This is a genomic window from Deltaproteobacteria bacterium (genome assembly GCA_021737785.1).
In the GTDB taxonomy this organism is placed as follows: domain Bacteria; phylum Desulfobacterota; class DSM-4660; order Desulfatiglandales; family Desulfatiglandaceae; genus AUK324.
In genome coordinates this window covers 1-57671 of record JAIPDI010000004.1, presented here as the reverse complement: position 1 = coordinate 57671, position 57671 = coordinate 1, and the positions used below count along the sequence as shown (strand labels likewise).

General features: G+C 55.7%; 49 protein-coding genes (1 of these 49 running past the window's edge). 19 read left to right on the top strand and 30 right to left on the bottom strand.

Annotated elements, in window-relative coordinates; all coding sequences use genetic code 11:
• Together K9N21_03500 and K9N21_03495 are read right to left on the bottom strand one after the other, a co-directional pair.
• Nucleotides 1–1077, bottom strand: the 5' portion of a protein-coding gene (locus tag K9N21_03500) for a hypothetical protein (protein ID MCF8142966.1). The gene continues 444 nt to the left of window position 1, outside the view; the window shows 1077 of its 1521 coding nt (coding positions 1–1077); its start codon is at nucleotides 1075–1077; the stop codon falls past the left edge of the window.
• 52 nt (nucleotides 1078–1129) lie between these two features.
• The gene (locus tag K9N21_03495; GenBank protein ID MCF8142965.1) at nucleotides 1130–2773 is read right to left on the bottom strand and encodes an OprO/OprP family phosphate-selective porin; all 1644 of its coding nucleotides are present in this window, start codon (nucleotides 2771–2773) and stop codon (nucleotides 1130–1132) included.
• Nucleotides 2774–3492: 719 nt separating this feature from the next.
• On the opposite strand from K9N21_03495, the gene K9N21_03490 reads away from it, so the two are divergent.
• The 6 genes from K9N21_03490 (at nucleotide 3493) to K9N21_03465 (ending at nucleotide 10740) form a co-directional block, all read left to right on the top strand.
• Nucleotides 3493–4902: a CoA-binding protein gene (locus K9N21_03490; protein MCF8142964.1), complete on the top strand. Its 1410-nt coding sequence runs from the start codon at nucleotides 3493–3495 to the stop codon at nucleotides 4900–4902.
• Nucleotides 4903–4967: 65 nt separating this feature from the next.
• Nucleotides 4968–5669, top strand: a complete 702-nt coding sequence (locus K9N21_03485; GenBank protein MCF8142963.1) for a WbqC family protein — start codon at nucleotides 4968–4970, stop codon at nucleotides 5667–5669.
• A gap of 11 nt (nucleotides 5670–5680) precedes the next feature.
• Complete coding sequence (locus K9N21_03480) at nucleotides 5681–6751, top strand: KamA family radical SAM protein (protein ID MCF8142962.1); 1071 nt, start codon at nucleotides 5681–5683, stop codon at nucleotides 6749–6751.
• A 184-nt stretch (nucleotides 6752–6935) separates the two neighbouring features.
• Nucleotides 6936–8543 (top strand): MBL fold metallo-hydrolase, encoded by a 1608-nt coding sequence (locus K9N21_03475; protein ID MCF8142961.1) that lies wholly within the window; start codon nucleotides 6936–6938, stop codon nucleotides 8541–8543.
• 363 nt (nucleotides 8544–8906) lie between these two features.
• On the top strand, nucleotides 8907–10292 hold the full coding sequence (locus K9N21_03470; GenBank protein ID MCF8142960.1) for a TrpB-like pyridoxal phosphate-dependent enzyme: 1386 nt from the start codon (nucleotides 8907–8909) through the stop codon (nucleotides 10290–10292).
• Between the two features lie 151 nt (nucleotides 10293–10443).
• A complete protein-coding gene (locus tag K9N21_03465) occupies nucleotides 10444–10740 on the top strand; it encodes a hypothetical protein (GenBank protein ID MCF8142959.1) in 297 nt (98 codons plus the stop codon).
• 170 nt (nucleotides 10741–10910) lie between these two features.
• Here the strand turns inward: K9N21_03465 and K9N21_03460 are convergent, their stop codons facing one another.
• A complete protein-coding gene (locus K9N21_03460) occupies nucleotides 10911–11630 on the bottom strand; it encodes an AAA family ATPase (GenBank protein ID MCF8142958.1) in 720 nt (239 codons plus the stop codon).
• 276 nt (nucleotides 11631–11906) lie between these two features.
• On the opposite strand from K9N21_03460, the gene K9N21_03455 reads away from it, so the two are divergent.
• The 7 genes from K9N21_03455 (at nucleotide 11907) to hypE (ending at nucleotide 20193) form a co-directional block, all read left to right on the top strand.
• Nucleotides 11907–13766 carry an indolepyruvate ferredoxin oxidoreductase subunit alpha gene (locus K9N21_03455; protein MCF8142957.1) on the top strand — a complete coding sequence of 620 codons (1860 nt, stop codon included), beginning with the start codon at nucleotides 11907–11909 and terminating at the stop codon, nucleotides 13764–13766.
• A 22-nt stretch (nucleotides 13767–13788) separates the two neighbouring features.
• Nucleotides 13789–14355, top strand: a complete 567-nt coding sequence (locus K9N21_03450; GenBank protein MCF8142956.1) for an indolepyruvate oxidoreductase subunit beta — start codon at nucleotides 13789–13791, stop codon at nucleotides 14353–14355.
• Nucleotides 14356–14360: 5 nt separating this feature from the next.
• Entirely contained in the window at nucleotides 14361–14984 is a 624-nt protein-coding gene (locus K9N21_03445) for a nucleotidyltransferase family protein (protein ID MCF8142955.1), read from the top strand.
• A gap of 367 nt (nucleotides 14985–15351) precedes the next feature.
• Nucleotides 15352–16644, top strand: a complete 1293-nt coding sequence (locus K9N21_03440) for an adenylosuccinate synthase (protein ID MCF8142954.1) — start codon at nucleotides 15352–15354, stop codon at nucleotides 16642–16644.
• Between the two features lie 68 nt (nucleotides 16645–16712).
• Nucleotides 16713–17603, top strand: a complete 891-nt coding sequence (gene lsrF, locus K9N21_03435; protein ID MCF8142953.1) for a 3-hydroxy-5-phosphonooxypentane-2,4-dione thiolase — start codon at nucleotides 16713–16715, stop codon at nucleotides 17601–17603.
• Between the two features lie 354 nt (nucleotides 17604–17957).
• Nucleotides 17958–18977, top strand: a complete 1020-nt coding sequence (locus K9N21_03430) for an alcohol dehydrogenase catalytic domain-containing protein (protein ID MCF8142952.1) — start codon at nucleotides 17958–17960, stop codon at nucleotides 18975–18977.
• Nucleotides 18978–19182: 205 nt separating this feature from the next.
• The gene (gene hypE / locus K9N21_03425; GenBank protein MCF8142951.1) at nucleotides 19183–20193 is read left to right on the top strand and encodes a hydrogenase expression/formation protein HypE; all 1011 of its coding nucleotides are present in this window, start codon (nucleotides 19183–19185) and stop codon (nucleotides 20191–20193) included.
• A gap of 93 nt (nucleotides 20194–20286) precedes the next feature.
• Here the strand turns inward: hypE and K9N21_03420 are convergent, their stop codons facing one another.
• The 21 genes from K9N21_03420 to mraZ form a co-directional block, all read right to left on the bottom strand.
• Nucleotides 20287–20694, bottom strand: a complete 408-nt coding sequence (locus K9N21_03420) for a YajD family HNH nuclease (protein MCF8142950.1) — start codon at nucleotides 20692–20694, stop codon at nucleotides 20287–20289.
• 151 nt (nucleotides 20695–20845) lie between these two features.
• The gene (locus tag K9N21_03415) at nucleotides 20846–23167 is read right to left on the bottom strand and encodes a PAS domain S-box protein (protein MCF8142949.1); all 2322 of its coding nucleotides are present in this window, start codon (nucleotides 23165–23167) and stop codon (nucleotides 20846–20848) included.
• Between the two features lie 52 nt (nucleotides 23168–23219).
• Nucleotides 23220–24743 carry a SagB/ThcOx family dehydrogenase gene (locus K9N21_03410; protein MCF8142948.1) on the bottom strand — a complete coding sequence of 508 codons (1524 nt, stop codon included), beginning with the start codon at nucleotides 24741–24743 and terminating at the stop codon, nucleotides 23220–23222.
• 269 nt (nucleotides 24744–25012) lie between these two features.
• A complete protein-coding gene (locus tag K9N21_03405) occupies nucleotides 25013–25585 on the bottom strand; it encodes an MBL fold metallo-hydrolase (protein MCF8142947.1) in 573 nt (190 codons plus the stop codon).
• Nucleotides 25586–25594: 9 nt separating this feature from the next.
• Entirely contained in the window at nucleotides 25595–27376 is a 1782-nt protein-coding gene (locus K9N21_03400; GenBank protein ID MCF8142946.1) for a radical SAM protein, read from the bottom strand.
• Nucleotides 27373–28644: a cell division protein FtsZ gene (gene ftsZ / locus K9N21_03395; protein MCF8142945.1), complete on the bottom strand. Its 1272-nt coding sequence runs from the start codon at nucleotides 28642–28644 to the stop codon at nucleotides 27373–27375. The genes K9N21_03400 and ftsZ overlap by 4 nt, the downstream gene beginning before the upstream one ends.
• A 136-nt stretch (nucleotides 28645–28780) precedes the next feature.
• Nucleotides 28781–30004, bottom strand: coding sequence for a cell division protein FtsA (ftsA, locus tag K9N21_03390; protein ID MCF8142944.1), 1224 nt, complete (start codon nucleotides 30002–30004; stop codon nucleotides 28781–28783).
• 113 nt (nucleotides 30005–30117) lie between these two features.
• Nucleotides 30118–30915 (bottom strand): FtsQ-type POTRA domain-containing protein, encoded by a 798-nt coding sequence (locus K9N21_03385; protein ID MCF8142943.1) that lies wholly within the window; start codon nucleotides 30913–30915, stop codon nucleotides 30118–30120.
• A gap of 66 nt (nucleotides 30916–30981) precedes the next feature.
• Nucleotides 30982–31935, bottom strand: coding sequence for a UDP-N-acetylmuramate dehydrogenase (murB, locus tag K9N21_03380; GenBank protein MCF8142942.1), 954 nt, complete (start codon nucleotides 31933–31935; stop codon nucleotides 30982–30984).
• A 22-nt stretch (nucleotides 31936–31957) separates the two neighbouring features.
• A complete protein-coding gene (gene murC / locus K9N21_03375; GenBank protein ID MCF8142941.1) occupies nucleotides 31958–33340 on the bottom strand; it encodes a UDP-N-acetylmuramate--L-alanine ligase in 1383 nt (460 codons plus the stop codon).
• A 52-nt stretch (nucleotides 33341–33392) separates the two neighbouring features.
• Nucleotides 33393–34499: an undecaprenyldiphospho-muramoylpentapeptide beta-N-acetylglucosaminyltransferase gene (murG, locus tag K9N21_03370; GenBank protein MCF8142940.1), complete on the bottom strand. Its 1107-nt coding sequence runs from the start codon at nucleotides 34497–34499 to the stop codon at nucleotides 33393–33395.
• An 81-nt stretch (nucleotides 34500–34580) separates the two neighbouring features.
• Nucleotides 34581–35684 carry a putative lipid II flippase FtsW gene (ftsW, locus tag K9N21_03365; protein MCF8142939.1) on the bottom strand — a complete coding sequence of 368 codons (1104 nt, stop codon included), beginning with the start codon at nucleotides 35682–35684 and terminating at the stop codon, nucleotides 34581–34583.
• A complete protein-coding gene (gene murD / locus K9N21_03360) occupies nucleotides 35677–37080 on the bottom strand; it encodes a UDP-N-acetylmuramoyl-L-alanine--D-glutamate ligase (GenBank protein ID MCF8142938.1) in 1404 nt (467 codons plus the stop codon). Before murD ends, ftsW begins: the two co-directional genes overlap by 8 nt.
• Nucleotides 37081–37084: 4 nt before the next feature.
• Nucleotides 37085–38164 (bottom strand): phospho-N-acetylmuramoyl-pentapeptide-transferase, encoded by a 1080-nt coding sequence (gene mraY / locus K9N21_03355; protein MCF8142937.1) that lies wholly within the window; start codon nucleotides 38162–38164, stop codon nucleotides 37085–37087.
• Nucleotides 38165–38179: 15 nt separating this feature from the next.
• Nucleotides 38180–38716: a response regulator gene (locus K9N21_03350; protein ID MCF8142936.1), complete on the bottom strand. Its 537-nt coding sequence runs from the start codon at nucleotides 38714–38716 to the stop codon at nucleotides 38180–38182.
• A 2-nt stretch (nucleotides 38717–38718) separates the two neighbouring features.
• Nucleotides 38719–40167, bottom strand: coding sequence for a UDP-N-acetylmuramoyl-tripeptide--D-alanyl-D-alanine ligase (locus tag K9N21_03345; GenBank protein MCF8142935.1), 1449 nt, complete (start codon nucleotides 40165–40167; stop codon nucleotides 38719–38721).
• Nucleotides 40168–40292: 125 nt separating this feature from the next.
• Entirely contained in the window at nucleotides 40293–41789 is a 1497-nt protein-coding gene (locus K9N21_03340) for a UDP-N-acetylmuramoyl-L-alanyl-D-glutamate--2,6-diaminopimelate ligase (protein ID MCF8142934.1), read from the bottom strand.
• Between the two features lie 70 nt (nucleotides 41790–41859).
• Nucleotides 41860–43845, bottom strand: coding sequence for a transpeptidase family protein (locus tag K9N21_03335; GenBank protein MCF8142933.1), 1986 nt, complete (start codon nucleotides 43843–43845; stop codon nucleotides 41860–41862).
• Nucleotides 43842–44210, bottom strand: a complete 369-nt coding sequence (locus tag K9N21_03330; GenBank protein MCF8142932.1) for a cell division protein FtsL — start codon at nucleotides 44208–44210, stop codon at nucleotides 43842–43844. Before K9N21_03330 ends, K9N21_03335 begins: the two co-directional genes overlap by 4 nt.
• Complete coding sequence (gene rsmH, locus K9N21_03325; GenBank protein MCF8142931.1) at nucleotides 44207–45145, bottom strand: 16S rRNA (cytosine(1402)-N(4))-methyltransferase RsmH; 939 nt, start codon at nucleotides 45143–45145, stop codon at nucleotides 44207–44209. Before rsmH ends, K9N21_03330 begins: the two co-directional genes overlap by 4 nt.
• A gap of 186 nt (nucleotides 45146–45331) precedes the next feature.
• Nucleotides 45332–45778, bottom strand: a complete 447-nt coding sequence (gene mraZ / locus K9N21_03320) for a division/cell wall cluster transcriptional repressor MraZ (GenBank protein MCF8142930.1) — start codon at nucleotides 45776–45778, stop codon at nucleotides 45332–45334.
• Nucleotides 45779–46125: 347 nt separating this feature from the next.
• On the opposite strand from mraZ, the gene K9N21_03315 reads away from it, so the two are divergent.
• Nucleotides 46126–46647 carry an O-acetyl-ADP-ribose deacetylase gene (locus K9N21_03315; protein MCF8142929.1) on the top strand — a complete coding sequence of 174 codons (522 nt, stop codon included), beginning with the start codon at nucleotides 46126–46128 and terminating at the stop codon, nucleotides 46645–46647.
• Between the two features lie 5 nt (nucleotides 46648–46652).
• Nucleotides 46653–47864 (top strand): threonine ammonia-lyase, encoded by a 1212-nt coding sequence (ilvA, locus tag K9N21_03310; protein MCF8142928.1) that lies wholly within the window; start codon nucleotides 46653–46655, stop codon nucleotides 47862–47864.
• Between the two features lie 15 nt (nucleotides 47865–47879).
• Here the strand turns inward: ilvA and K9N21_03305 are convergent, their stop codons facing one another.
• Nucleotides 47880–48845, bottom strand: coding sequence for a nitronate monooxygenase (locus tag K9N21_03305; protein ID MCF8142927.1), 966 nt, complete (start codon nucleotides 48843–48845; stop codon nucleotides 47880–47882).
• A gap of 441 nt (nucleotides 48846–49286) precedes the next feature.
• Between K9N21_03305 and K9N21_03300 the strand changes: the two genes are divergently transcribed.
• Nucleotides 49287–51377, top strand: coding sequence for a hypothetical protein (locus tag K9N21_03300; GenBank protein ID MCF8142926.1), 2091 nt, complete (start codon nucleotides 49287–49289; stop codon nucleotides 51375–51377).
• Nucleotides 51378–51496: 119 nt separating this feature from the next.
• Nucleotides 51497–52210, top strand: a complete 714-nt coding sequence (locus K9N21_03295) for a hypothetical protein (GenBank protein MCF8142925.1) — start codon at nucleotides 51497–51499, stop codon at nucleotides 52208–52210.
• Nucleotides 52211–52359: 149 nt separating this feature from the next.
• On the opposite strand, the gene K9N21_03290 is transcribed toward K9N21_03295, so the two are convergent.
• The 3 genes from K9N21_03290 to K9N21_03280 form a co-directional block, all read right to left on the bottom strand.
• On the bottom strand, nucleotides 52360–52803 hold the full coding sequence (locus tag K9N21_03290; protein ID MCF8142924.1) for a hypothetical protein: 444 nt from the start codon (nucleotides 52801–52803) through the stop codon (nucleotides 52360–52362).
• A 133-nt stretch (nucleotides 52804–52936) separates the two neighbouring features.
• Nucleotides 52937–53719, bottom strand: coding sequence for a flavodoxin family protein (locus tag K9N21_03285; protein ID MCF8142923.1), 783 nt, complete (start codon nucleotides 53717–53719; stop codon nucleotides 52937–52939).
• Nucleotides 53720–53863: 144 nt separating this feature from the next.
• Nucleotides 53864–54037 carry a hypothetical protein gene (locus K9N21_03280; protein MCF8142922.1) on the bottom strand — a complete coding sequence of 58 codons (174 nt, stop codon included), beginning with the start codon at nucleotides 54035–54037 and terminating at the stop codon, nucleotides 53864–53866.
• Nucleotides 54038–54252: 215 nt separating this feature from the next.
• Between K9N21_03280 and K9N21_03275 the strand changes: the two genes are divergently transcribed.
• Entirely contained in the window at nucleotides 54253–54504 is a 252-nt protein-coding gene (locus tag K9N21_03275; protein MCF8142921.1) for a ribbon-helix-helix domain-containing protein, read from the top strand.
• 2 nt (nucleotides 54505–54506) lie between these two features.
• Nucleotides 54507–54920, top strand: a complete 414-nt coding sequence (locus tag K9N21_03270; protein ID MCF8142920.1) for a putative toxin-antitoxin system toxin component, PIN family — start codon at nucleotides 54507–54509, stop codon at nucleotides 54918–54920.
• Between the two features lie 929 nt (nucleotides 54921–55849).
• On the opposite strand, the gene K9N21_03265 is transcribed toward K9N21_03270, so the two are convergent.
• Together K9N21_03265 and K9N21_03260 are read right to left on the bottom strand one after the other, a co-directional pair.
• Complete coding sequence (locus tag K9N21_03265; GenBank protein MCF8142919.1) at nucleotides 55850–56770, bottom strand: glycosyltransferase; 921 nt, start codon at nucleotides 56768–56770, stop codon at nucleotides 55850–55852.
• A 241-nt stretch (nucleotides 56771–57011) separates the two neighbouring features.
• On the bottom strand, nucleotides 57012–57419 hold the full coding sequence (locus K9N21_03260) for a hypothetical protein (GenBank protein ID MCF8142918.1): 408 nt from the start codon (nucleotides 57417–57419) through the stop codon (nucleotides 57012–57014).
• Between the last annotated feature and the right edge of the window lie 252 nt (nucleotides 57420–57671).

Here is a 57671-nt window from a genome sequence, read left to right as displayed (position 1 = left end):
CGTGGTCCCTTCGGGGAGCGGTTCAACCCGGATAATGGTCACAGTCCGGGTGGAGGAACCGGCATTGTGGTCCCAGTCATAATCATAGGGCCATATCACATCCTGATTGGCGGCGGTACTGCCCTGGTCCGGAGGAGAGGTTACTTTCTGAGGCGGTACGATTCGAAATGGTCCTTCCCCCGAAAGTTTGTTGTCGTCGCCCAATATACCGGGTTCCATAGCCTGCCCTTCCCGCTTGAAGGCCAGAATCATCTTCAGGCCGTCTTCATTGACGATAGTATCCCCATGGCTTCGCCCCGCACAGGAAGGGGCACCGTAATCGCACCAGCCATCCGTGACGTTAATGGCGGTGTCCGCCTCGGCATCATAGTAAAACACGGCTTGGGGATAAATGCCGTTCACATGATAGAGTTCGGGATCCGGGTCCGCCTCAAGGGGATGATAGTCAGACCACCCATCCGGCGCAAACACCGTGATGCCCGATGCGGAATCCAGGATACCCGCATCCTTCAACAGATCTTCCACCGGTACCCCGCTATACTGAGCATAAAAATCACCGGACCGAGCGGTGTTCATGAGCAGAAACTGGGTATGCTGGCCCATGGCTTCCAGCTGGGCCCTGGTATACACGCGGCTCGGCGCCGGCACCTTGGTGGGATCGTCCTTGGCGTTGCCCGGATATCGGATCGCGGCGATCTCCACCCCATTGCTGTATCCATCCCCATCAGAATCCTTGTCCGCTATGGCGGCGACGGCATTCTGGTTCCGGCCGTTGAGCAGATAATCCATCCCATAGGGATTCAGGGTATCCACGATATTTCCGCTGCCGTCGTATCCATAGCTCTGATGGCACCACTGGCAGCTGCCCAGGCTCACCCATTTACCCGGTTTCTGTTCGTATTGCCCTCCGGTATGGCAGAGGGCACAGTGATCCAGTTTTGTACCTGCTTTGTCCGGATACTGGGCTACAAAATGCTGTGAATCGGTCTCTCCTTCATGATGGTACGCGGATAACACCACCGATACCGTGACCATGACCATAAATATGGCCCCCATAATGGCTGCACACTTTTTCATTTTTTTCCTCCCGTGCTGTTGTGTTAATTTCCTGATTTCAATCAAACTCCGGCTAAAATTGAAGTTGAATACGCCCCGTCACGACGTCTTCACGATCGCTGTATACGGCTTTCCCGGTGAGAGAATCCTTCATAATCAACAGGGGTCGGTCAAACCGGGTGCTTGTGGCATTGATCAGCAGACGGAGGTAAGGATTGAGATACCAGTTTAAAGCCACCGTGTAGGCCGTGGCTTCCCGAACCGAAATCCCCGGCTCCACAAGGTATTTATAGGTCGCATCGCCCCCGTCGAAGTAATCATACCGAAACGCCAGACCCAGGGCCCCCCAGCCGCCCTGCCCCAGATTCCGCAGCGGCCGGATCGCCTGAATGACCCCATGTTCAAGGGCTGGCTTTTCTCCGGTAATCATCCAAAGCAGTGCCCCGTAATGTTCCTTCACATTGATGTCAAACTCCGCATCACTGGTCTCAACATCCGAGAACCGCAGATTAATGTATTCCCCCCACAGGAGCAGAGGACCGTAGGCCCAGGCCATTTCAGCGCCATAACGGGTGCGGGAATCGACCTCGCGGATAATGTTGAATTTGGCCGCTGAATTCACATTGAAAAATGTGGTTAATCCACCGGTTTTCACCTCCACCTTCACATTGTTTCGATCCGCCTTGGCGTAGCTGTAAGATCCCCCGATCTGCAGCCCGTCCGCCAGGGGGATGCCCATGTTCCTGAAGGGGGCATAGACAATCCGGCCCGTAAATTCCGGAGAATCCGAATCGCCGCCCACCGTGTCGTCCAGACCGTCGCCGTTGAAAATACCCGCACCGTAGTAGATTCGATCGTCCCAAAAGGATGCATGGGCCATGAGGCCCACATCACGGCCCGGAGTCAGGTAGTAGCCCGTAGCCCGTTCGCCAAAGGGGATGTCCTGGTCCGTAGTGTACTGTTCAAGGCTGAAGGGCTCTTTAAACTGCCCCGCTCGAAAGGAGATGAACGGAAGAACAGAGGTATCCACGTAGGCATCCAGCAGGTTGCGGCTTCCGGCACCCTGGAACTCGTACTGGAATTTGTAAGAGAACATGCGGTATAGATGACCGGTGAGCAGCAATCGGGCCCGACGAATGTCAAATTTATTCTTGTCGGGATCCGCATCGCTGTCATAGCTGAAGTACCGATAATCCTCCTGAAACAGTCCGCCGATGCGCAACTCAAACAGGTCCTTTTCCCGAGAGCGCAGATAAAAACCCTCATCGAAGACCGCGTCCAATGTAAAAGCGCTCTCCTTTTTTTCCGGATCTTTTTGAAGGACCTCTTGAGTCTCTCCACCAGACATTTTCACTTGTGCGGTTTCTTCGGAAGGCGACGAGACAGACGCCTCCTTTTTTCCCCCCTCGTCTGCGACTGCTTTAATGGAAAAGGCCTTTTCTTTTTCCCTGGATGCGTTTTCCCGCTGAAGCAAGATCATTTCCCGCTTCTTCAATTCCTGTTCACGAGCCGCAAGGGCCTTTTGATCCTGTTTCAGCGTGGTCATGATCATCGCGGCCTGTTCATTGCTGATGGCGCCGTTCTGTTGAAGGAGCTCCAGCAACTGCTCAAGGGCCTCACCCTGGGCAGGACAGACAGTGTTTGATCCGAAAAACAGCAAAAGAGCAAACAGGCCCGCAAGCCCGAAGAACTGCAGCTTTTTTAAACCATGTCTCATAACTGAAAAATCGAACTCCCCTCTTTCTTAACGCGTCCTCAATCGGAAATCCGGAATGCATACTTTCTGCGGTTGGGGCAAGCAGACATTTATTACCTTTTTGAGTTATTTTGTGTCAATATGTTTTTTGATATTATCTGAAAATCTTTTTGGCATCATTAACTAACTATTCAGGCTCAATCATAACATGCTACTGAGGGCTATTCTATTTTTTTGACGGCACAATTTTGATATTTTCGTGTCATTCGACAACAAACGCCATATTTATTTCGCGGATGTCCGTAATAGAAATATATTATCTGTTAACATGTAGATGTATATATCTACATTTTTACCAATTCATTTCTTAACCAACCCATATGGACCTATGTGTAGTGTACCGTCCTGCTAAAAAACCGGGCAAGACTCAGGAGCTGAGATCATCGGCATCAGCCTTATTGACGGAGAAGATTAAGGAAGGGATGATTACCCCGGCGGATAGAGCGCTCATATCAAATTTGGGCGGAAAGCCTTGACTCTCACGCATCCACCGTGCAAATATGCGGGCCAATAATTGATGCATTCGTAAAAAGTCGTCACCCCGTTGAAAAACGGGGTCCAGAGGTTTTGTAACTGATTGAATATACTGGATTCCGGCTTTCGCCGGAATGACGAGAAATGACATTTCCTGACTTTTTACGAGACCATCGATAATTGAGTGAGAAAAAGGACGGATCGGCATGAATACGAAACCACAGGTAACTCACATGAAGGCGCTGTTCAATCCCGCATCGGTGGCGGTTATCGGGGCCTCGGACAAACCGGACAAACTGGGGTTCCACGTCATGAAGAGCCTGACACAGGGAGGATACCCGGGGAGGATCTTCCCGGTGAACCCGGGGACTCAAGAGATCATGGGATTGACGGCAATACCTAATGTTTCCGCCTGTGACGGGGGAGTGGATCTTGCCGTTGTGGTGGTGCCTGCGGGTCGGGTGCCGGGGGTGTTCAGGGAGTGTGCGGCTGCGGGCGTAAAGGGAATCGTGTTGATTACGGCAGGATTCAAGGAGATCGATGATCCGGGGGGCGCGGTGCTTCATGAAGAGATTGCCGCCATTGCCGATGGGGCCGGCATCCCGGTGATCGGTCCCAATACCTTCGGCATGATCAATTTCATGGCCGATCTCAATGCCTCATTTACCCCCGAGTTCTCCCTGCTGAAAAAAGGGGCCATTTCCCTGGTGAGTCAGAGCGGAGGGATATCCCATCTGCTCGGGTTTATGGCCATGCGGATGGATATGGGCTTTCGAATGATCGTGGGCCTGGGAAACCGGTTGAATGTGGATTTTTCTGAGATGATGGCGTTTCTGGCAGATGATCCGGATACCCGGGTCATCGTCCTTTACATAGAAGGGATGGATGAGGCCGGGGCCCTCATGGAAGCGGCCAGGCAGGCCACGGGTCGTAAACCGATTCTTGCATACAAGACCGGCACCGGAAAGACCGGAGATGCCGCATCCCGATCCCACACCGGTTCCCTGGCCGGGAGTCATGAGATCTACACCGCTTCCTTTGCCCAGACCGGAATTATCTCCATTGACACCACCGAGACCCTTCTGGATACGGCCAAGGCCTTTTCGGCCTGTCCTCTCCCGGCAGGTCCCCGCATGGCTGTCCTCTCCGGACAGGCAGGGCCTTCCATGGCCACCTGCGACGTGTGCGAGGCAGGGGGTCTTCAGATCGTCCCATTCACCCCCCGTACCCAGGAGACCATCAATTCCCTCCTCCCCCCCCTCGCCCTCCGAACCAATCCTGTGGACATGGGGCCGGCCTGGTATGACTCGGCGGCCATTCGAGGGATCATCCGGACGGTGATGGATGATGACAACGTGGACGGAATCCTCCTCTTGATGATGTTTGCATCTGCCAACAAGGATGCGGTCAGCGGCATCACCCCCCTGCTGAAGGAATGGAAACAGGAAAAACCGCTGATATCGTGCATCGTGTCTCCACCCGGTATATGGGACGAGGCCATCGCCGACCTGGAGACATCGGGTGCCCTGCTCAATTTTCCCACGCCGGAACGGGCCGCCCAGGCCATGGTCCATATGTGGAGATACGGGAAAATGCGCCAGAATTTCAATCCGTAACCAGACGCGGGTGGAAAGGTCCTTAACCTTACTTTAGTCATTTTAGTCACTATAGCTCTTTTCCCATGATCGTATCCGCCTATCAGCCCTATTTTGCCCCATTTGCCGGCTTCTTTGCCAAGGCCCTTCAATCGGACATCCTTGTCCTCATGGACAGGGTCCAGTTCCCGAGGGGAACCACTTGGCTTACGCGGAACCGGTTCAAGAACGACCAGGGCGTCCTCTGGCTGACCATTCCGGTCTGGAAGAAGGGGCTCGGTCTGCAGCAAATCCATGAGGTCAGGATCTGCAATGAAGGCCGCTGGGCTGCAAAACATCTGGCCAGCCTCAAGAGCGCCTACAGAAACGCCCCCTTTTTCGAGGACCATGCGCCTTTCATGGAGGGGCTTTTCTCGGAAAGGTTCGACAGGCTTGTGGATCTCAATCTGAACGTCATTCAACACATGATGGCGCACCTCCGAATCCCGGCAAAGGTTGTCCTTCTGTCGGATCTTAGGGTCGACAGTGACGAACCCCGGCTGTCCGTGGACATCTGCAGGGAACTGGGAGCGACCCGGTTTCTGGCCCAGGCCGGGGCCGGGAAATATCTCGATGCAGACCGATTTCAAAGAACCGGGATCTCCCTGGAATTTTTCAATCCCCGCCCCCCGGTGTATCCCCAGTTATGGGGACCGTTTCTCCCCAACCTGTCTGCACTTGATCTCCTCTTCAACTGCGGACCCAAGGGGCATGATCTCCTCTTGAAAAGCACGAGGGGCATAAATTGAAAACCGGGAACATGAACTGCGGCAAAGGCGCATCATGGAGAACGATCCTTTCTGAAAGCATCACCGCCCCCGAGGACCTGCCGGAATCCATCGAGGTGGACAGGGACCATCTGAAGGAGGTGACGGCCCGGTATCCGATGCGGGTCAACCCCTATTATCTGGGCCTTGTGAAAACAAAGGGCGATCCCATTTACAGGCAGTGCATCCCGGATGTCCGGGAGATCTCCGATGAGGCCGGCGTGGAGGATCCCCTGAATGAAGAGGAGGATTCACCGGTCCCCGGGCTGACCCATCGCTATCCGGATCGGGTTCTTTTCCTGGTATCCTCCGGCTGTGCCATGTACTGCCGGTTCTGTAACCGGAAGCGGAAGGTGGGCCGGGCCTCCATGGTCTCCAGGGAATCCATACGGGAAGGCCTTTCCTACATCAACGGACACCGGGAGATCCGGGATGTCCTCCTGTCAGGGGGAGACCCGCTCCTCCTGAGCAACCGGGAACTGGCGCGCATCCTGACGGATCTGCGGGCCATGCCCCATGTAGAGATCATCCGAATCGGCACGCGGATCCCCTGCACTCTCCCCCATCGGATCACCACCCAGCTGGCGCGTATGTTGGGGGCATTCAAACCGCTCTATATCAATACCCATTTCAATCATCCCGATGAGATTACCGAAGCCTCCTCACTGGCCTGCAGCAGGTTGGCCGATGCAGGCATCCCCCTGGGCTGCCAGACCGTGCTCCTCAGGGGCGTGAATGACGATCCCGGCGTCATGAAGAGATTGGTACAAAAACTCTTGACAATCCGTGTCCGGCCCTATTATCTGTTCGTGGCAGATCCGGCAAAGGGCACATCCCACTTCTGGACGCCCGTCAACAGGGGGCTGGAGATAATGTCCGCACTTCAGGGCCATACCTCGGGCCTGTGCGTGCCCCATTTTGCCGTGGATCTCCTGGGCGGCGGAGGGAAAGTCCCGCTCCTGCCGGAATATGTGCTTCAAAGGGATAGCCACACCCTTGTCGCCAGAAACTATGCGGGGAAAACCTACCGGCACCCGGTTTTGGATGAGGAATTTAGGAATTGAGGGATTCAGGGATTCAGGGATTCAGGGATTTGGGAATTGAGAATGGTGGGTGCTCGTTTCTCGTTTCTGGATACTCGTTGCTCCCTGCTATTTGCGCCTAACGCCTCACACCTCGTGCCTCGTGCCTTGTCGAAGATCCCGCGTCCGTTTGCGGGGCGCCTGACTTAAAATTAAGGAGATCCCGATGATTCGTGTAACATGTCTTGGAGGGGCAGGATCCGTGACCGGATCGTGTTATCTGGTGGAGTCGCCGGCCAAAAAAAAGGTCCTCGTAGACTGCGGGCTTTTTCAGGGCGGACGGCAGATGGAGGAGCGGAACAGGGGAGACTGGGGGTTTGACCCGAAAGAGATCGAGACCCTTTTCTTGACCCACGCCCATATTGACCACAGTGGTCGAATCCCGAAGCTGGTGAAGGATGGGTTTCAAGGGAAGATCATCACCTCCCCGCCGACTGCAGAGCTGTGCGAGATCATGCTCTTGGATGCGGCCCACATCCAGGAAATGGATGCCGAGTGGCAGACCCGCAAGAACAAACGCCAGGCCGGAGTGGATGTGGCGCCCCTGTATACCACGGAGGACGCTGAGGCAAGCCTGAAATATCTGCATCCCACCGAAAAAAACCAGATCATCACGATCGAGCCGGGTGTCAAGGCCCGGCTGAGGAATGCCGGGCATATCCTGGGCTCTTCCATTCTGGAACTCTGGGTGGAAGATGGGAAAGATGCGCTCAAGATGGTCTTTTCCGGAGATCTGGGCAAAAAAGAACAGCTGATCGTCAGGGACCCGCGGGAGATCTTTAACGCCGACTATCTGTTTGTGGAATCCACCTACGGTAACCGCATCCATCGTACATTTGAAGAGAGCAAGAAGGAACTGGTTGAGGCCATAAGGTACAGCGCAGCAGCCGGAGAGAAGATCATTATCCCGGCCTTTGCCGTGGAAAGAACTCAGGAAATCCTCTATATTCTGGGTGAATTTCTCCGCAACGGCCTGATCCCGGACATCCCCATCTACCTGGACAGTCCACTGGCCATAAAGGCGACGGAGATCTTCCGGAAGAACAAGAAGTGCTACGATGAAGAGGCCCTTGCCATTGTCGATTCCGGTTATGACCCCTTCGGAATGCCCAACCTCCACTTCACCCCCAGCACAAAAGAATCCATGGCCATTAACGAGGCATCGGGACCAGCCATTGTGATTGCCGGAAGCGGCATGTGTACGGCAGGCCGGATCAAGCATCACCTCAAGCACAATCTCTGGCGCCCGGGCGCCAGCATTGTGATCGTGGGATTTCAGGCCAAGGGGACCACCGGCCGCAAGATAGTAGACGGCGCAAAGCAGGTCAAGATATTCAGAGAGAACGTGGCGGTCAGGGCCAGGGTCTTCACCATCGGCGGCTTTTCGGCCCATGCCGACCAGGAGGACCTTTTGGCGTGGGTGTCTCATTTCGAATCCAACCCCAAGGTCTTCGTGGTGCACGGGGAGGCTGCCGCCAGTACGGCCCTGGCAGAGAAGATCCAGGAAAGGCTCCACCTGATCGCCCATATCCCGATGTGGAAAGAGCGTCTTATCCTCAAACCGAAGGATCTGGCATGGGAGAATCCCCCGGCCGAGGAGGAGACCCCGGACGTGAAAACCACCATGCTGAATACCCTCATCGACCTGGAGAATGAACTCAAGGCCTTGCGCAAGAAGATCAAATCAACAGAGGTAGACAAGGATATGGGAGAAGAGGAGATCGACCGCCTCAAATACATCCAGGACGAACTGAAATCGGTTTTTGGTCCTTGACTTTAAGGAATAAACCCTTTACCCTCTGATCTGTTTTTCTCGCATAGTATTCGTTTCGGCGCCATGGTTGCGCAATTTGATGCGGTCAGGATCCGGCGGATTCCTTTGTACCCGATCTCCCGCACTAAAGACCCGACGACTCGATAACTCTTTACAAATTATTCTCCAGCTCAATCAAACCCAAAAAGTTGGTTTCAATTTCTCTGTTACGCCCGGATTCGTACTCGCTTCAAAGGGTTGCACGTGTGTCCGATAACCGGGAAGTGTTTCTCAGACCCTAAGAATGAGGTAAGGCCGATCCGCGGCACATGGGCCATGGATCAGAACACATAACATCATTCATGGAAGAGAAAAGGAGGAACTATGGAGGTCAAAAAGATTTTTCTACCCGAGTCGGAATTGCCGCGTCAATGGTACAACATCATGGCAGATATGCCCACACCGATGGAACCGCCGCTTCATCCGGGGACCGGTCAACCTGTCGGGCCTGATGATCTGTCCCCCATCTTCCCCATGAATCTGATCGAGCAGGAAGTAAGCACCGAGAGATGGATCGACATCCCTCAGGAGGTCCTGGAAAAATATGTCATCTGGCGGCCCACCCCCCTTTACAGGGCCTATAATCTCGAGAAACACCTCGGAACACCTGCCAAGATCTACTATAAGAATGAGGGCGTCAGCCCGGCCGGGAGCCACAAACCCAATACGGCCATTGCACAGGCCTATTATAATAAGGTGGCCGGCACCAAAAGGATTACCACGGAGACCGGCGCGGGCCAGTGGGGAAGCGCCCTGGCCATGTGCTGCGCCTTTTTCGGGCTGGAATGCAAGGTCTTTATGGTGAGGATCAGCTTCAACCACAAACCGTATCGAAAGCTCATGATGCAGACATGGGGCGCCAACTGCGTGGCAAGCCCCAGCACCGAGACGGAATCGGGACGCAAGATCCTGGCCGAGAACCCGGATTCCCCCGGAAGCCTGGGCATCGCCATCAGCGAGGCAGTGGAGGCCGCGGTCGGGGACAAGGACGCCAAGTATTCCCTGGGCAGCGTCCTGAACCATGTGATGCTTCACCAGACCATCAACGGTCTTGAGACCCAGAAACAGATGGCCATTGCCGGCGACTACCCCGACGTGGTGATCGGCTGCGCCGGCGGCGGGAGCAATTTTGCAGGGAACTGCCTCCCCTTTGTCTGCGACAAGATTCACGGAAAGGACATCGACATTATCGGCGTAGAACCGAGTTCCTGTCCCACAATGACTGCAGGCCCTTTTGCCTATGACTTCGGGGATACGGTACAGATGACGCCGCTCCTGCCCATGCATACCCTCGGTCACAACTTTATCCCGGCCCCGATTCATGCCGGCGGGCTCCGCTATCACGGGATGGCCCCGATTATCAGCCAGCTCATTGTCGACAACCTGATCCGGCCCGAGGCGATCCATCAACTGGAGACCTTTGAGGCGGGCGTTACCTTTGCCAGGACCGAAGGGTTCATCAGCGCACCCGAATGCAACCATGCCATCGCCATGGTCATCCGCGAGGCCCTCAAGGCCAAAGAGGAAGGGAAAGAAAAGGTCATCCTTTTCAACTGGAGCGGGCATGGTCTGGTGGACATGGCGGCCTATCAGGCCTATTTCGAGGGCCAGTTAAAGGATTACCCCCTGCCGGCAGAGGAGATCAAACGGGCACTGGAAGACATTGGGCCTCTGCCCAAGCCGAAGCAGTACCAGCCGCCGCATCTATAGGCCATCCGGACACTGATGGCAAACTGAACCGTCGCTGCCGGAGGTCGATGCCCTGTCCTCCGGCAGCATTTTTTCAGGCGTGGGCCGTGTTCTCCCCGACCCAACCTGCACGCGGCCCCCTGAACCTCCAAACCTTTCACGTGAGATGGTCATGAAAAGGGAAAGTACACCGCCGAATGATGAGTACATGATCCGTTGCCCCAGATTGGGTCATCAGATCTATTTTTCCTATTGCCGCAGGGAAAACCACGGCCTTCCCTGTTTTAAGACCCTGGACTGCTGGTATCCCCATTTTATGGTCGAAGATTATTTGAGAGAAGCGCTTTCACCCGAAGAGTGGGAAAGGGCCTTTACCCGTTCTGACAAGACAAAAACCGTTTCCCTTATCGAATTGATTGAACAGGCAAAGAAACACACCGGAAAATCCGCTGATTCAGAAGAGCCTTGACCACGAAAGGCCAAGAGCAAAGACGTGCGAAGCGGGGAGCAGGCAGTAGGGAGTAAGGAGTAGGCAGGAAGGAGTAAGCAGTTCCCAGCGAAGAGGGACCAGAATCCAGCAACCAGCATCGAGCATCCAGTATCCAGGATCGAGCATCCAGAAACCGGTCCCACATGAGATTACAAATGGTTCAAAAAGGCGGCCCGGTCGGTCATAAAACGGTGATAGATCCGGTAGTGCTCGGTCTCCTCGTAGGCGATCTCCCGGACCGGCACGGCATCAAAACTGACAATGGCCGCTCCGGGGGATGCCAGCAGAATCGGCGAGTGCGTGGCGATGATAAATTGGGCGTGTCCCGCTTTTCCCATATCGTTCAGTACCTTGAGCAGTTCTAACTGGCTCCTGGGGGACAGGGCGGTCTCGGGTTCATCCAACAGGTACAGACCTCTAATGCGGTAGCGTGCCCTGAACAGGCTCATGAGGGACTGGCCGTGGGACTGGGTGATGAGGGATTTTCCCCCGAAATAGGTGAGCATCTCAGGATCTACTGCGGCCCATTCGTCTAAATACTGGGCAAAGTCCTTGAACGTCTCAGACCCGAAGAATGACCCCGGCACCCTTCCGTTACACCATTCAGCCCTGATAAACATGTAAAGGGACTCCTCATAGGGATTCATTTCCACGCGGGGACGCTGCTCTTCCTGCCAAATATGGATGCCGCAGCGATGACAGAGGGCCCTGAGGAGTGTTGATTTTCCCGTACCGTTTTCTCCCACAAAAAAGGTTACGGGCGCATGAAACAAGATGCTCCGGGTCTGGCGAAGGACTTGAAGATTGAAGGGATAGTATTCAGTGGTCGGGTATTTTTCAGAGAAAAGCGTTACCTTTTTGAGGTGCATCCGAATCTCCATAAAAGCATTGAATGGGGTTTGTGCCTGTGCCAGTATAGGAAATTACCCTCCTCCTGTCAACCGTCGGAAATGCCCCCTGAAAAACTCCAGGAGGTCTGCGGCCCGGCCGCCTCACTACTTGACTTTATGCTCCGGAGCGACTAGGCTTCTGCAACCGTTGCTGGTTGCTGGATGCTCGATACGGGATGAACCCTTGGGCCTGATACCCCATGAAGGTCCGATGTATTGGCGATAAACCATGAAACAGAGAAAAAAGGGATAGGTATGATGCACGAAGAAATCTTTCTGGGAAACGGGGCCATTGCATTGGGTCTCGTTGAGGCAGGGGTTCAGGTGGTCACCTCCTACCCGGGCACCCCCAGCTCTGAAATCCTGCCCGAGGTGGTCCGGCTCGTCAAATCAGAAAATCTCAATACCTACGTGGAATGGTCGACCAATGAGAAGGTGGCCCTGGACAATGCATTTGCCGCAGCTGTTTCAGGCAAACGGGCGGCCTGCTGCATGAAACAGGTCGGTCTCAATGTGGCCGCAGACTCTCTCATGAGCGCCGCTTATATCGGAACGAAGGGCGGGTTTGTCATCATTTCCTGTGATGATCCGGGTCCCCATTCCTCGCAGACAGAGCAGGATACCCGGCTCATGGCCCGTTTTGCCAAGGTGCCGGTCCTGGATCCGTCCGACCCTGAAGAGGCCCGGCAGATGGCCGGCCTTGCCCTCGCCCTTTCAGAAGAATTCGAGATTCCCGTTATCTTGAGACCCGCCATCCGGGTATGTCATGCGCGACAGGACCTGGTTCGGAGGGAGATTCCCCGTAATGAACAAAAGGCGTCCTTTGAAAAGGACCCGGGCCGATGGGCGGCAACCCCACGGTTCCGGTTCATTCTCCACGGTGAACTGAACCGGAAACTGAAAGACATCGGTCAGCGATTCGATACGCTTGCCCCATACAATTTTCACAACCTGACAGAGGGAAAGCAGTATCCTCTGGGAATCCTGGCTGCGGGGGTCTCTTACGCCGTGGTGAAGGATATTCTGGCGGAAGAAGACCGCGACGATATTCCGGTGCTGAAGCTGTGTGCGCCCTATCCCTTCCCCGAAAGACTGGCCGCGGAGTTCATGTCTGCCTGCGACAAGGTGCTCGTGGTCGAGGAGACCGACACCGTGATCGAGTATTTTCTCAGGGATCGCAAAAAGGTGTTGGGTCGACTCTCGGGCCATGTTCCGTCTGAAGGGGAACTGGTGCCCGAGGCCGTTTATGGAGTGATCGACCTGACGCTCACATCACTCGATCTCAGGGGCTTTAAAAGCGGTGAGAATGGGGGAGCGGCCCAACTGGTCAAGGGCCTCAAGCTCCCCATACGCAAACCGACCCTCTGTCCCGGCTGTCCCCACCGGGCCTCCTTTTTTGCCATTCGTAAGGCCCGGCCGAAGGCGATATTCACCTCGGACATCGGCTGCTATACCTTGGGGCTCAACCTGGGGGGCGTCGATACCTGTCTCGATATGGGCGCCGGCATCACCATGGCCTCCGGCTTTTACCATTCCTTTGCCCAGGACCGGATCGATCAGCCGATCGTGGCCACCATCGGGGATTCCACCTTTTATCATTCCGGCACCGCAGGGCTGTTGAATGCAGTTTACAACGACGCGCGATTCATCCTGGTGATTCTCGACAACCAGACCACCGCCATGACCGGGATGCAGCCTACCCCGGGCCTGGGAATCCGGGCGGACGGCAGCCGGGGAAAGGCCATTCCCCTGGAGAGGGTCGTGGCCGGATGCGGGGTCGACTTTATCGAGGAGATCGATCCCTACGACGTGAAGGGGATGGTCAAACTGATCAAAAAGGCCGTTGCGCATGTAAATGATCCGGACGGGGGGATCGCCGTTATTATCGCCCGCCATCCCTGCGTCATTGCCTACAGGGGAGCGGCCATTCCGAAAAAGGTGAAGGTCACGGTCACGGACGATTGCGTGGATTGCAACTTCTGCCTGGACCGGTTTGAATGTCCGGCCCTCTACAGGGATGAAACCCTGGGTCACACCGCCGTCAACCAGGCCCTCTGCGCCCAGTGCGGCGTCTGCCTGGAGATCTGCCCCAAGGGGGCTATTGTGGCAGCATAGGGAAAGGAAGAGATCAAGAACCATGGAAAATGTAAACTTCGTATTGAGCGGCCTGGGGGGGCAGGGGATCCTCTTCATGACCAAACTGCTGGCCCAGGCGGCCGTTAACAAAGGCCTCAAGATCATGGCGGCCGAGACCCATGGAATGGCCCAGAGAGGCGGTTCGGTGGTCTCTCATCTCAGGATCGGAGACGTGGCAGGGAGCCTGGTCAGGGCAGGTTCGGCCCATATCCTCCTTGCGCTGGAGGAAGACGAGGCCTATCGCAGCCTTCCGTTCCTCTCCCGGGGAGGAAGCCTCTACATCAATGCCCCGGCCAAAGCATTTGTTCGGGAAGAGGTCCGGCCTTACCTGGACAGGATGGAAATTGTATGCCGTCTTTTTCCTGCCTCAGAGACGGCTGCGGCGTCGGGATCGCCGATGGCCTCGAATCTGGCCCTCCTCGGCTTTTTTGCGGCCTTTCAGAACGGTCCGATCCGCGGCGACGAACTGAGACAGACCATCGATCAGGTCAGCCCCGACCGGTTCAGGGAGATCAATCTGAAGATCTTTGATCTCGGGTTCGAAAAGGGATCTAAAGGAACACCATAGGGCATATGAACCGGCATGGAGAGAAGGTTGCCGGGATTGTCCTTGCCGCCGGCGAGTCGACCCGCATGGGAAGGATCAAGCAACTCCTCCCCCTCGGAGAGGAGACGCTTATCGAACGGATCCTGGGCCGGATCCTGAAATCACGGGTGGACACCGTGGTTCTGGTGCTGGGGCACCGGGCGGGGGAAATAGAGGCGGTCATCACCCCGGGATTTAGCGATCCGAGGCTGTGCATCATCGAAAACCGCCGGTACCGCCGGGGAATCAGCACTTCCATTGCAGCCGGAATTTCACAGGTGGAAGGCACCCATGACCACGCCATATTCTTTTTAGCCGATATGCCGTGCATTCCATGGAATCTGATCAATCGCCTGCTCGACCGTCATCTGACTTCCGGCATGTTGATAAGCGCCATCCAAGATAAAGGGAGGCCGGCGCATCCGGTAATTTTCAGGCGGGAGATCTATCCGGAATTGAAGCGCCTTAAAGGCGACATGGGGGCCAGATCCCTGTTCCCCAAATACAATCAATCCATCTGTTTGATCCAGCCTGAAGAGGGGTATGACAGCCTCGACATCGATACCCCGGAGGACTATGCCGGGTTTAAAACCGGGGCAAGATCATTGTGACAGGAGTTATTCTCATTATGAAGTGATCATGAAGCAACGCCGTTGTGTGAGTGGCATCTTGCACGACGTTTTGCGGATAGAAAGTCGCTCCCTCAGGTTTATGGTTTAGTGCTCTTATTACCGGGTTTTCTGCCGCGAAAAAAAGAACATAGGGTCGTCCTTCTACTGCACGCTTGCCCTTCCGTCATTCCGGCACGATTCTGGCCGGAATCCAGGAATATGCCGAAATGACGGGACAGCGTGCTGAGAGATTGGTTGCGGTCATCCGCGTTAGAATCAAGCATTGCTTCCATGAAGTCCTTATGTGACATGACAAGAAGGAGGGGTCTCTTCTGTAGATCCCCATATACAATCCAAGGAGAGAGATATGGCAAATCTGGTAGTGGTCGGGACCCAGTGGGGAGACGAGGGCAAGGGAAAGGTGGTGGACCTCCTGACCGCCCGGTCGGATATGGTGGTGAGATTTCAGGGCGGCAACAATGCCGGCCACACCCTGGTGGTGGATGGGAAGCAGTTCATTTTTCATATTATTCCTTCCGGTATCCTTTACGAAGACAAGAAGTGCCTCATAGGGAACGGGCTCGTGGTGGATCCGGAGGTTCTCCTGGAAGAGATCGACGATTTGAAAAAGGCCGGGATATCCGTTGGTCCGGAGAGGCTGTCGCTCAGCGAGAAGGCCCATATCATCATGCCGTATCACAAGGCCATTGATCTGGCCAGGGAGAGGGCCAAAGGAAAGGCAAAACTCGGGACCACCGGTCGCGGCATCGGCCCCTGCTATGAGGACAAGGCGGCCAGAACCGGCGTGAGGGCCGTAGATCTACTGGACCCCGAGCTCCTGGAGGAGAAGGTCCGGGACAACCTGAAAGAAAAGAATTTCCTCCTGGAACGGTTTTTCGGCGCTGAGCCGTTGGAGGTCGGGGCCATCGTAGACAGCTATCTGGCCACGGGAGAAAAGCTGGCCCCGTTTATCACAGACGTCTCCCTGGAGTTGGACCGGGCCGTCAAAGCGGGAAAGCAGATCCTGTTCGAAGGGGCACAGGGGATACATCTGGACCTGGATCACGGCACCTATCCGTTTGTAACCTCTTCCAATCCCGCGGCAGGGGCCGCGTGCGCCGGTGCCGGGATTGGACCCAGACAACTTCACCATGTGGTGGGGATTGTCAAGGCCTATACCACACGGGTGGGGGCCGGACCGTTTGTCACGGAACTGACCGATGAAACAGGGGACTACATCCAGGCGCGAGGCAAGGAATTCGGCGCCACCACAGGAAGACGCCGGCGCTGCGGGTGGCTCGACCTGGTGGTCGTGCGGGACTCGGTGCGTCTCAGCGGTCTGGACAGCCTGGCCATTACCAAACTGGATGTCCTCACCGGGCTCGAACGGCTCAAGGTCTGCGTGGGATACGAAATCCAAGGGGAAAAGGTGGAGCAACGCCCGGCGAGCCTCAAGAGGATGGCTGCCTGCGTCCCGGTCTACAAAGAGATACCCGGATGGCAGGAGGATATCTCCGCGGCCAGGGACCTCAGTCAGTTGCCCGTCGCGGCCCGGGCCTATGTCCGTACCATCGAGGAGGTCACCGGCGTGCCCGTTTCCATTGTATCCGTGGGGGCCGGCCGGGAGGATACCATTGTAATCAAATATCCGGGGATGTAGGAATTTTGGAATTGGGGGATTGGGGGATTTTGAAATTGAGGAATTGAGGGATTTGGGAGGACAGCCGTATGGCAGATGCAGAAGGACTTCTGGAGGCAAGAGAGGTAAGTGAGATGCCGTCTGGGACGGAAGGCGCAAAAAAGAGATGGATCAAGGGTTCCGATAACCTGGGCTGGGGCATGAAGAACCGGCTCTCCCGTTTGATCAAGCCGGACGGCCATTGCCAGTTTCTTCCCATCGATCATGGCTATTTCCAGGGACCCACCCGGTGCCTTGAAAGACCCGCAGAGACCATCCGGGACCTGGTCCCCTATGCGGACGGCCTGTTCGTGACCCGCGGGGTCCTCAGGGCCGCCATCGATCCCCAAATCGAAACCCCTATTATATTAAGGGTGTCCGGCGGGACCAGCGTGGTGGGCAAGGATTTGGCCGATGAAATTATTACCACGTCCGTTGAAGAGATGCTCCGGCTGAACGTGGCCGCAGTGGGCGTTTCCGTCTTTGTGGGGAGCGATTATGAACGGGATACCCTGGAAAACCTCAGCATGCTGGTGGACGATTGCGAGGAGTATGGTATTCCGGTCATGGCCGTGACCGCTGTGGGAAAGGAACTGGAAAAAAGGACCGCCCGCTATCTGGCCCTTTCCTGTCGTATCGCCGCCGAACTGGGGGCGAAGATCGTCAAGACCTATTACTGCGACGAGGGCTTTGAAAAGGTGACGGACGGATGCCCGGTCCCGGTGGTCATTGCCGGCGGCCCCAAATGCGAGACCGAACTGGAGGTCTTTGAGTTTGTCCATGACGGGATGCAGAAAGGGGCCATCGGAGTCAACCTGGGAAGAAATGTCTGGCAGAGCCCCCACCCGGCGGCGGTCATGCAGGCCCTCAACGGGGTCATCCACGACGGTCTTACCCCCAGGCAGGCCCTCGATCTGTTTGAAACAGTGCGGGGCCGGTAGCCAACGTCTCCTGAATGCGGAACACGGAACTCGGAACGCGGAAGGGGGGGACAAGCGGAAAGCTTAAAGCCTGAAGCTGAAAGCGTTAGGAGCAGGGAGCAAGGAGCAAGGAGCAAGGGGCAGGGGCAGGGAACAGAGAGTAGGCAGTAGGCAGGAAGGAGTAAGCAGTTCCCAGCGAACAGGAACCGGGATCCACCATCGAGCATTCCCGCTGAAGACGGGATTTTTGCTACGCTTCGACCAGTAACTGGCAATCCCGCGTACCGCGGGATCTGCGCTACGCTTCGACCAGTAACCAGCAACAAGTATCCAGTATCCAGTAACGAGCAACCAGTATCTGCCATGCGCGTTTTGATGTATTACAGCAATAAGGATGTTCGGCTCCAGGAGATGCCCGTGCCCCAAATCGGTCCGGGCGAACTCCTCATGAAGGTGGCGGCCAGCGGGATCTGCGGCAGCGATGTGATGGAGTGGTACCGCCGCGACAAGGTCCCCCTTGTCCTGGGGCACGAGGTGGCCGGGGAGGTGGTTGCCGTCGGGGACGGGGTAGAGCGATTCAGCCCCGGAGACCGGGTGGCGGCCACGCACCATGTCCCCTGCAACACCTGTCACTACTGCCTGAGCAACCATCACACTGTCTGTGAGACCCTCCTCAGGGGGACCCATTTCGAGCCCGGCGGGTTCGCTGAATTCCTGAGGGCCCCGGCCATCAATGTGGACCGGGGGGTCTTTCATATCCCCGATGGGGTCAGCTTTGAAGAGGCCTCCTTTATGGAACCTCTGGCCTGCGTGCTGAGAGGCCAGAAGAACGCCCGGTTGCGTCCGGGACAGACAGTGCTGGTCCTGGGAAGCGGGATCTCCGGCCTTCTCCATGTGGGGGCGGCCCGGGCCCTCGGAGCCGGCCTGGTGGCAGCGGCGGATTCCATTCCCTTCAGATTGAAAAAGGCCCGGGAGATGGGCGCGGACCTGGTCCTTCACAGGGATGAGGATATCGTGGACCGGCTTCGGCAGGCCAACGAGGGGCGCCTGGCAGATCTGGTCATCATCTGTTTTGACGGGTTTATTCCGCTGGCCCTCAAGGTCGTGGAAAAGGGGGGCACGGTCCTCTTTTTTGCCGGGGCCCCGGAGGACGCCACACTTCCCGCGGCCATCAACGACCTCTTCTGGCGGACCGAGATCACCCTGACCAGCACCTATGCGGGGGCCCCCTCGGACTGCAGGACCGCCCTGAAGCTGATACGCGAAAAGACCGTCCCGGTGCTCAGGACCGTTACCCACCGGCTGGAGATGGCGGAGGGGCCGCTCGGTTTTCGAATGGTCTCCGCGCCCACCGAGCATGACTGCATAAAGGCCATCATTTCACCGCAACGATAGCCTCGAAACCCTATGACCGCACATGGCCTTAAACGGACTACCCATGAAAATTTCATCTCTGCAATCTCTGTGCACCCCAGCGAAGTTTCCCGCACTTATCCGCGCAGTCCCGGTGCAGCACAATTGCGATCATCAGCTGGCCGAAGGGGTAAGGAGTCAATCAACAATCGCCACTCCTCAATCATTTAATCTAATGAGGCCGTAAATGACGCCCGATCAGATTACACTGGATCACGGAAGCGGGGGCGAGGCCTCCCACGAACTGGTCCATGACATTTTTTTGAGCCGGCTGGATAATGAAATTCTTCGCCGGCTCGATGACAGCGCCGTGGTGGACCTGGCCGGGGGCCGGTTTGCCATGACCACCGATTCGTATGTGGTAGACCCGATCTTTTTCCCCGGGGGCGACATCGGGAGTCTGGCAGTCCATGGAACAGTCAATGATCTGTCCATGCAGGGGGCAACCCCGCTTTACCTGACCTTCGGCCTGATCTTAGAGGAAGGCCTCCCCATGGAGGATCTGGTCAGGATCATGGATTCGGCGGGCCGGGCCGCGCAAGAGGCCGGGGTAAAAGTGGTGGCGGGCGACACCAAGGTGGTGCCCAAGGGGAATATGGATAAGGTGTTCATCAATACCGCAGGGATCGGATCCATACCTAAAGGCGTGGAGGTGGGAAGTCATAATGCCCGGCCCGGCGATCTCATCCTGATCAACGGCGACATCGGGGACCACGGCATCGCCATCCTCGCCAGCCGGGAAGGGCTTAACTTTCAGACCGGCTTGACGAGCGACAGCGCGCCCCTCAACGGCCTGGTCTCCGCAATTCTGAAGACCAATGCCCGGGTACATGTTTTGAGAGATCCGACCCGGGGCGGGGTGGCCACGGCCCTCAATGAGATTGCAGGCCAGTCCAAGGTGGGGATACATCTCTTTGAAGACGCCCTCCCCATATCAAAACCGGTTATCGCCGCCTCGGAACTCCTGGGTCTCGACCCCCTCTATCTGGCCAATGAGGGCAAATGCCTGATCGTTGTTGACCCCGACGACGCAGAGGGGGTGCTGAAGGTCATGAGACGGCATGGCTACGGAAAGAAGGCCGAAATCATCGGTCGGGTCACGGATCAGAACCCGGGCCGGGTCCTCCTCCAGACCCGTGTGGGCGGCACCCGCATCCTCTCCATGCTCACCGGCGAGCAGTTGCCAAGGATATGTTGAGGCGTGAGGCGCCAGGAGCAGGGAGCAACGAGTATCCTCAATCCCTCAATTCCTGAATTCCTAAATTCCTAAATTCCTGAATTCCTAAATCCCTCACTCCCCATCCTTCCTCATCAGACCCTTGAGCCCGGAAAATGGACTGTGGGTAAATCCCGATCCCTCTTCGTCGCCGATGTTGATGCCTTTCCCTTCCAGATAATCGAGATGCCTGCGGTGCTCATTCTCGTGACAGTAGAGGCACAGATTTTCCCAGTTGCTCCCGTCAGGAGGGTTGTTGTCGTGATCATGGTCTTTGTGATGAACCGTTAGTTCATGTACGTTTCGATGGGTGAACTCCCGACCGCAGCGGGCACATACCCAGGGATGGATCTTCAGAGACTTCTCCCGGTAGCTCTTCTCGCGTTCTACCTGGGCCCGTCTCGCCCGGGCAACCACATCCTCAGTATTTTTTGGTCTGCCACCCCGCTGAGGCCTGCGAGGTCCGAAACTGCTGCCTGCCATGATGCGATCCTCCTGGTCGATCCCGTTTAAAGGCGCCGGCTTCCGGCTCCCACAAGCTATCCAATGGTCTCGTTTTCAGTAACGATGGCCCATCGGATACGACGGGAACTTTTTACCTTCCTATACACTCACCTTCCACACCTCTACCCGTCTAATCACAACCCGTCTCCGGGGCAGCCGGGAAAAGGAGCCGGAAGGTGGTGCCGCCCGATAGGTAACAGTCCGCGGCGTCCCTGCACTGGCTGCACTGATCGATGCTGCCGGGGCACTCCTGTCCGGTCTCTGAAATAAACCGGCATCTCTCCGACGCCATGTCGATATGAAACCCATAACGTTCTGAAAAGACCTTCATGCGGAGGAGGTCGGCTCCCTTTCCACCGGCATTGAACACATAGGGCCGCTTGGAAGAGTAATTCAGAGTCTCCTGGGTGGGAAAGAACCCCTCGAATATCCGCTTACGGTCTTCCGGGGGGATCCCCACACCGTAGTCCTTGACCGTCAGCTGGACCGCTTTCCCTTTAATTTCCGTGGACACCTCGATCTTCCCCTGGTCAGGGGTGTTTTCTATGGCGTTTCGGATAAGACCGTCCACGACCTTTTGCAGGACCTGGGAAGGGATGCATACGGGAGGGGCCTCTTCAAAATGGGTGACGATATCCACCCTGCGTCCGGAAAATTTGGGACTCAGGGCCTCGATGCTCTCCTTCAGAAAGACTTCCACATCGATCTCATCCGAACGGATCTCTCTGGGGCCGAATTCCTCATCAATGCGATCCCGTATCCGTTGAACGATCTCTCCCTCTCCTGTTTTTTCAGCCACCAGGATTTCCAGTTCGTCGGCACACAACTCCAGCAGGAAGGAGAGGATGGAATGGACCTTGTACTCAGGGTCCCTCATGATGTCTCCCACCTGATACTGGATGTCCAGGATCCGCTCGAGATTTCTCCTGGCCCTTTCAAAAGTGGCTTTCCAGTCCTTTTCCGGGAGGGCCTCCAGTCTCTTTGAGAGGAGGTTCAGAGAGGCGAGAAGGATGGAAACCGGGGTCTTCAACTCGTGGGAGAGATGGTCGATAATCCTGTCTTTTGCCCGGTTCAGGCTCGATACCTCCTGATAGGCTTCCTTCAACTCCTTGGAAAATCGGGCGTTTTCTACGGAAAGGGCGACAGTACTCGCGATCATGGTAAGGAGCCGCTTATCCTGATCATCGAAGTCGCCTGTCTTCTTGTTCATGGCGATCAACACCCCTGCGATCCGTTCCCTGGCCCGCAGGGGGACCACGACCAGGTTATGGGTGTGCATCCCGATGGTCTTGTCCACCCCGTCGTGGTAGTCCGGTTCTCTGGAGGTGTCGTTAACGATCACCCCTTCTCCTGTGGTGAAGACCTTTCCTGAAACGCTCTTTTCAAAGGGATGGCGAATGGTCTTGATCTGCTTCTCGGCCGATGCGTCCTCATACGCGGCCCCCATAAAGTGGAAATCGTTCCTCTCCTGATCATACAGGCCTACGGTCGCGCCTTCTGTATTGAGGACCCGTTTGACCTCGTTGCTGATAAAATCGAGGAGTTCTGTCAGGACCGGATACTGGGGCAATGCCAGGCTGATTTGAAAAAGGGTCTCGTTGGTTCGCTCCATCCTCCTTTGCTCGGTAACATCGCGCAAGATAAAAAGTTCGCCCAATCCATCGCCCGGATCAGAGGATACCTGGCCCCGGATGATCACGTCGAGAATGCGGCCGTCCTTGGTCATCCGCTGGGTTTCAATGGTGTCGTCCTTGTTTCTCAAAAGCCTTCGCAGATCATCGAGGGTCTGTTCTTTCAACCCGGGGGGGACAAAGGGGATGCTCTTTCCGATCAGTTCCTCCAGGCTCCATCCGAAGACCTCGGTAAATGCGGGATTGACGTAGGACACCTTGCCGGCCAGGGTAAATACCACCATCGGGTAGGGCACGAAGTCGAGGAGATTCCGCGTCCTCCTCCTCGCTTTTCTCCCCTTCTGGAATTCGGCTTCATACTGACGCTGGGCCTCCCTGAGCGCACTCCTGGTCTTATATTCCTGAGTGACGTCCCGGGCGATGCCGCGGAAGCCCATCTTCTGGCCTGCATGGTTTTTCATGAGATAGACGGAAAACTCGATGACCCTGGGACGGCCGTGGCGGTCATTTATCTCCCATACCAGGTTGGAAAACCCCTGATGGCTCACCCAGACCCGGTTCATGGCTTCTTGAAGCCTTCTCGCAGACCCCTCATCCATGAAACTGGTGAAATTCCGGTCTTGAATCTCTTCCCTCGTATATCCCAGGACCTGGCAGAAGGCGTTGTTAAACCCCCTGAGGTTTCCATCCGTATCTGTCTCATAAAACCCTTCGCCGGCCACTTCAATCATCTCGCGAAACGGGTGGACCGATGCCTCCCCTCCTTCCGGTGCAGCATTCATGATCTCTTGTTCCGATTCAGTTTCTTTCCTACGGGTCATATTTGGCCTCTTTCCCGTTCTGCAACCCCATTTTTGTCATTGACCCATTCGGTCACGTGATCCGGTTGGATTTGACATGGCCGACGGCCACCAGATAGAGGAGCCGGGATGCAGGGTTCAGACCCAGGAGGGCCGCCGCCTCCGTGTCATAAAATGCGCCGATACCACAACACCCGAGCCCCATGGCCTCGGCCATCAGATAGACCCTCTCTCCCATTTGACCGGCCGTCATCATTGCATACCGATATCCCCTCGGGCCCCAAATACGGTCAACTGTCTGAAGGTTGCTCAAAAAGACCACGTGAACGGCCGCCCGGGCCACCCACATCTGATCCAGACAGATATGCGCCATGCGGTCCAACAAGAAACCCTGACGGACCTGTGCCTGGGAGCGCGATCCAATATCCAGCAGGTAGAAACCGGGATCACAGCCTTCGGCGTTCCCCACGAGGAACCCGACCCCCAGGGATGGGTGCGGCCGAGGAGTATCTTCCCCATTCCCCCTATCCGGACTGGCGCAGATTCCGTTCAGCAAGGCTGTCAGGCAGTCCCTGGATATCGGCCTTTTCACAAAGTTACGCCTGGAACGGCGATGAAAGAGGGCCTCGGCATACCCCTCCTTCTCAGGCCATGGGTCAGGCGGATCATCCATCGGTTCCCACTTCTCCGGAACAGGGCACAGGAGGGAGATCATGGGGGGCACGGGTTCGGAATTCTGCACAACTGGAACCCCTGCCCGGTGAATCTCCCGCACCGCGGGGTAATCAATCTCTTTTTGGGAAACCCGGCTTGCATTCCGGATGAGATCGCCGGGATCATTGATTTCCTCTGCGCCTTGGCCGCCATATGCCGCTCTCCCCGGCGTCTTGCATATGGCCAAACAGACCTCTCTTTCTTCATCCACTCCCAGGAGACGATTGGTCCCGTCATCATCGAAATTCAGGGTGACGGCATTGGGAAATCCCAGCGACTTGAGGGCCAGGAGAAGATTCTCCAACAGGTGCCCGGCATCGAGCAGGTGATACCGGTAGGATCGTTCCCGGTATTTCCAGGCACTACGAAAGAATATGGCCGTGAGAAAGAACGTAAGGACCGGCACCCGGGTGTCAAGGATTTCTACTGCCTTTCCTGAAGACGCCGAGAAGTTCCCTTTCCTCACCGGGAACAGGCCGTGCCGGGCAATGGAAAAGTGATGGATCCCGTCCTGTACATGCGTAACGCCTGCCGTGGCCACATAGATTTCCACAGGATAGAGGGCGCCGGCCGAGGCCACATTCCGGTAATAGAAGTCGCCACCCGAATGCCGGGCCTTTGCCGTAAGGCTGTAGGTCAGGCGGAAGATTCCAGAAAGAGACTCCAGATCCATGTCCGTGGGTGCGAGAGCGATTTCAGGGTGTTTCAGGAGAGATGAGAGACGGGTTTCAGGCAGAGAAACATCTTTCGGAAGCAGGACAAGGTCACCCCCCGGATACTCCTTATAGACCGTGGGCTGATGTCCCCAGTCCAGATGGTGTCCCGTCATTTTTGCGCGGTCGTAACTGACACGCTGATGATAGGCAAACCCGGAAGTCTCCATACTGGATGCTCGTTGCTGGTTGGAGCGTAGCGAAAATCCCGTCTTCAGCGGGAATTCTGGATGCTGGATTCTGGTTTCTCTTCGCTGGGAACTGCCTACTCCTTCCTGCCTACTGCCTACTGCCTACTCTCTGTTCCCTGCGCGTTGCTCCCCGCTGCCTTTTACCTGCTCCCTGGGCCTCGCGCCTCCTCTCCTGCCCGGTTGCTTTGAGCTTCAGGCCCTTGCGCCTAACCCCTTGCGCCTAACGCCTTCCGCCTTGGACCCCTGTCTCACCGCCGGAAAAACGGATTGGACCTTCTCTCCCTTCCAATGGTGGTGTGGGGGCCGTGTCCCGGGTATACCCTAACATCATCGCCCAGAGGAAAAATCTTCTCCACCACGCCCTGTATCAGTTGATGGTGGTTGCCGCCGGGAAAATCGGTCCGTCCTATGGACCCTGCAAACAGGGTATCCCCGGTAAATACGGCGCCGGCCGTATGGAAACAGACCCCTCCCGGTGAGTGGCCCGGCGTGTGAATGACCGATATCTTGAACCGACCTGAAGAAATTTCCTGACCCTCCGCAAGATTTCCGTCCGGCCTGAACCCGAGGCCGCCTGCATCAAGGGGGTGGATCCATACCGGGGCCTTGGTTATTTCTTTCAACTCCCGGGCCCCGCCCACATGATCGATATGCCCGTGGGTGATGAGGATATATTGAATCGTGAGGCCCAGATGCGATATCTCTTTTACAATTCTAAAGACCTCATCCCCCGGGTCGATCACCAGACCCTCGCCGGTCTCTTTGTCGCCCAGGATGTAACAATTGGATTGATAAGGACCCACAGCCAGTTTTCGAAGCATGGCGCTCCCTCAATGTGAAAGGTGGGTTCCGGCGCACACCCCGCAACGGCGGCACTCTCCCACGTGACAGATCTCCGATTCTTCCGCCTTCAGGGCAAGATCATGTTCCATAACGAGGTGCCTTTTGGACACCCCGTTATGGATGAAATCCCATGGCAGGAGTTCCTCAATTCCCCTTGGCCGGTACACGTAAAAGTCAGGATTGATATTAACGAATTTCAGCGCCCGTGTCCAGTCCCCCCCTGACTGATGGGCCAGCAGCAGAATGGCGCCCACCCTCCGGTCTCCCATGGAGAGGAGGGTCTGGACATAGGCCCACCTCGGCACATCCAGACTTACATGGATGCCGCCGCCGGCCTTTGCCAGGGCCTTTTTCAACCATTTCTGTTTCTTTTTCAGCGATCCCGCCTCTTCCATCGGAAACCACTGAAATGGGGTAAAAGGCTTCGGCACAAAGCAATTCACACTGAGTCGGATTCGACCGATCCTCCCTCTGGCCGCAGATTCCTTGATCATGTGGTGCCTGATTCCCTTGACCAGTTCAACAATCTGACGGACGTCTTCATCCGTTTCCGTGGGGAGGCCGATTAGAAAATAGAGTCTGAGAGAAAAATCCTCGCTCCTGGATATCCTGCGGATTGTCTCGAAGATCTGCTCATTTGTGAGATGTTTGTTAATGACCCTGCGAAGCCTTTGAGAGCCGGCTTCCGGGGCGATGGTAATGGTTTTCTGCCCAGCGGATTTGAGGTTGTCCAGCAACCCCTGAGTCAGGGTCTCGGCCCTGAGGGATGAGACCGAGAACACCCCTCCCCGCTCGATGATCTGCGCCGTCATCGATTCTATCCCCGGGACGTCGGACACAGCCGGACTCACCAGGCCAACCCGGCCGGTTCGCGCCAATGCCTTCAGAACGGCTTCGCTGAGTTGTGATTCCTCATACTGCCTGGGGGGCCGATATGCAAATCCCGCGGCACAGAAGCGGCATGAGTGACCGCATCCCCTTCCCACCTCCACCAGGACCTTGTTGCTGAATTCCGTATTGGGGGTCGTGATAATCGATACGGGGGTTCCTTTCCCTGAAAATCCCCCATGAGGAGACCGGGGGACCCGGATTTTTTCAGGGATGTGATCCTCTACCGGCAAAAAGGTCTTCAGGGTCCCATCTTCGTGGTATTCAGCCCGGTAGAAGAGGGGGGCGTAGAGGCCGGGGACATTCCTGGCCAGACGGACCAAGATCTCTTTTCTGGCGCGCTTCTCCCTGTACAATTCCAGGAAGAAATTCATAAATACATCTAAATTGGCTTCGGCCTCACCGATCAGGAAGATGTCTATGAAAAGGGAAAGGGGTTCCGGATTCAGAAATGTGGTCACTCCCCCGGCCATGACCAGGGGCGTGGCGTCCGTTCTTTCCTCCGTGAACAGGGGGATCCCTCCCAATTCCAACATCTGAAGGACATTGGGGTAGTCATTTTCAAATGAGAGAGAAAAGGCGACAAGGTCAAATTCACATAGCGGCCTCTGCGACTCCAATGAAAGGAGCGGCTTTCCCGATCGAAGATAGAGGGACATTTCTTGACCTTCGGGCAGGAAAACCCGCTCTGCAACCACGTCTGATCTCTGGTTCAACAGACCGTAGACAATCTGAAACCCCAAATTGGACATGCCCAGGCGGTAAAAATTGGGGTATGCCAGGGCGATGGATCGTTTCCCCCCCCAATCCTTTCTTATTGCACCGGTTTCCTCTGCCAGTCGGGCCCGGTAGAGGGAGACAATGTCCCTTGGTGCGGTCAATCGGCTTTTGCCCTCATGAATGTCGGGTAATCCAGATTTTCCTTAAAACGAAATTTGTCGAAAAAACTTTTCCTCTCCTGCTTATCAGGTTCTTCTTTGGATGATTCGGAGGTGACCTGTTTCTCTCTTAAGAATGTGGGGGTGTCCAGATTGACGCCATTCTTCCTCACTGTCCAGCTCTCTTCAATATCCTCGGCGGTTACATCTCTCAGCCTCACCACGTTGTCATACTCTGGAGGCGGGTTTTTGACCGTATCCTTGACCACGGCCCTGAGATAATTCCGTTCCTGCGGCATCTCATGAGCGTCAATTCCGGTGGCGATAACGGTTATCTGGACCTCGTCTTTCAGGGTATCGTCCAGGACCATTCCCCAGAAAACCTCCGCGTTCTCATTGACTTCGTTCTTGATGTAATTGGATGCGGCGTCCACTTCATCCATGGTCATGTCCGAAGGTCCGGTGATGTTCATGAGAAGTCCTTTGGCCCCCTCAATGGAGATATCCTCCAACAGGGGACTGTTGATGGCCTTCTGTGCCGCCTCACATGCCCTGTTTTCACCGCTCGCTCTCCCCATGCCCATTAAGGCCGTCCCCATCTGTTCCATGACCTTTTTCACATCGGCAAAATCCAGGTTGATGAATCCGCGGCTCATAATAAGATCCGCGATCCCCTTGACCGCCTGGAGGAGGACTTCATCCGCCTTTACAAAGAGGTCTTTCAGGGGCGTCGCCTTATCTCCCAGACTCTTGAGCCGTTCATTGGGAATGATGATCAGGCTGTCCACCTGTTTTTTAAGCGCTTCAATGCCCTCCATGGCCCTTTTCATTCGCGGATCGCCTTCAAATCTGAAGGGCTTCGTCACCACCGCCACGGTTAACGCACCATTCTCCCTGCTGAGACGAGCCGCCACCGGAGAAGCGCCGGTCCCTGTACCGCCACCCATTCCCGCGGCGATAAAGACCATATCGGAACGATCCAGTGCATCTCTGATTTCGGTGACGCTCTCCTCCGCCGATGTCCTCCCGATCTCAGGGTCAGCCCCTGCCCCGAGTCCCTTGGTGATGGAAGGGCCCAACTGGATCTTCTGTGAGCAGAGGGATTTCTCCAGGTCCTGGGAGTCGGTATTCGCCACAATGAAGTCGACGCCCCCCAGGTCGGAACTGATCATGTTATTAATGGCATTTCCCCCGGCACCTCCGACACCCAAAACCTTAATCTTGGCATGGTAGCCTCCCCTTTCCACTTCATCCACAAATTCAAATTTCATCATGTCCCTCCTTTTCCTGATTACTGGTTCCACATTTCCAAACCCTCAACCCGCCAATCCTTCAATCCTCCAATTCATCAATTCCTGAATCCCTCAATTCCTCAATCCCTCAATCCCTAAATCCCTCAATTCGTTCTTACACAATATCCTTGAACCACCTTTTCATCCTCGCCATTACCAGATTGAAAATATTGGAATCCCGGATCCGGAATTTCCTTTTCCGCTTACTGTTTTTCGCCCCATACAGGACGAGCCCCACCGCGGTGGCATACATCGGTTTATTGACCAGGTCTCCAAGCCCTTCCACCCCCTGGGGATATCCGGCCCGGGCCGGCGCATTGAATATCTGTTCGGCCATTTCGCTGATTCCCGGGAGTTCTGCGGAGCCTCCTGTCACCACCACGCCCGATCCGAGAAGGTCCTCGTAACCTGTCCCCGCCAGCTCCCCGTAAATAAGAGAGAAAATCTCTTCCACCCTCGGCTCCAGGATCTCTCCCAGGATCTGTCTGGAAAGGGTCCTCGGCTTCCTTCCGCCCACACCCGGTACCTCGATGGTTTCATCCCTGCCGATCAGCGATGACAGGGCACATCCATATTTAATCTTGATCTTTTCCGCCTCCAGCTTGGGAGTTCTCAGGCCCACGGCGATGTCATAAGTCAGGTTATCCCCGCCTAAGGCCAGAACCGCCGTGTGCTTGATGGCGCCCCTGGAGAACAGGGCCATATCGGTGGTTCCACCGCCGAAGTCAATCAGCGCGGCCCCTAGATTCCGCTCCTCCTTGGTAAGGACGGCCTCGCTGGAGGCCAGGGATTCGAGCACAATATCATATACATCCAGACCTGCTTTATTGGCGCATTTGATGATGTTCTGGGCAGAGGTCACCGCGCCGGTCACGATATGGACCTTTGCTTCCAGACGCACGCCGGCCATCCCGAGAGGATCCATGATGCCGTCCTGGTCGTCCACGATAAACTCCTGAACCAGAGTATGGATGACCTCCCGATCCATCGGGATGGCGACCGCGCTCGCTGCCTCGATCACCCGCTCGATGTCCTTCTTGGTGACCTCCTTCTCTTTAAGGGCAATAACGCCCGGGGTATTGAATCCCTTGATATGCCCCCCGGCGATACCCGCATAGACCGAACTTATCTCACAGCCGGCCATGGTTTCGGCCTCTTCGATGGCCTCTTTGATGGAATTCACCGTGTGTTCGATATTGATAACGACTCCCTTTCTAAGCCCATCGGAAGGGTAACTTCCCATTCCGATGATCTCTACGGTATCATTCCGAACTTCGCCCACCACTGCACAGATCTTGGTTGTGCCGATATCCAGGCCTACAATGATTTCTCCTGCCATCTTGTCGTCACCTCACTCCCCTGCCGCCCGCATAGCGCACGGAGCAAAGCGCATAGCGTAAATTGTAATCTTTGATCAATATGCCCCGCCCTTTTGTTACGGAACAGGGCACATCAACCGTTTTTAAAAGAGACCACCGCGCCATCCATGTAGTTGAGGTTAATACGGGTTACCAGATCAATCTTCCCGGACTGATTCAGGTGTTCGGCCACCTTTTTCAACCCATCCATCTTGTCGGCCAATTCGTTCCACATAAAGGTCACCTCCGCCTTTACCTGATTGAAATAGAGGGACATGGCCCCGTTCTTTCTTACGTGGATCTCTCCAAGCTCCGACACGGACCAGGGACCTTTTTCAGGCGCCAGGACCTTGACTACGTGGATCGCCTGCCTCAGTTCCTCCCGAACCTGCACATCGTCCGTGGAAAGGCCTGTAATGACCGGAAAGTCCATGTCGTCGGATTCGGAAATCCGTTTAAATATCTCACCCCATTGATTGACATAATAGAGGTCATCCATGCGCGCCAGTGCAGCGGGGATCTGTTTTTCCACCTCCACCACCAGCGTATGGGGAAACCGCCTTTCCAGTTTCACCGCGCGAATCCAGGGGTGGGACTCCATTTTTCGTTTCAGTTCATACAGGTGAAGGCTCAAGAGGCCCTGGCCGTCATCCAGTCCGCACGCCTGGATCAGTTCATCTCTCATTTTCGGGTCGGCCCCGCTCATTTCCACATGTTCGAGCCTCATGTAGGGAGAGCTGAGCAGATAATGATAAAGAGAGAGAAAACAGATGCTGACCACCGTGATAACCCCCAGAAAGAGACCCCCCTTCAAGATGCCGGACCCGATCACGCCAAGGCGCGACAGGATCACGTCCCCTACGGAAGTCCTCCTTTCGCCTCCCCTTTTCATGAAAGATCCTCCCATCAAGACTGGCCCCTATTCAAGGCTGACTTTTAAAGATCGGAGATGGATCCGTCAGGAGATAAAGGCATCCTGTTCCGCCCGATCGCCGTCGGCCGGATCTCCCACCACGCGTATCTCCGGTTTAAGCGCTATGCCCGCCGTTCTCATGACCGCCTCCCTGGCTGCATTCATGAGGGACAGGATATCAGCTGCCGTGGCCCCCCCCGTATTGACAATAAAATTCGCGTGCTTGTCTGAGATCATGGCGCCTCCGAACCGTTTCCCCTTAAGACCCGCCTTCTCGATAAGCCGCCCCGCATAGTCATTGGGCGGATTTCTGAAAACAGATCCGGCACTTGCATGTTCAAGCGGCTGCAATGCCTTTCGTCTCTGGAGATAGCCGCTGATTCTCCCTGCCACGTCCTTTTCAGTCGCCCGATTCAGCCGAAAACCGACCTGCGCAATAATCGCCCCCTTTTGCATATCCAGGGCCCGGTATGAAAAGGTGAGCCGGGATCGATCGACCATGTGAAGCTTTCCATGTGAATCGACCTCCCTGATCTCCCTGACCCAGGCCCCGATCTCATGTCCAAAGGCGCCCGCGTTCATGACTACGGCACCCCCGACCGTGCCGGGGATCCCGGCCAGAAACTCCAACCCTGAGAGGCCCCTTCTTCTGCACCAGATCAGGAGATCGACAATGGAGAGGCCCGCTCCGGCGAGGATATCGGTCCCATCCGGCTGTCTCCATTCGATCCGGTCGAGATCCCCGGAAAGAAGGATGACCACGCCTCTGATGCCGCCGTCCCTGACCAGCAGATTGCTCCCCCTACCCATCACCAGATAAGGGATCTCTTCCCTGACCAGGAAGGGAAGTATCCGCCGGAGGTCTTCCAGATCCGGCGCTTCATAGAGGGCTTCGGCATTTCCCCCCACCCGGAAGGTGGTGCGCCGCCTCATGGGTGAATCAAATTGGATCCGTCCGGCGGCCATTCGGAGCAGTTCGGTTTTTTGTCTTGCATCCATGGTTCATTGCCTGTGCCCCTGATCAGGCGCCTAAGGCTTCAAAGAGCCGGTCCCCTTCCCGGTGTATATTGCCGGCCCCGAGGGTCATCACCAGATCCCCCGGCCTCACCAGATTGATGAGGGTGGGAACGATGTCTTCCTGGGCCGGGCAGTGGATGACGTCCTTATGGCCGTGGTCCCTGATGCTCTGGGCCAGCCGCTCTGCCGTGACCCCCTCGATCGGTTTTTCTCCTGCCGGATAGATAGGGGACACCACAAGGATATCCGCATCATTAAAGGAGATGGCAAAACGGTCCAACAGGGCCCGGGTCCGTGTGTATCGGTGGGGCTGGAAGGCCACCACCAAGCGTCTGTCGGGCCAGCATTCCTTGACCGTCTTCAGGGTCGCCATGATTTCCGTGGGATGATGTCCATAGTCATCTAGAAGGAGGATGCCTTTCTTTTCTCCTTTCACCTGGAACCGCCGGGATAATCCCCCCAGGGCCTTGAGACCCTCCTTGATAACCTCGATCTCCAACTCCAATTCAAGGCCCACGGCAGCGGCGGCCAGGGCGTTCAGCACATTGTGCTCTCCGGGTATCCCGACGGTCAGCCTCCCCATTGAACGCCCATGGTAGAGGACCTCAAGGGAGGTGCCCCACTGCTCCTTTTCCAGGTCCTTCCCTTGAAGATCCGCCTGCGGGCTCATGCCGTAGGTCAGGCATCTCTTTCGAAGCCGGGGGATGACGGATTGGATTTCCTCATTATCCAGGCAGAGGATCGCCGTGCCGTAAAACGGGACCTTATTGATGAAATCGATGAAGGTCTGCCGAATGGCCGCCATATCCCCGTAGTGGTCCATATGCTCATGATCGATGTTGGTAACCACGGCAATGGTGGGGGACAAGGCCAGAAAGGATCCGTCGCTTTCATCGGCCTCGGCAACCAGGATATCCCCCTGTCCTAATTTGGCATTGGACCCGCCCCAGATATCGAGCCTCCCCCCGATCACCACGGTGGGGTCGAGTTGACCGCATGTCAGAATAGAGGCGACCATGGATGTGGTAGTGGTCTTGCCATGGGCTCCGGCAATGGCCACACCATGCTTGAGCCGCATCAGTTCCGCCAGCATCTCGGCCCTGGGGATGACGGGGATATGACGATCCCTCGCCTCTGAAAGTTCGGGGTTGTCGGTGGTTACGGCCGAGGAATACACCACCACATCGGCCCCCTCGATGTAATCCTGGTGATGACCTTCAAACATGGTCCCTCCAAGATCTGCAAGGCGCCTGGTGACGTTCGTGGCCCTCAGGTCGGATCCGCTGACCTCATAGCCCAGGTTGATGAGGAGTTCGGCCAGCCCGCTCATGCCGATGCCGCCGATCCCCACAAAATGGATATGTTTTACCTTCCCGAACTGCGTCATGGCTCACCATTTTGCATTCATTAATTTAGGCATTCCGGTTCACTTCAGAAACTTAGCTCATCTCCACCAGCTGGTCCACTATCGTCTCTGCCGCGTCGCGCCTGCCGATCTGACGGGCCCGCTCGCCCATCTCCTGAAGGGCGCGTCGATCATCCATAAAACGTGTCAATGCATCGGCCAGCCTTTCGGCATCCAGCCCTTCCTGGAGCATCATTTCAGCGCCCCCTTTCCGGACCAGGGCGCTTGCATTGATCTCCTGGTGACGGTTGGTAGCATACGGGTAAGGGATCAGGATCGAGGGCTTTCCCAATGCGGCCAGTTCAAAAATGGTGCTGGCCCCTGCCCTGCTTACCACCATGTCCGCCCGGCTGTAAGCCGTGGCCATATCGGCAATGAACGGCGCGATCTCCCCTTCAAGTCCCCTGGTGCGGTAATCCGCCACGACCCTCCCGTAGTCCGTTTCTCCGGTCTGGTGAATGACCGAGATCTTTCTGCCCCGTGCTTTCAGACACTGGAGGGCCTCCGCAAATATGCGGTTGACGGCCTGTGCCCCCTGGCTTCCCCCCACTACCATAACCGTGAAGACATCCTCCCCTTCATGCCGCATCTCGCGCACCGAAAAGAGTTCATCCCGCACCGGATTGCCGGTAAGAATCGTCTCCTTATTTTTGAAAGCGGACCTGCTTTCCTCAAATGAGATAAAAATGCGATCCACTATCCGGGAGAGGAGCCGATTCGTCACCCCGGGATATGAATTCTGTTCATGGATGGCCGTAGGGATCCCCATCCATTTGGCTGCCGTGCACAGGGGCCCGGCCGAATATCCCCCCACGCCGAGGGCGACGGAGGGCGAAAAGCGCCGAATGATGAGGCCTGACTGGAAGATACTCTTGGGAAGCCTGAGGGCCACCGGAAGCCCTTTTTTCCAGCCCCGCCCCTTGATCCCTTCCACGTCGATGGAAACCGCCTCAAACCCGGCGCGGGAAAGTATGGCTGTCTCCATCCTCCTTCCACCGACCACAAAGAGGACCTCCGCGTCCCGCATCCGCGCCTTCACGGCCCTCGCCACCGCGATCCCCGGGAAGAGATGCCCCCCTGTGCCCCCGCCGGCGATGATCAGACGAAATCCCGATGGGTGTTTCCGTTCATCATGCTCCATGTGAGAACCTTTTTCTGAGACGATTCACAATAGGCCCTGACTTCTAACCCTGGAACTCCAATTGCAAATCCCTCCTTCTCGTCAACTCCTCGCTGAAATATTCAATAACACCCCGATGCTCGCCAGGGTAATCAACAGAGACGAACCGCCATAACTGATGAGGGGGAGAGTCAGCCCCTTTGTGGGGAGGAGACCCATGACAACCCCCATATTAATCAACACCTGGAGCCCGATAAAGGAGGTCAGACCGACCGCCAGATAGGTGCTGTAGAGGTCCTTGGCCTTGAGCGCCGTCCGTATCCCCCCCGTGATGAGGAGCCCGAACAGGACAATAACGGCCGCAACCCCCACCAGGCCCAATTCTTCCCCGATAATGGAGAGGGCAAAATCCGTGTGGGGTTCCGGCAGATAAAAAAGTTTTTGTTTACTGTTGCCCAGACCCGCCCCGAAAATTCCCCCGGATCCAAACGCCAGGAAGGAATGTATGATCTGGAAACCGATCCCCCTGGGATCTTCCCACGGGTTCATGAAGGCCAGCCACCGCTTGACCCGATAGTCCGCCTGCCAGACCAGCCAGATAAGCACCGGCGCGGAGAGCAACAGGATGGAAAAGAGCTGATACATCCTGACCCCCCCCACGAACAGGGCGATCAGGACCCACCCCCCGATGATCACCGCCGATCCCAGATCCGGCTGGAGAAGAATAAGCCCAATGAACAGCCCGGCGACCAAAAGGTGCGGCAGGAGGCCCCTGGAAAATGTCCCCATGTCTTTTCCTTTCTTGGACATGGAGTAGGCCATAAACACGGCTAAAGAGAACTTCGCCAGTTCAGACGGCTGAAACGAGACGCCTCCAAGGCCTATCCACCGGCACGCCCCTCCCACCTTGCGGCCCAGGCCGGGGACCAGAAGAAGGGCCAGGAGGGAGATACTGATCAGGAGCAACGGGTAAACCAGTTTCCCGTACAGGGTACAGGGGATATATCGCATCAAGACCATCAGAACGATCCCGATGGTACAGAACAGGACCTGTTTCTTAAGGTAGTAATAGCTGTCGCCCAGGCGATGTTCCGCCAGATTGGAACTGGCGCTGTACACGGCAATCAGGCCCAGGGTGATCAGAAGGATGGCGGGGATCAAGATCATGTAGTCATACCCCGAATCTGAACTCTTTTTTTCAGCCATGAACAAGCCCCTTCACTGCGGCCTTAAACATATCGCCCCTGTGCCGATAATCGGAAAACATATCAAAACTGGAGCATGCCGGCGCCAGGAGAACCACGTCACCCGGTTCTGCCATGGAAAAGGCCTTGGCCACGGCATCCTCCATATGATCGGCAAGTGTACAGGGAACGGCGTCCTCAAACGCGTCCGCCAACAGTCCCTTGGCCTCTCCCAAAAACACAGCGCCTTTTAACCTCCCCGGGGCCGCCCCCACCAAAGGTCCGTAGTCCGCCCCCTTATGGCGTCCTCCTGCAATCAGTATCAGGGGATCGTCAAAACTGGCGATGGCCCGCCTGGCCGCGTCTACATTGGTGGCCTTTGAGTCATCGTAGAATCGAATGCCGTCCACCTCGCCTGCGAACCCGATCCTGTGCGGAAGCCCCTTGAACCGGTCGATGGTGTCCTGAATGACCCCGGCATCTATGCCGAGGACCATACCCACCAGGACGGCTGCCAGGAGGTTCTCCTGGTTATGAAGACCGGGCAGGGCAAAATGGTCCAGGGAAAAACAGTGTGTCGGTCCCCCGGTAAGCCCGGCCCTCACGGTCCCCTCCTCTAAGAAGGCGTTGAGTTCCCGTCTCCGGCCGAGGCCGTATCGAAGCAGGCTGACCCCTGAGGCAGGACAGAGGGAAGAGAGTCTCCGGTCGTCGTCATTGAGTATCAGGTAGTGTCCCGGGCCTTGATTCTCATATATTCTCAGCTTTGATCGAACATAGGCCTCCACATCGGCGTACCGGTCCAGGTGGTCGGGCGTGATGTTCAGGATGACGGAAATGAAGGGGCAGAAGGTCTGGATGGTATCCAGTTGAAAGCTGCTGACCTCCACCACCAGATAGTCCGCCTCCTGTTTCCCGGATGCATAAGCCATGAGCGGGGTACCGATATTGCCCCCCACAAAGACTTTCAAACCGGCATTCTTCAGCAGCTCGCCCACCAGCGCAGTCACCGTTGTCTTTCCGTTGGTGCCGGTCACGGCAATGATGGGGGTATGGATGAAACGGCTCGCCAGCTCCATTTCGCCGATCACAGGGATGTTTTTCCTGGCTGCCGATCGGATCAGGGGCATATCATGGGGCACGCCGGGGCTCACGATGATCGTATCTGCCGTTAAGAAGGTCTCTTTTTGATGCCCCCCTGTCTCCAGTTCGATCCCAGATTCTATGAGTTCCTCCACCATGGCAGGGTCCAGGGCAGAAGTATTCTTCATGTCGCTGACTGTCACGCGGGCCCCTTGTTGCGTCATCCATCGCGCGGTCCAGATTCCTGATATCCCCAGACCCACAATTAACACCTTGTCTCCGGGACCCGTAGATAGGGGAGAGGGAACCTTGAATTTTTGGACCGGGGCCTTTGCCATCTTCTTACCTCAACTTCAGCGTGCCGATGGAAAGGAGGGCCAGAATGATGGCAATAATCCAGAATCGGACAATCACCTTTGGCTCAGGCCACCCTTTCAACTCAAAATGGTGGTGGATGGGCGCCATGCGGAAGATCCGCTGTCCCCCCGTCAATTTGAAATAGGCCACCTGAAAGATGACGGACAGGGCCTCAAACACAAACAGGCCGCCCACCAGGATGAGCACCAGTTCCTGTTTGGTGATGACGGCGATGGTGCCCAGGACGGCCCCTAACGGCAGGGAACCCACGTCCCCCATAAAGATCTCCGCGGGATAGGCATTGTACCAGAGAAACCCGAGTCCGGCCCCCACCAGGGCGCCGCAAAGAACCGATACCTCACCGACCCCGGGGATGTACGGGATCTGAAGATAGGAGGCGATCTTGATATTTCCGGTCAGGTAGGCAAAGACCAGGTAACTGGCAAAGGCCACAATGAGGGGACTGATGGCCAGACCATCCAGCCCGTCTGTCAGATTGACGGCATTGGATGTCCCCACGATAATGAACAGGGCAAAGAAGATATAGCCGAGCCCGAGATCGGGTGAGATGTTTTTCAGAAAAGGAATATTGAGATGAGAATCAAAGCCTGGATGTAGATAGAGGATCAGGACCACAAGAAAGCCGCCGAATATCTGGAGTGAAAACTTGACAGCGGCCCTCAGGCCCCGGCTGTTCTTTCGGGATACCTTCAGATAATCATCTGCAAAGCCGATAGCCCCGAAGAAAAGGGCCACGAATATGACGAGCCAGATATAGAGATTGACCGGATCCGCCCAGAGGAGCGTCGTGAAGACGATTGTCGGAAGGATCAGGCATCCCCCCATGGTCGGGGTCCCTGCCTTGGATTGATGATCCGGGGGCCCATCGTCCCGAATCTGCTGTCCCACCTGCATGGCCTTGAGCCTCCGGATGACCCAGCCCCCGAAGATAAAACAGATCACCAGGGCGGTCAGACTGGACAGGATGGTCCTGAAGGTAATATACCTGAAGACATTCAGCCACGACAGCTCGGTATGGAACAGATAGATAAGCTTATAGAGCATGGTTGGGCGTCCTTTTTATCCCTGTGCAATGACCTCCCGGGTCTGTTTGCCTCCGACCCGATGTACCTCGCCGCCGGTGGCGGAAAGCACTACACTCAGGAAGCTCTCCATGCCGAAGGGTTTGAAAAGACGGGTCACCACGTCGGATATTGCCGGATCCGACAGCCTCTGGTCTGAGGGATCCCCCGTCATGATAATGACCTTTTCGCTGCGACCCGTCCTTTTCATCCGCTTTAACATGGCCAGTCCGTCCAGTCTGGGCATGTTGATGTCGGTGACCACCAGGTCAAAACAGTCCTTTTCAAGTTGGTCCAATGACTCTTGTCCGTCTCTTGCCAGGCTGACCTCAAAGCCCTGGCTGAGCAGGACTTCCGACAACAAAAACCGGATTCCCTTCTCATCATCTACCACCAGCACCTTCTTTGCGGCATTCATTGACGCCTTCCCTCCCCTTTTGTTCAGCCCCATCCCTGTCAGACGGGCTGCGATACTTTTCTTCCCATGGGACAGATTCTCAGCGCGAAGCGCCCCTCCCCAAAACCTCAGCCCCATGCCTATGTGGCATCGGCTCTCCTGCGCAACCCCTCGACCACTTTCTCAAGCTGCATCCTCCGTGAGCCTTTCAGAAGAATCAGGTCTCCCTTGGACATCACATGGCCGATTTCCTGTATCATCTCATCGTGGGTGGCTACGATCTTCAAACGATCCTTGGGCATGCCGGCCGTAAGGGCCCCCTCCACCATATCCCGGGCATGAGGGCCCATGGCAAAAAACCAGGAGGCCCCTCCTGCCGCAATCCCGCGGCCGGCCTCCCTGTGGGCGTGAATCGCGGCATCTCCGAGCTCCAGCATTTCCCCTAAGCCCACGATGATCCTCCCGCCCTCCTCCACCAGCGATCCCACCGATTCGATGGCCGCGCCGAGGGAGGCAGGATTGGCATTGTACGTGTCGTCTACCAGACGTATTCCCCCCGCAAGGGACATCACCTCGAACCGGCCCCGGATGGCTGAAAACGCTGCCAATCCCCTTATGATGTGTTCCTCCGGTTCATTCAAACTGAGAGCAACGGCAGCTGCGGCCAGGGCATTTTTCAGATGATGCATCCCCGGTATCCCGATCCGCACCGGCCAGGCAGCGCCGCAATATTCCAGCGAGAACCGGCTGCCCACGGATCCTTCATTTTCAATGGAGGTTGCCCTGACATCATTTCCTTCCCCGAGGCCGAAGGTTAATTTCGGCTTTGAAAAGAGGGCGGCCCTCCGCATGAGGGGGGCATCGTCGCCGTTCAGGATCATCAGACCCTCGGATGACATCCTCTCCATCATTTCTGTTTTTGCCCGTGCAACGCCGTCCAGGTCCGACACCCCTTCGAGATGGGCCATGCCCACGTTGAGGATAACCCCCACATCCGGATCTGCGATGTCGGTCAACCGGGCGATTTCGCCGGGATGGTTCATCCCCATTTCCAGGACGGCAAACTCATGCGCCCTGTCCAGTTGAAGGAGCGTCAGCGGCAGGCCGATAAGGTTATTGAAGTTCCCGCGGTTTTTGAGGGTCCTGTGACCCAGTTCGAGGATGCCCGCCGTCATTTCTTTGGTGGTGGTCTTGCCTGAACTCCCCGTAATTCCCACGACCTTGACCCTGTAACGGCGGCGCCACCACGCGGCCAAGTCGCCCAGGGCCTTCAATGTATCCTCCACTGAAATGACCGTCCGGTCCGGGAAGGCGGACCGGTTCGCATCTACATCCTTGCCGGGATATTCCGATTTCAGCCAACGGCCGGCAACCACAACGCCGCACGCACCCTTTTCCAGGGCCTTCTGAACAAAGTCATGTCCGTCATAGGTTTCGCCGTTCAAGGCCCAGAACAGGTCGCCTTTTCCGATGGTTCTCGAATCGGTGCTGATCCCCGTAAGAACGGTTTCCGGAACCCCTGAAATCAGGAGCCCGCTGATAGGGTCGAGGATCTCCTTCACCGTTATGTTTCCCCAGCCGGCCGGCATGTCTTCCTCATTAGGACTGGATGCGGGTTTCTCCAAATTTGAAGCTACCTGAGCCTTTTTGCGCATTTTTCCCTGCACTTTGCTCCCTGCTCCCTGCACTTTGCTCCCTGCTCCCTGCTCCCTGCTCACCCGTCCCCGGACTCATTCGCCGCCTCTGCGGCCACCAGGCGATCGTCGAAAGGCCTCTTTTCGTGGCCGATGATCTGGTAGGTCTCATGACCCTTTCCCGCGATCAGAACCGCATCCGCCCTATCCGCCATTTTAACCGCCCTCCGGATGGCCTGTTCACGATCCAGATCGAGCACATATTCCCGGATTCCCGATTCAATGACCCCCTTTTCGATCTGGGCCGCGATCGCTGCCGGATCTTCGGTGCGCGGATTGTCCGAGGTGATGAAGACCCTGTCGCTCCCCATCCCCGCAACACGCCCCATCTCTCTGCGTTTTCCCCTGTCCCTGTCGCCGCCGCACCCGAAAACCGTGATCACGCGACCGGTTGTCAGCAATCTGACCGCATTCAGCGCCTTCAGGAGTGCGTCCGGCGTATGGGCGTAATCGACCACGATAGCCAATGCACGTCTGTTTCTCACCATTTCAAGGCGGCCTGGAACCCCTGTCAGTCGACCGAGACCCGAGGCTATGGCATTAAGGTCGATGCCCGTGGCCAAGGCGGCCCCGGCCGCAGCCATGATATTGTAGATGTCGTGCGCCCCGATGAGGGGGGAGACGATATCTATTTCACCGGCCGGGGTAATGAGTCTGGCTTTCAGGCCGCCCCTGCTGAGGTGGACGTCATCGGCCCGTATCTGACACCTTCCCTCCACCCCGTAAGTGGTGACACCGGCCTTTGTCAGCCGGATCAGCTCCCGGCCTTTGGGATCGTCGACATTGATCACCGCGTGAGCAGGACTGTATTCCTCCCGTTGTCCGGAGGACCTGAAAAGCCGCGCCTTTGCCTCGAAATAGGCCTCCATGGACCGATGGTAATCGAGATGGTCCCTGGACAGGTTGGTAAAGACGGCCACCTGAAAGGGGCAGTCCCTGACCCTTCCCTGATCCAGGGAATGGGAAGAGACTTCCATCACCACATCGGTAACCCCGCTGTCCTTCATACGCCGCAGGGTCTGCATCAAATCGAGCGATTCGGGCGTGGTTACCGGCGCTTCCAGGACCTGGCCCGAGAATCGATAATTGATTGTCCCTATGATCCCCGGCTGTTTTCCTGCGGCAACGAGAATTGATTCCAGCAGGTACGCGGTGGTGGTCTTCCCGTTGGTACCGGTAATGCCGATCAGATTCATTGTTTTGAAAGGGGCGTCAAAAAACCTGACCGCCAGCCGGGACAATGCCCTGCGCGCGTCCGGGACCTGAATCATGGGGAGCCGGTTCTTCTGCTCTCCACCATCGGGAGAAAGGGGCAGTTCCGATACCACTCCGGCCGCCCCCCTGGAGACCGCATCCCCGATGTACGCATGGCCGTCCTGCCGATGCCCTCGAAGCGCGACGAACAGGTTCCCCGGCCGTACCCGTCGGGAATCATAGGCGATCCCGGATATCTCCGGATCCTGATCGCCCTGAAACTCCCGGATAGTCATCCCCTCGATAAGTTCCCTTAATCGCATGCGGCCCTTTCTGAAACACACGGCAGGGAGGATCTGAAACAGGAAAGGGGTGTCACCGGAAATACCATTGTCAAGACTGTCCCGGCGGATTGAACTTTACGGTCACGGTGCCCACCTTCTCCAACGGGGATCCGGCTTCCGGCGTCTGGGCTACGGCCAGGCCCGATCCTTCCAGGCACACCTTGAGGCCCAGTTTCCTCCCTCTCTTCAGCACCTCCCTCATTCCCATACCCTTGAAATCGGGGAGAAGGCCCTCCAGCAGGTGATCGGCAAGATCTCTCACCGCGGGAGACTCGGGCCGATTGCCCGCATCTTCAGAAGCATCCGTCGATCCCTTTTCGGGCTCGGCGGTTGCGAGAAGGGCGGGTTGAGGATTGACCCTCAGGTGATTGAGGGTCCACGATCCCACCTCGCTGAATACCGGTCCCGCCACCAGCCCCCCGTACACCACCCCTTTGGGTTCATCTATCAATACGGAAATCAACAACCTGGGTCGATCGGAGGGGACAAACCCCACAAAGCTGGCGATGTATTTGCTCCTGGAATACCGTTTCGTACTCGGGTCGACCTTCTGCGAGGTGCCCGTCTTTCCAGCTACCTTGAATCCGCTTATGGCGGCCCTTTCAGCGGTTCCTTCGCTCCCCGAAACACCTTCCAGAATGCTGGTGACGGTCTTGGCAGTCCGGGCGGAAATGACCCGTCTCACGACCTTGGGTCGGGTCTCTTCAATCACGCGGCCTGTTTCATCAACAATCTTCTGGACAACAAAGGGTCGCATCAGATTTCCTCCATTTGCAATGGCCGACATGGCCATGGCCAGTTGTAAAGACGTGGCGGTCATCCCCTGCCCGAAAAAAAGCGTTGCCTGATCGATCGTCTTTGCCTTTTCCGGCGACCGGATAAATCCCTGTCGCTCCCCCAGCAGATCGATGCCGGTCTTCTCGGAAAACCCGAATCGCTTCAGATAATCGCAAAACCTTGCATATCCCAGTTTCTGACCGATCTTGATCGCTCCGATATTGCTGGATTGAACAACGATGTCCGAAACGGTCAATCTGCCGTGCTTGTGGGTATCATGAACCACCCTTCCGCCGACCTTGTATTTTCCTTCTTCGCAATAGAACTCTGTACGCGGCGTCACCACAGACGCATCCAGGGCCGCGGAAACCAGGAATGCCTTGATGGTGGACCCCGGCTCAAAACAGTCGGTAAGGATCCGGTTCCTCCAGTGATCCGGGCTGTATTTGGAGAAGTGATTCGGGTTAAACTCCGGGACCACGGCCATTGCCAGGATCTCACCGGTCTTAGGGTTTACGACCAGGCAGTGTCCCCCTCTGGCGCGGCTCTTAGTCACCGCCGCCTTCAGGGCCTCCTGGGCCTTGTACTGGATATCCTTGTCAATTGTGAGCGTCAGGTGGTGCATCCCCTGATCGAAAGGGGCGGGTCGGCTGGTGGCAAAGGGCCTGCCCAGGGCATCGCGCATCCATATCAGCCGGTGCGGGGCCCCCTTCAAAGGGGCATCATATTTTCTTTCCAGCCCTTCCAGCCCCTGATTGTCGGTCCCGGCAAAACCGATCAGGTGGGCCCCGGTTTCTCGACCCGGATAGTACCTCCTGGACTCAGTGGTGACGCCGAGCCCCGCTATCTTAAGGTCCGCCACCTGCCGGGCCTGATCAGGGGGTATTTTCCGTTTTATCCATTCAAATGATCGATTGCCCTTAAGAACCGCGAAGATACCGGCCTCATTTTCATTCAGGATCCGGGATAGACTTCTGGCGGCCGTTTTCTTGTCCTTGATTTGCCTGGGGTGCGCAAAAACCGACCCTACCTGGACACTGAGGGCCAACTCATTGCGTTCTCTGTCATAAATAGTCCCGCGGTCGGGAGGGAGTTGGGTAGTACCGACAATGCCATTTTCGGCGGTACCCCGTAGAAAGTCTTTTTCAATGACCTGGAGCTGATAGGCCCTGGCGAATATTGTCCCGAAACCAAGGAGAAAAAAAACAGCGATCACATAAATGCGAAATCGAATCCATTTTTTTTCCTTAACCTTCATGGCAACATGATAATCTGATCAGGTGCGGGTTGTCTGAGTCCTAATTCTTTGACCGCCTTGGATTCCAGGTTTTGAGGGGACCGCAACAGGGCAAGTTCAAGCCGCAGTTTACGGTTGATCTCTTTTAGCCGCATTTCCTCTTTTTTCAGCTGGCTCACGTCATATCCGATCTGGGTCCTTTCAAAATTAGACCATACATAGCCGATACCCGTGCCCATGAAAAGAAACAGCATGAGAATGATTAAAACAACCTGTTTCCGGGTGACATGATATCGACGTTTTTTGAGCCGGAAATTTCCCAGCCGAACACCTGTTTTTGCGTTACGGGAGGTCATCATACTCGATAGCTTTTCCGATCTTGTCATATTGCGATCCTTTCTGCAGCCCTCATGACAGCGCTGCGCGCTCTAGGATTGGTTTCAAGCTCTTCCCGGCCGGGTTTCAATCCCTTTTTGAACAGGCGTCTGAAAACAGGGGTCTTTCCGCAGACACACTGGGGAAAATCCGGAGGGCAGGTACACGCCTGCTCCCAGCCCGCCATGGCCTGTTTGACCCGTCGATCTTCCAGCGAATGGTAGGACAGCACCACCAGCCGTCCGCCGGCGGTCAACAGCGACGGAATTTTATCGAGGAATGTGTCGAGGCTCTGAAGTTCCCTGTTGACGGCTATTCTAAGGGCCTGAAATGATCGTGTTGCTGGATGTCTGAACCTTTGTCGGCGAGATTTGGGATATGCTGCTTCAATGATGGCAGCCAACTGGGAAGCGGATTCTATCGGTCCCTTTTCGCGCGCGCGAACAATGGCCCGGACAATCCATCGGGCCTTCTTTTCCTCGCCATATTCTCTGAGTATCTTCTCGAGGTCGCGTGCAGGGAGGTCATTCACGAGATCACCTGCAGTAATTTCGCTTTCGGGATTCATTCTCATGTCGAGAGGCTCCCCTCTGCTGAAGCTAAATCCCCTGCCGGATTTCTCAAGCTGGTAAGAGGACATCCCCAGGTCCAACAAGATGCCATCCACCCCCTTGAGGCCGAGGTCCTTTAGGACATCAGCCAAATCGGCAAAATTCGCCCTGATGATGCATACGTTGCCAAAACCGGCTAATCGTCTCCTGCACAAATTGACGGCGTCGGGGTCTCTATCCAGGCAGATTAGGTGCCCCTTGCCGGCCAATCGGTTTAAAATCGCTTCGCTGTGACCGCCGGCACCGGCGGTGCCATCCACATACGTCCCTTCCGGAAGATGAACGAGATGATTGACGACCTCTTCCACAAGCACCGGTGTATGAGGATAGTCCAAGATCGAGGGTCTCGCAAAAGCTCAATGATTTCAGGTTCCGGAACACTATTTTCGAGTCTGACTGCCTAGAGAAATGGCCTTACGCCGCGCAATGCCTCCCATGAAGATTTCTGACCATACCCTGAATTTCCGTATCCCTAACGCCCATGCACAAAAACCGCTCTGCTTCGGCGACGCGATTGCCTGTTAAATCCGGAGTTCCAAGAGGGACGGACTGGCCTCCGGGAAGGCATCCTTGACCCTTTCAAACTCCTCGTCCCATCTCCCCTTGTCCCAAATCTCAAATTTTTTGAGTTGTCCGGCGAGCACCACCTCTTTTTGCAGACCCGCATCCTCTCTCAGACTGGGGGGGAGGGTGATTCTTCCGTTCTTGACTCGACATTCCACGGCAGATGATATAAATCCTCTTAAAAAGGCGATCCCGGCCTTGTCAAAGAGGGGTAAATTTGCGGCCTTGTCTTCGAGGACCTGCCAGTCCTCTTGGGTAAACGCCCAGAGGCAGCGATCCCTGCTGGTGACCACCAGACAGTCATTCTCCTTCCGCTCCAGCACCTCCCGGAATCTTGTCGGGATGGCCAGTCGGCCCTTGTCATCCAGAATATGGTTTGAGCGGCCTCTAAACATAATATCCATGGCACTATATGGGAATTTTTTCCACTTTGTGACACTATCTGCAAAAAAATGCTGTTTGTCAAGGGAAAAAACAGGAAAACAAACTATTTGGCCAACTTTTTCTCTTTGGATCGGCTTTCTTTAAAGTATCTGCCATATCCTGTGGTCATGAATCCTCTAACCACGATATGGAGGGGCTGCGCTTTGGATTGAGGCACCTTGAATCGGCCGCCGGAATCAATCCTTGACGCAATCGGAAAATCACGTTAGATTTTTGTATACTTAATGCGCGAAACCGTCCCAGATGTTGGAAGAGATTTTCTGATGCCCCTGCCCCATCCCCTTATCCAGTTTCGGAGGTGATTGAGATGAAAGAAAAGATCCGGATTATCGAAGGAGACATCACCGGACAGGCGGTGGATGCCATCGTCAATGCCGCCAATACATCTCTGTTGGGGGGCGGAGGGGTTGACGGCGCGATCCATCGCGCAGCCGGTCCCGAGCTCCTGGAGGAGACCCGGCAGATGGGGGGGTGTCCGACCGGAGAAGCGCGGGTGAGCAAGGGGTATCGGCTCCCTGCCAGGTGGGTGATCCATACCGTAGGGCCTGTCTGGTCCGGCGGGCACAGGAATGAAGAGGCCCTCCTGGCCGCCTGCTACAGGAACAGCCTTCAGGCGGCCGTGGACATGGGCGCCAAAACCATCGCTTTTCCATCCATCAGCACGGGCGCGTACCGGTTTCCTTTGGAAAAGGCAACCGAGATCGCCATGAGAGAAACCAAGCGGTTCCTTGGACAGGACAGCACCCTTGAAGAGGTGGTTTTTGTCTGCTTTGGAAAGGAGGTACTGACGATCTATCAGGAGGCGTTTCAGAGGGTATTCGGCGGATAATTGCCATGCGTCCGGATTTCAAAGATATCGAGAAGGCCGGGGAGCGGCTGAAGGGGGTGATTCAGAGGTCCCCTCTGATCCGTTCGGGATATTTCAGCAGGATGCTGGGGGCTGAGATATTTCTGAAACTGGAAAACCTCCAGGAGACCGGGGCCTTCAAGGTGCGGGGGGCCTATAACCGTCTCTCTCAATTGCATCCCGAACAGAGGCAGCAGGGGGTTGTCGCCGCATCGGCCGGCAACCATGCCCAGGGGATTGCCTGGGCGTCGGCACGACTGGGAATCGCATCCACCCTGGTGATGCCGGAAGACGTTTCCATCCGAAAGCTCCTCTCTGTGAAGGAATACGGGGCAGAGGTAATCCTCTCGGGCGCCCATTACAACGATGCCTGCACCCACGCTGAAGCGCTGTGCAGGGACAATGGAAGTATTTTTGTTCCGGCCTTTGACGATCCGGATATCATTGCAGGCCAGGGGACCATCGGTCTGGAACTGGCCGAAAATATAAGGAACGATGCGGCCGTGGTGGTCCCGGTCGGCGGGGGCGGGCTGATCTCCGGGATCGCCATCGCCCTCAAAACCCTTTGTCCCCATGTCCGCATCATCGGTGTTCAGACAAAGAGTTGCCCCTCAACGGCCATGTCTCTGGAAAGGAATTCCCCGGTAACGGTTGCTGTCTTACCTACCCTTGCCGACGGCATCGCCGTAAACCGGCCCGGCGAAATCACCTTCCCCATCATTCAGAAATATGTGGACGAAATGGTCCTGGTGGAGGAGGAAGGGATTGCCGGGGCTATTCTGAACCTGATGGACAAGGCCAATGTCATCGCCGAGGGCGCGGGCGCCACCCCTCTTGCGGCCCTCCTGGACGGTCAGGTCAGCACAAAAGCACACCAATACATCCTGATCATCAGCGGCGGCAACATCGAACTGAATACCATCGACCGGATCCTGGAGAGGGGGTCCATCAAGCTGGGAAGGCTGGTCAGGCTGGAAATCAATGTCCTGGACGTTCCAGGTTCTCTCCACGCGCTTCTCGGGATTATTGCCCGTGAAAAGGCCAATATCCTTCATATCTTCCACGACCGGCTCGACCTGCAGAACCCGATCGAGGTATCCCGGGTGGTCTTGAACCTTGAAACCCGTGGGCACGACCACGCGCGAGATCTGGTGGACAAGCTCAGAAACTCGGGCTATCCGGTGAGGCAGATATTTTAGTTTCCGGTTTTCGGCCTAATTCACTGCCAATCCCTTTACCACCCCTTCGGCTTCGGACATCATCCGGTCGAAAAGCGCCTTGATGGTGGGGATATCGTGGGCCATGCCGACCCCTTGTCCGCAGGAGATAATCCCTGCATCCAGATCGCCCTCCCTGTACATTTTCTTGGCCTTTTCTCCGGTGGCGATATTGAGGATCTCAGGCAGACCGGCCTGGTTGGCCTCCAGTTCGGTAATCTTTCTGGCCGCTGCATTGGTCCAGACCCGGTGGGTGGCCCCGATGGAGCGCATGACCAGCATGGTGTCCAATTCGCTTGCCTGGACAAGGGCCTCCTTGAGGGCCTCGTGGATGGGCGCCTCCCTGGTGGTCAGCAACCGCGTGCCGATAATAACGCCCTGCGCTCCCAGGGCCAGGAGCGCGACAAGGCCCCTTCCGTTTGAGACCCCGCCGCCGCCTATCACAGGCACCCGGAGGCTCTCCACCGCCTGGGGGACGAGCACGAAGGTGCCGATATCCAGCTTTCCGGTGGCGCCCCCGTTTTCATAGCCCACCACGGTGATCATATCCGCGCCCATATCCTGGACCTTGAGGGCATAACGGATCCCCACGCATTTATGGATCCAGGTCAGACCTGCCTCCTTGAAGCGGGCGCAGAGCGCTTCGGGCGCGGAATGTCCTGAGGTCTCCACAATTTTGACCCCCTTCTCCAGCAGGACATCCAGATAATCATTATTGTCGATGGGACGCATCATCGGAAAAAGATTGAGATTGACCGCAAAAGGCCGATCCGTCAGCTTCAGAAGCTGATCCAGGGCCTCACCAAAGGTCTCCCGGCTCGGGTAGATGGCCGAGGCAAGGATGCCCAGGCCACCGGCATTGGAGATGGCGGCGGTAAATTCGGCCGTGGAGATATGCATCATGGTGCCCCCTACAATGGGGTATTGCACCCCCAGCATCTCTGTCATCTTGGTCTGAAACATGGAGGTCCTCCTGAAGTTGAAGATTGACGATTGAAGAATGAATATGGAAGATCAACGCCGCAGCCGGCATCACAGCCCTGGCGACCAGTTCAGCAACCAGGGACAGGTTTCATAAGAGGTTTATGGGGTAACGTGCATCCAGCATCAGAAACCAGGGGTCGATGGTCGTAAGTCAGGGGTTAAAAACGCCTGGGCCAGGGTCCAGTATCCAGCAACCAGGATCTAGTATCCAGTATCCAGCAACCAGCAACCAGTTTCATGCAAGATTGTTCTTACAATAAATCGATGAGGCAGACAAGAAGAATCCTGTTGACAAGGGCGGCACATGAACAGTCGGGTCGGGTGAAATGGACTTGGCTTTCGGAAAGTGGTATGATGGTTCTGTTTTTCCGGGTCCAGCTCACCTGAATCGGCAGTCTCGAATAAAAAGGGAGGTTCACCATGAGACGTCTCCAGATCTTGGTTTACTTGGTGGTCGGCGGATTTCTGTTCAGTTTTTTAATTGCCCCGGGGGCCGGCGCACAAAGCACAGAGACGCCCTCAGGCCGATTGACCCTGAGCAAGGTGGCACTGTTTAAGAGCGGCGTGGGCTACTTTGAATTGCGCGGCAAGGCCCCTGCAGGGAAAGGGATCCCCCTCAGTTTCAAACGGGAACAGATGAACGATCTCCTCAAGAGCCTGACCGTCCTCAATCTGAGCGGGGGAAGCGTCGGCAGCATTGTGTACGACAGCACCAAGACCGCGGCCCAGGAGCTGAACGATTACGCCTTTGATTTCAAAAAGGGCGACGGTCTGCCCCAGGTCGTGGAACAACTTCAGGGAAGCCCGATCGAAATCGCCACCGGGAGTTCGGCCGTCAAAGGGACGGTCGTCGGGGTTGAAAAACGGATAACCCTGGAAAATAAAACCGAGATCCCGCGTTTTTATTTGAGCATAATCGACGATAACGGTCAATTGCGCAGCTTCAATACAGAGGAGATTGTGGGAATCCGGTTTCTCGATGAGCGGCTGAATCAGGACCTGGAGAGGTATCTGGCCATCCTGTTCCGGAAACACCGGAAAGATGAGAAGACGCTCATTATCACGCCGACCGGCGAAGGCATGCAAGACCTTTTGGTCGGTTATGTGGCAGAGGCCCCGGTATGGAAGGCGACTTACCGAATCGTCATTCAGGATGAGGATAAGGGAGCAAAACCATATCTCCAGGGATGGGCCATTGTCGACAATGTGAGCCGAACAGACTGGAAGGATGTTGACCTCTCCCTGGTCAGCGGATTGCCCATATCTTTTATCCAGAATCTGTATGACCCGCAATTTAAGCAGCGGCCTGTGGTTCAGATGGAAAAAGAGGCCCCACCGGCCCCGGTCATTCCGGAGGCGGGCATGCGGGCCGATCGGATGCAGATGGCAGCGGCCCCCATGGCCAAGGCCGAGAGGAACGGGGTGAAACCCTTCGCAGAAAGTCGGGAGATGGGGGCGGCGTCCCCTGAAGAATGGAATCTGGCTGATCAGATGCGGAAACTGGAAGCGGACACGGTGACCCGCGAGGTGGGAGAGATGTTTGAATACAGGATCGACCATCCGGTGACCATAGAACGCAACCGTTCGGCCCTGGTCCCGATTGTGGCAAAAGAGATCGATGGCCAGGCCGTGGATCTCTACAACGAGGGCGTCCGGCCCGGCAACCCGCTGGCAGCCGTTCGTCTCAAAAACAGTACCGGTCTGACCCTGGAAGGGGGGCCGTTGACCGTCATGCAGGGAGACAGCTATGCCGGAGAGGCCCTCACCAAGACCCTCAAACCGGGTGAGGAGCGCTACATAACCTATGCCGTGGACCTGGGACTCCATGTGCATACCAGGACAGGCACCAAGACCGAGGAGGTGGATCGGGTGGTTATCAATCGGGGCGTGGTGCGCATGCACCGCGCGGTTATTGAAACCAAGACCTATACCCTTGACAACAAGACCCCGCGATCCAAAACCGTGGTGATCGAACACCCCTATCATCCGGACTGGAAACTGCTCAATAAGGATAAGCCCGCCGAAATCACGGATAATTATATCCGATTTGAAGTCAAGGCCCCCGGGCGGGAAATAACCTCCTTTGCGGTCCGGGAGATGCGCGACAGCTGGGAAAGAATCATGGTCACCAACCTGACGCCCGACCAGATCGTGCTGTTCGCCGGCAAGAACTACCTGAGTCAACAGACCCGGCAGCAGCTGGAGAAGATCGTGGCCCTGAAATCCGAAATCAGCGCCATAGACCGGGAGCTGAAGGCACTGGAAAAGGGTCGCGACCAGATCTTTAAAGATCAGAAACGGCTCAGGGAAAATCTGCAGGGGTTGGGACAGACCACCGAAGAAAAGGACCTCCGGAGCCGGTATATCAAGCAGCTCAATCAGCAGGAAACCCAGTTGCAGAAAGAGCGCGAAAGGGAAAAGGCGTTAGAGGTCCAGCGCGAAACCAAACAGCGCGCGCTCAATGGCCTGATCAACGCACTGGAGCAGGATCTGAGCGTACAGGAGCAATGACCGGACCCCGAAAATCTATCATGGAAATCCCCTGAATCCTGCTGAGGGAAACCCTTGGGCAGTCAGCGGATTTCTCTCTGACAGAAGGAATGGGACACGATAGAGGGAGACAGGCGGGCATGAAAAAGGCGGCTGTCGTGGTATTGATCGTCTTTATTGCGATCGGCGGGCTGCTCTATTATCTCTGGCGCCAGGCCACCCTCCTTCCTGAGTGGTACCAAACCGGAAAAGAGGGGGCACCGGACAAGAGCGTCGTCTGGTATGAAAAAGACATGGAAGCAGCAAGGGCGGCCCTGGAGCGGGAGATTGAAGATCAACTGCGAAGGTCCGCCACCCGCAACGGACAGGTCGAGGTCGTACTGGATGAAAATGACGCCAATAGATTGTTCGCGACGCTCATTTCAGAAAACAGCGCAAAATACCCGTATCTTACTGCCGTAAAGGCGTCGAAAACCCGGATTCGGGATGGGAATCTGGATTTCGGGGTTGTGGTGGATGCCTCCGAGATCCTCAAAAATGTCCCGGAACAGGGCGCGGAAGAAGCCCGCCCCGAGACGGCCCCCCTTTCCGGTCTACTTCAGGAAAGGGAGGTGTCTCTGGGGTTCACCGGAAAATTGGAAACAAAAGACGGCCATCTCCAACCGGACGAAGAGGGAAAAATCAGGATCGGCGGCCTGACGTTTTCTCTGAAGACGATCGCCAAGCGACTGAACATTTCAGAGGATAAACTCAAAGGAAACCTGAAAGATTTCCAGGTTGGAAAGCTCAAGATAGACACCATCAAACCGGGCCGGAACACCCTCCTGCTAAAAGGTGCTCTCCCCCCTTCCTGAAGTCCCCTCTCTTCTCAGGATCACCCGCGCATCCAAGGCCTGTGACCCCAGCCCTGTCGCCTCGCGGATCCCCAGGGGGCTGCGTTTGCGTAAGGCCCAGGCATGGGAGAGGTGAAAGGCCCTCAAGGCATTTTCAGGGGAGGTGAAAATCACGGTAAATAAATGACGTCAAAGTTAACGACTGTCCACACAATGTATGCCAGCCCGACCAAAACGCCAAAAGGATACCCGATGAACCATATCAGCGGGTTGATCCCCGGCTTGTAGAATCGAAGACTGGTTGCCGTGGTCATCACGTTGGCCCAGACCCACCAAAAACTGACCATGGCGAGCAGATAATATCCCCACCGCGGATAAACAAACACGAGCACGATTCCGATCATGTTGGCCGGACAAGCCACGAACACATCAGCGAAGGCGATGCCGTAGTGAGTCTTCTGCTCGTGCCAGTCATCGGTCGAGCCGTCAGGATTGTTAAATGTTTTGCCCCGGAGGACCATCACTTGCCAGTACCATAGGAGCAGAGCGAACAGACCCATCAATGCCAACAGGACATAAATACTGATCTGTGAGATAAGGGATAGGTTTTGCATTCCGCTTTCCTTTCCTGTTGTCCCGCATATCATCAGGGCGGATCTGACGGAGGACCGAGCGGCGGGTCTCCGGCAAGTTTCGGGCCATCATTTCAAAATTCTTATGAATTTGTTGAGTTATGCGACGTCATCGTTACCGGGACACTCGATACGGCGGGCTGAAAGTGAAAATGGGCTTTAAGATCCATTTCAGCGCCGGATGGATCATCCTGTCTATGGTAACCGGTTTCAGACCGCCGGACTGGATGGCTTTTGCCATTCGCACACCGAGTGTGTATGCCTCCTGTCGCTGCCCTGCGCTCAGACGCCGCAGGAAGAAGATCCGATGCCAATCCTGTCTGCTTTCCGGCATGTGTTCCAGATCCGCGCCGGCATATATATCCCCGATCCACTGTCCGTGAAGCATCAAAGGCGCATTGCTTTTCATCCAGGGCGTTCCGTCATCGCATGACTTTCTCAAGCGGCTGGGCATGCCGCCGGCACTCGAGATCGCGCCAACGGCCCGCACTTTGTTATTTATGCGGGTCTTGATGCTCATGCAATTCAGAAACGGCCCGTCCGGTCGCGCCACCCGCCATGACAAACGCTCCCAGAATGCCGTCATTAGACCGGTCACAAACCCGTTATGCACCGGCGAGGCGAAAAGGATGCCGTCCGCCTCAACGATTCGGGCGATAAGGTCATCCATATCGTCCTTCAGACTGCATGGAGCTATCCCCTCTCCGATAAACCCATAACATTTCAGGCAGTTGATGCAGTACCCGATCGTTCGATCACGGAGCATCATCATATCGACCTCCGCACCGTTGGCCTTGGCTCCTTCCATGAACGACCGGGCGAGTTGGGTGGTCGTCCCGTTGGGACGATAGGTACCGTTCAATACGACGATTTTCACTCGTTCATCGCTCTTCTCCATCGAACCCATCCCTGAGCTTCTTTTTCGTTTCAGCCGGCGGCAAAGAGCTCCGGTCCGTGACCGCATGCCTGCCGGTTTTTTGTTTCAGGCCGATGCGCCGACAACGTCAACGCCAGAGAACCCGACGACTTCCTCGTTTCTTGCTTACTTTTGATCATAAGCCGATTTTAAGGCTGCAATATCAAACTCCTTCATCTTGATCGGATGTTCTCTTCTTCCTGCTGCCTGAATACAAATCCGCCTTTTTGATATTGAATAGCGCTCGCTCCACTCTCCATATATCATACCCGAGGCGCTTGAGTCTGTATCTTTGTTCATACCCTTCGTTTGCGGTCGCAATCACCTCCATTACGAAACCAGCATCACCCACTCCATGCTGGGCGAACTTGGCCTCTCTGATTCATCAGCAAGTCAAAGGCAGACCCCCCCTTTTTTCTCTTCCCTGGATTCTCCTTTGAAAAAACTGAAGAACTGGCTTGACTCCTGGCTCCCAAGATGGTATGAATTTGTCATACTCTCACGGAGGTCTTTTCATGAAAGCAACGAAAAACCGTATTGCATTAACGATTTCCATGCCGCCGGACATGGCTGAGGAATATGACAACCTGGCCAGAAGACTTGCAAAAAACAGGAGTGTCCTTTTCAGAGAAATGTTTCTGTCTTTCAAGAAACAGCATCTGAAAGCGGAGTTTCGAGAACTTCAGAGATATGGCGCCGAACGCGCACAGCAGAAGGGGGTCTTTACGGAATCGGATGTTGAAAAACTTGTTTTTCAAGGGCGCTGAATGTGAAAGTCGTCTTTGATACCGACATCCATATCTCTGCTTTTGTGATACCCGGTGGGAATGCCGAAAGGGCGTACTTGCACGCCATCGAGGGAGATTTCAACCTGTGTACCTCCATTGCCATTCTCACGGAATTGGCTCGTAAACTGGATGAAAAGTTCGGGTGGGAAAAGCATAGGATTGAACAGGTGATAACGGCCATCGGCAACCTTGCAACTATCTTTAAACCCTCCCCACGGCTGAAGGTGGTATCAGATGACCCGGACAATCGCGTTTTGGAATGTGCCTTGGAGGCCGGGGCGGAGTTGATCGTAACCGGCGATCAACATCTGCTCAAATTGATTAAATATCAACATGTTGGAATCATCAGATTGTCAACATTTCTTACAACCCTTAACCAACCGCCCGACCCCTGACCTCCGCCCTCTCGCTTTGCCCCCCACTTGCAAGTCATTCGCCTTTTTGTCCACAGACCATCCTTCCCTAAAAAACTCTCACTCAAATAAAAGGATCAAATACTCTTGGCTCATCTTCAAAACGGTTTTGATCTCCACGCCAAGGAGGTGACTGTCGGTGACGGTGAACGTCATAACCGTTATATCCTCTGTTACAACCCGGAAGCAAAAGAACGAAACTCTGAAACTCCCAAATACTGATACAAGAACCGGGACAACTCAACCTTGTCCCCTCTGGAGGCAAGGCAGACTATCCCCTTTTCATCCAAAGCCGGGTCCTTTGGACCCGAATGTTTACTGTGAAAGGCCGTGCCCTATATCCCTATTGTGTCATGCCGTCTTTTGCTGCAATCCCTCGCACCGTCACGAGGTGGAGCGTCCCCGGCACCCCGTCCGCCTCCTCCCGGCATGATATTCCCCGGGCCTCATCCATGTCCGCCCATTTGGCCCTCTATCGGCAGCCAGTGTGTAATTGATGAAGAGCTTACCGCAACCACAGGTGGGTCAAAAGCAGGGCTTGCCCATTCCCGTAACTTACTTTCTTTCCAGCGTCCCGCTCTCCGGCTCTCAGGAATACGGCCGGCCCTTTGAACATTTGTCCTTCAGGAATGCTGGGCCTATCGTCACTACAGCAGAAAGGATTTTCCCGTATCCTTCTGGAGAACCGCAAGCGGTTCGGAAGTGGATCTGATTCCGGGAGACACGGAAGTGGCGATCGAAATCAAATCGAGCGAGCATGCGGCCGAAACAAGGCCCAAGGGTCTTCACCTCTTTGCCGAGGAGTGGCGGCCCAAAAAAAGGAACTGCCAGGGAAGACCGGAGGACGCTACGAAAAAAAATGAAACGCATATTTTCATGCCCGTCCCCCTTTCCACTCGACCAATGTTATATCAGCCGTAGAAGCACCGTAAGCAAAGACTCTTTCGAGACCCGTTTTGTACTACATACGGACCACCGCACGAGGGACAGTGGCGTACGTTGCATTGTGCGGTTGACCGGTAGCTGCGGTTTGGCAGACACGAAAGGCCAGCCAATGTGATGATCGCGCGCAAGATTTCAATTGCCGAGAGCTTCGAACCACCTGCATTTCGGTCATGGAAGTGAATGGGAATTTCGAGCACAGTGAGCCCAGCCTTCAGGAAGCGCCAAATACAAACAAAGAAAAACGAGTAGCCATCATGATCGATCGTTTCGACCAATCCGAACGGGACACGGTCGAGCCGTGCTGCCCTGAGGGAAGTTGTGTATTCATTAAGCGGGAGCCGCAATAAAAAACGTACTAAACAGTTGGCTGTTTTGCTTGCAAACAAACGCCATCCCCGGTAATCCAGGCGGCCGCCTTCCGTAAAACGTGATCCTATTGCAACATCAGCTTCGGCGGAGATTTTTTCGAGGAGCTTGGGGATATCTGAAGGGTCATGGGAAAGATCGGCATCGAGCGTAACAATCTGATTGTAGCCAAGCTGTCTTGCATACAACCAGCCGAGCCGATGCGCCGAGCCAACACCAAGCTTGCGAGGTCTGAGAATGAGTGCAACGCGCTTTTCACGCGAAGCGTAATCTGCGACACGCTCGCGTGTCCTGTCGAAGGAGTTATCGTCGATAACTACAATGTCAACTTTGAGTGGCAGCTGTAATATAGCCTCAATAATTTGGCAAATATTGCTATCCTCGTTGTAGGTGGGAATGCAAACGAGCGTGTCGGAGGTCCGAACCGGAAATTTGTTCGATTGGCACGTCATATTCGCCGGTAGGTGGACATCACGGGCATTATCAAGTATGGAAATATTAGAGCTGGTGTCTGTGGCCAATTGTCGAAGCCTTTTCTACAAACCTTCAGTCTTTCGCATATAACTTTACTTTTTATACTGGGTAATTGATTCTTTGCCCGCATTGCCAGCATGGATAGGTCTGCTGACTTAGTGGACCGTTGCCTCCGGTGTCTCACCAACGGAGTAGGTCCATTGTGGACGATCGCTTTCGAGCTATGCGATGTGGAACCTGATCTAAATTCACCCATTCGGGCGTCGATGGAAGCAGCATCTCAAAAAGTCAGACCTCCTCCTGCCACGCTGTTCTCCTCTGTGCTCGCTGGCGCAAACAGCCAAGCGAAACCACGCATATGAGAAGAAGAGCACTCAGCCCCAATCCCCGGACATCGAACGGAATCTTGATTATAACGAAGCAAAGCATTAAAGCCAAAGGAGCCAGCGCTGCCAGCCTGTCTTCGCGCATCACGTTCTCGCCCAGCGCGGTGAGGAGGAATAAAATTGCGGCGACGAAAAGCGGCACGAAATGATACGGCTCGAGCCATGGACTGAATGGCAGCGGCGCGAGCAAAAGCACGATCCAGTCGGCGAGTGCGGCCTGCGAGGGCGCCTTCAAGCGTTGCCAACTGCGCCCTGCACACCACACATACCTTAACAGTGCAGCGATCCATACGCACCACATCAATGCCAACAGCCACAGGGTCCTAACGGATTGATAGGGTTCGCCAGTCAGATTAACAATGCCTCGCCTCAAGGTAACCAAAGGAGGTCCACCGTTCATAGTCGCGAGCCTTATGTGAACAGATGGGAGCATTACCGGTTTGTTAACAAAAATTGATGGCTAAAGTGGAAGCTGGCCATTTTTGTACTTCTCGAAGACCTTTTGGTAGGTCCCATTGTATATCGCACAGCGGATTCTGAGCATTGCATTTCCAGTCTCCTT

Bases quoted from the DNA above. Each gene is read 5' to 3' on its own strand.
- K9N21_03495 (MCF8142965.1), bottom strand. From the start codon at position 2,773: ATGAGACATGGTTTAAAAAAGCTGCAGTTCTTCGGGCTTGCGGGCCTG.
- K9N21_03490 (MCF8142964.1), top strand. From the start codon at position 3,493: ATGAATACGAAACCACAGGTAACTCACATGAAGGCGCTGTTCAATCCC.
- K9N21_03485 (MCF8142963.1), top strand. From the start codon at position 4,968: ATGATCGTATCCGCCTATCAGCCCTATTTTGCCCCATTTGCCGGCTTC.
- K9N21_03480 (MCF8142962.1), top strand. From the start codon at position 5,681: ATGAACTGCGGCAAAGGCGCATCATGGAGAACGATCCTTTCTGAAAGC.
- K9N21_03475 (MCF8142961.1), top strand. From the start codon at position 6,936: ATGATTCGTGTAACATGTCTTGGAGGGGCAGGATCCGTGACCGGATCG.
- K9N21_03470 (MCF8142960.1), top strand. From the start codon at position 8,907: ATGGAGGTCAAAAAGATTTTTCTACCCGAGTCGGAATTGCCGCGTCAA.
- K9N21_03465 (MCF8142959.1), top strand. From the start codon at position 10,444: ATGAAAAGGGAAAGTACACCGCCGAATGATGAGTACATGATCCGTTGC.
- K9N21_03460 (MCF8142958.1), bottom strand. From the start codon at position 11,630: ATGCACCTCAAAAAGGTAACGCTTTTCTCTGAAAAATACCCGACCACT.
- K9N21_03455 (MCF8142957.1), top strand. From the start codon at position 11,907: ATGATGCACGAAGAAATCTTTCTGGGAAACGGGGCCATTGCATTGGGT.
- K9N21_03450 (MCF8142956.1), top strand. From the start codon at position 13,789: ATGGAAAATGTAAACTTCGTATTGAGCGGCCTGGGGGGGCAGGGGATC.
- K9N21_03445 (MCF8142955.1), top strand. From the start codon at position 14,361: ATGAACCGGCATGGAGAGAAGGTTGCCGGGATTGTCCTTGCCGCCGGC.
- K9N21_03440 (MCF8142954.1), top strand. From the start codon at position 15,352: ATGGCAAATCTGGTAGTGGTCGGGACCCAGTGGGGAGACGAGGGCAAG.
- lsrF (MCF8142953.1), top strand. From the start codon at position 16,713: ATGGCAGATGCAGAAGGACTTCTGGAGGCAAGAGAGGTAAGTGAGATG.
- K9N21_03430 (MCF8142952.1), top strand. From the start codon at position 17,958: ATGTATTACAGCAATAAGGATGTTCGGCTCCAGGAGATGCCCGTGCCC.
- hypE (MCF8142951.1), top strand. From the start codon at position 19,183: ATGACGCCCGATCAGATTACACTGGATCACGGAAGCGGGGGCGAGGCC.
- K9N21_03420 (MCF8142950.1), bottom strand. From the start codon at position 20,694: ATGGCAGGCAGCAGTTTCGGACCTCGCAGGCCTCAGCGGGGTGGCAGA.
- K9N21_03415 (MCF8142949.1), bottom strand. From the start codon at position 23,167: ATGACCCGTAGGAAAGAAACTGAATCGGAACAAGAGATCATGAATGCT.
- K9N21_03410 (MCF8142948.1), bottom strand. From the start codon at position 24,743: ATGGAGACTTCCGGGTTTGCCTATCATCAGCGTGTCAGTTACGACCGC.
- K9N21_03405 (MCF8142947.1), bottom strand. From the start codon at position 25,585: ATGCTTCGAAAACTGGCTGTGGGTCCTTATCAATCCAATTGTTACATC.
- ftsZ (MCF8142945.1), bottom strand. From the start codon at position 28,644: ATGAAATTTGAATTTGTGGATGAAGTGGAAAGGGGAGGCTACCATGCC.
- ftsA (MCF8142944.1), bottom strand. From the start codon at position 30,004: ATGGCAGGAGAAATCATTGTAGGCCTGGATATCGGCACAACCAAGATC.
- K9N21_03385 (MCF8142943.1), bottom strand. From the start codon at position 30,915: ATGAAAAGGGGAGGCGAAAGGAGGACTTCCGTAGGGGACGTGATCCTG.
- murB (MCF8142942.1), bottom strand. From the start codon at position 31,935: ATGGATGCAAGACAAAAAACCGAACTGCTCCGAATGGCCGCCGGACGG.
- murC (MCF8142941.1), bottom strand. From the start codon at position 33,340: ATGACGCAGTTCGGGAAGGTAAAACATATCCATTTTGTGGGGATCGGC.
- murG (MCF8142940.1), bottom strand. From the start codon at position 34,499: ATGGAGCATGATGAACGGAAACACCCATCGGGATTTCGTCTGATCATC.
- ftsW (MCF8142939.1), bottom strand. From the start codon at position 35,684: ATGGCTGAAAAAAAGAGTTCAGATTCGGGGTATGACTACATGATCTTG.
- murD (MCF8142938.1), bottom strand. From the start codon at position 37,080: ATGGCAAAGGCCCCGGTCCAAAAATTCAAGGTTCCCTCTCCCCTATCT.
- mraY (MCF8142937.1), bottom strand. From the start codon at position 38,164: ATGCTCTATAAGCTTATCTATCTGTTCCATACCGAGCTGTCGTGGCTG.
- K9N21_03350 (MCF8142936.1), bottom strand. From the start codon at position 38,716: ATGGGGCTGAGGTTTTGGGGAGGGGCGCTTCGCGCTGAGAATCTGTCC.
- K9N21_03345 (MCF8142935.1), bottom strand. From the start codon at position 40,167: ATGCCGGCCGGCTGGGGAAACATAACGGTGAAGGAGATCCTCGACCCT.
- K9N21_03340 (MCF8142934.1), bottom strand. From the start codon at position 41,789: ATGCGATTAAGGGAACTTATCGAGGGGATGACTATCCGGGAGTTTCAG.
- K9N21_03335 (MCF8142933.1), bottom strand. From the start codon at position 43,845: ATGAAGGTTAAGGAAAAAAAATGGATTCGATTTCGCATTTATGTGATC.
- K9N21_03330 (MCF8142932.1), bottom strand. From the start codon at position 44,210: ATGACAAGATCGGAAAAGCTATCGAGTATGATGACCTCCCGTAACGCA.
- mraZ (MCF8142930.1), bottom strand. From the start codon at position 45,778: ATGGATATTATGTTTAGAGGCCGCTCAAACCATATTCTGGATGACAAG.
- K9N21_03315 (MCF8142929.1), top strand. From the start codon at position 46,126: ATGAAAGAAAAGATCCGGATTATCGAAGGAGACATCACCGGACAGGCG.
- ilvA (MCF8142928.1), top strand. From the start codon at position 46,653: ATGCGTCCGGATTTCAAAGATATCGAGAAGGCCGGGGAGCGGCTGAAG.
- K9N21_03305 (MCF8142927.1), bottom strand. From the start codon at position 48,845: ATGTTTCAGACCAAGATGACAGAGATGCTGGGGGTGCAATACCCCATT.
- K9N21_03300 (MCF8142926.1), top strand. From the start codon at position 49,287: ATGAGACGTCTCCAGATCTTGGTTTACTTGGTGGTCGGCGGATTTCTG.
- K9N21_03295 (MCF8142925.1), top strand. From the start codon at position 51,497: ATGAAAAAGGCGGCTGTCGTGGTATTGATCGTCTTTATTGCGATCGGC.
- K9N21_03290 (MCF8142924.1), bottom strand. From the start codon at position 52,803: ATGCAAAACCTATCCCTTATCTCACAGATCAGTATTTATGTCCTGTTG.
- K9N21_03285 (MCF8142923.1), bottom strand. From the start codon at position 53,719: ATGGAGAAGAGCGATGAACGAGTGAAAATCGTCGTATTGAACGGTACC.
- K9N21_03280 (MCF8142922.1), bottom strand. From the start codon at position 54,037: ATGAACAAAGATACAGACTCAAGCGCCTCGGGTATGATATATGGAGAG.
- K9N21_03275 (MCF8142921.1), top strand. From the start codon at position 54,253: ATGAAAGCAACGAAAAACCGTATTGCATTAACGATTTCCATGCCGCCG.